The sequence below is a fragment of the Achromobacter sp. GQ309 genome, assembly GCF_059759315.1.
Genome location: NZ_JCAXDP010000005.1, coordinates 509,952 through 566,439 on the forward strand (window position 1 = coordinate 509,952; position 56,488 = coordinate 566,439).

Genomic DNA, 56,488 nt, shown 5'->3' on the forward strand with positions numbered 1-56,488 from the left:
CACCAACCCGGACTGTTCCCACGCCAGCAGTTCGGGCGTGACGAAGCCGTCCTTCAACGCAAACAGAAAGCCCGCCAGCGCTGCGAGCGTGGCGCCGATGACGTACGCGGCCAGCTTGTACGGATAGGTCGAATAGCCCGCCGCGCGCATGCGCTGTTCGTTGATGCGAATGCCGGCCAGCGCCGCGCCGAAGGGCGAGCGCCGCAACAGCGCCAGAAACCCCCACGCCAGCGCCAGGCACGCCAGGACGAAGAAGTAGAACGTGCTGCCATTGCTTAAATCGAACGGCATCCAGCCGCCCAGCGAGAGTTCGGGCCGGAAGTACAGATAGATGCCGTCGCTGCCGCCGCCGATCTTGGTGTCGTGAAAGACGTAGTAGGCCATCTGCGAGAAGGCCAGCGTGACCATGATGAAGTACACGCCGCGCGTGCGCAGCGCGAGCGCGCCGGTGACCAGCGCATAGGCGGCGGCCGCGAGCAGGGCGGCTGGCAGCAGCCACCACAGCCCGGCCGCTTCCGACTCCGGCGACAGCAGCGCCGCCACGTACGCGCCGATGCCGAAGAACGCGGCGTGTCCCAGGCTGACCAGCCCGGCGCCGCCGACCAGCAGTTGCAGGCTCAGCGCGAAGATCGCGTAGATCATGATCTTCACCGCAAGGCCGGTGTAGTAATCACTACCGCTGAACGAAAAGGCGGCCAGCGCCAGCAGCGCGGCGAAGGGTAGAAGTCGGTTGAGCAGAGGCGTGCGCATGCGAGGGTCCTTTTGATGTCGACAGGACCTAGCCCTGTTTGAACAGCCCTTCGGGCTTGCATAGCAGAATGAAGGCCATCAGCAGATAGACCAGCACGCCCGCCGCGGAAGGGAACAGCACCTGGCCGAAGGTCTCGGCAAAGCCCACCAGCATCGCGGCCAGGAAGGCGCCGCGGATCGACCCGATGCCGCCGATCACCACCACCACGAAGCAGATGATGAGCACGCCGTTGCCCATGCCGGGATAGACCGACGACACGGGCGCGGCAATGCTGCCGGCCAGCGCCGCCAGCGCCACGCCCGCCGCGAACACCACGCGGTACAGCTTGTTGATGTCGATGCCCAGCGAGCTGATCATCTCGCGGTTGCTGGCCCCGGCACGCAGCATCATGCCCAGCCGGGTGCGCGATATGACCCAGTACAGCAGCATCGCCACCGCAATGCCCACGGCCGAGATGAAGAGCCGGTAGACGGGATATGTCATCACGTCGCCCAGCGCAATGCTGCCCTGCAGCCACGATGGCAGCGGCACCCCGTGCACGTCGTTGCCGACAAGAATGCTGCGCAGCTCCTCGAACACCAGGATCAGGCCGTAGGTCATCAGCACCTGCTGCAAGTGATTGCGCTTGTACAGGTAGCTGAAGAACGCGGCTTCAAGCAGGTAGCCCAGTACGGCGGCGGCCAGCACGCAGACCGCCAGCGTCGTGAGAAAGCCGCCGCCCAGCCAGCGGTCCACCACCGGACCCAGCGCAAACGCCATGTACGCGCCGATCATGTAGAAACTGCCGTGGGCCAGATTGATGATGCCCATGATCCCGAAGATCAGCGTGAGTCCGCTGGCCACCAGGAACAGCAGCAAGCCGTACTGGAATGCGTTCAGGCTCTGAATGAGCAGGATGCTGATGTCCATGGGGCCTCCCTGTGGCGGACGCGGTGCGTGGCGTTACAGCTTGCAGCCGCGCGCGGGGTCGGCCAGCTTCTGAACCGCGACTTCGACGACTTTGTTCTCCAGGCCGTCGACGCGGCGCAGGTAGATGTCCTGCACCGGGTTGCCCGCCTTGGACAGCGTGAACGAGCCGCGCGGGCTGTCGACGGTTGCCGTGCGCATGGCGCTGCGGAAGGCTTCCTTCTTCGAGAAATCGCCCTTCACGGCCGTGAGGCCCGACTGCATGAGCTGCGCGGCGTCATAGCCTTGCACCGCATAGACGTCCGGCTGCATCTTGTACGCCTTGGAATAGTCGGCGCGGAACGCGTTGTCGCGCGGCGTGTTCAGCCCGTCGGCGTAGTGCAGGGTGGTCAGCAGCCCCTGCGCGGACGCGCCCTGCGCCTGCAGCGTGCCGTCCGTCAGGAAGCCCGATCCGTACAGCGGAATCGTCTTGTCCAGGCCGGCCGCGTGATAGTCCTGCACGAACTTCACCGCGCCGCCGCCGGCAAAGAAGGTGAAGACCATGTCGGGCTTGAGCGCGGCAATCTCCGTCAGCAGGGATTGAAACTCCACGTTGGGAAACGGCAGGCTCAGTTCGCGCACAACCTTGCCGCCGGCTTTCTCGAAGCCTTCCTTGAAGCCGCCGATGGCTTCGTCGCCCGCCGCGTACTTCCACGTGATGGTCACGGCAGTCTTGTGGCCCTTGGCATATGCCACCGGTCCCATCGCATAGGCCGGCTGCCAGTTCGTGAACGAGGTGCGGAAGATGCCGGGGCCGCACAGCGGGCCGGTGATTGCGTTGGCGCCGGCGTTGGTCACGATCAGCGTGGTGTCGGCATCCTTGGCGGCTTTGGCCAGCGCCATCGCCACGCCCGAATGCACCGTGCCGATCAGCACGTCCACCTGGTCGCGCTTGATGAGGCGGTTGGCGTTTTCAGCGGCCTTGGCCGGGTTGGATTCGTCGTCCACCTTGAAGTATTCGATCTCGCGCCCGCCCAGCTTGCCGCCTTGCTCGGCAACGTAGAGCTTGAAGCCGTTCTCGATGGCGTTGCCCAGCGCGGCGAAGGTGCCGCTGTAGGGCAGCATGAAGCCGACCTTGAGCTTGTCGTCGGCATGCGCGCCGCTTGCGGCGATCGTCAGGGCGGCGGCCAGCGCGGCCCGGGTCAGGACGTGGTTCATGGTTTGTCTCCGTGCTTGTTATGGGCGGACGCCTGGGCCGGTAGCAGGGCCAGGGTCAACCGGGTTTTTCCAGCGCGCCCACAAAGCGTGCGGCGGCCTGGACAACGGTGGCGGGCTGATCCCGGTGCGGCGAATGCCCACAGTCCGGTATCTCCAGCAATTCGGTTTGCGGCGCGCGCCGACGGATGCCGCGCACCTGCTCGAGCGTGCCGTATTCGTCGTCCATGCCCTGGATGGCCAGCACGGGACAGGTGATACGGTTCAATTCGTCTTCGATGTTCCACGCCCGGAATTCGGGCTTCAACCAGATGTCGTTCCAGCCCCAGAATGCCGAGTCGACATCCTGGTGATGACGCCCCAGCCGCGCGCGCAGATCTGATTCCAGATAGGCCTGGCGCGCCTGCGCGATGCTGGTCACCGAGACGTCCTCGACAAAGATGTGCGGCGCTGCAACCACCACGCCGGCGACCGCGTCTGGATACCGCGCGGGGTACAGCAACGCGATCGAGCCGCCGTCGCTATGACCGAACAACACGGGCTTGTCGTGGTGCGCGTTCACGCCCAGGACTTCAAGCAGGGCGGGCAGCACCTCGTGCGCCTCGCGATGCATGAAGTCCACAGGCCACGCTTCGCGCAGCGGGCGCGCGGTGGACTGGCCATAGCCGTAGCGCGAATACACCAGACCGCGGCAGCCGGCCGCATCGCAGACCCGTTGCGGAAAGTCCTTCCACATCGACACCGATCCCAGCCCCTCGTGCAGGAACACGATGAGCGGCGCATCGGCGCGTTCCGGCGCGATCCACGCGCATTCCAGCCGCATGTCGCGGCCGCGCGCATGCAGGTTGGCAAAGACCGCGGCGGCCTCCGTGGTGGCAGTCATAGCGCGGCCTCTTCCAGCGCACGCAAGCGGAACCGTTGGATCTTGCCGGTGGCGGTCTTGGGCAGTTCTTCCAGGAAGTCGATCTGGCGCGGGTACTTGAACGGCGCCAGATGCTGCTTCACGTAATGCTGCAAGGCGGCGCCGGTCTGCGCGTCGGGCTCGAAGCCGGCGCGCAGCACCACATAGGCCTTCGTCTTGACCAGGCCGTCGTGATCCGGCACGCCGATCACAGCGGCTTCCAGCACCGCCTCGTGCTGGATCAGGATGTTCTCGACTTCCACCGGCGACACGTACTGGCCGCTGACCTTGATCATGTCGTCGCTGCGGCCGGCGTAGGTGTAGTAGCCGTCTGGATCGCACACGTACTTGTCGCCGCTTTTCAGCCAGTCGCCCAGGAAGCACTGACGCGTCTTGTCGCGGTTGTTCCAGTACATCAGCGCGGCGCTGGGGCCCTTGATGTAGAGATCGCCGATGGCGCCCGGCGCAACCGGCGCGCCATTGTCGTCGCGCAATTGCACCTCGTAGCCGGGCACGGGCTTGCCCGTGGTGCCGTAGCGCAACTGGCCTGCGCGGTTCGAAATAAAGATGTGCAGCATCTCGGTCGAGCCGATGCCGTCCAGGATTTCGCAACCGAAATGGCGCGTGAAGCGCTCGCCGATGTCGCGCGGCAGGGCTTCGCCGGCGGACGTGCAGACGCGCATGGCCACCTGCTCGCGGGCGGGCAGGTCGGGCGAGGCCAGCATGCTGGCATACAGCGTCGGCACGCCATAAAAAACCGTGGGACGATGCCGGACCAGACGCTGGAACACGGCCTGCGGCGTGGGGCGCTCGGCCATCAGCACGACGGTGGCGCCCACCGACAGCGGAAACGTCAGGCCATTGCCCAGGCCGTACGCAAAGAACAGCTTCGCAGCCGAGAACGCCACGTCGTCTTCGCGGATGCCGAGCACGGGTTTGGCATAGAGTTCGGCCGTGTGCCAGAGATTGCCGTGCGTGTGCACCACGCCCTTGGGCTTGCCCGTGGACCCGGACGAGTACAGCCAGAACGCAATCTCGTCGGACAGCGTCCGCGCGGCGGGCGCGAGCGGGGCGGCCGCCAGCAGGGATTCGAATTCGTGGGCGCCGTCCGGCAGGTTTGCGCCCGGCTGCGAAACGACCAGGTGTTCGATATCCGCCGGGGCCTGGGCCAGCGCCGATTGCAGCACCGGCAGCAATGCGCCCGACACGAACACGGCCCGAACGCGGCTGTGCGCAATGATGTAGGCGTAGTCGTCGGCGGTGAGCAGCGTGTTCACGGCCACCGGCACCACGCCGGCGTGCAGCGCGCCCAGGAACACCACCGGCCAGTCGGCCGTGTCCTGCATCAGCAACAGGATGCGTTCCTCGCGGCGCAGGCCCAGATTGCGCAGTGCTCCGGCCATGCGGGCCACGCGCTCGGCCAGATCTCCGTACGTGAGCTGGCGGGTGTCGTCGATGTAGGCCAGCTTGTTGGCGCGCGGCGCGTTCAGCGCTGCCAGGTGGCTGGCGAAATTCAGTTCGGCGGGGCAGGTGTTCACGGTTGTCTCCTGATGTCCTGGTGGGCGGACGCCGTGCCTGTGGTTGTTGTTGGCGGCAGGGCGGGTGTCCGAACCGGCTGTCAGCCGGGGCGCGTGAATTCGATGGCCCCGCCGGGCAGCAGATACAGCACCAGGGCGCGGCCCTGCGTCACGGTGGGACAGTGCGCCGACCCCGGGCCGTAGACCAGCCAGCCGGCCCCGTGGCCATCAAAGCGGGCGTCTTCGGTGAGCGGCATGATCATGTCGATCTCGCCATTGGGATGCGCGTGGTGCGGGCCGGCCAGGTCGATCATGTCGACGACGTCCACCGAGCAGCCGCCCAGGTCATCGGCGGGCTTGATGACCCGGCCGTACTTGATGCCGCCGCCTTCGCGGTTGCACATCCAGCCGTCGGCCACGCCCTGCCTACAGGTGGCAAAGATGTCCTGGAACAGCGCGCTGTCCGGACCGGCCGCGTCATTGAGCCGGGCCTGCAGCGCTGCATCCAGCGGCTGGCCGGCCGTCAGACGCGTCACGTCGCGCATCAGGGCATGGAATTGGTCAGGCGTACTCACCAGGCGGCTCCTTTACACTGTCGGCGCTCGGCAGTCCTGTGGACTGCTGTTTTTTTGCACCGGATCGGCTGTGGACTCGTTGGATGGAAAAATAGTGCTTCCGTTGATGTGGGTCAAGCACTATAGTGCATAAAAGAGCGGTAATCAGGGTTTTTGCGGAGTCAGTCGAACCATGAATCAAGCGCTAGACACGGCGCCCATCGAACCCCGGCGCGAGCCCTTTCTGATCGCCCTGGGCGAGCGCGTGCGCCGCCTGCGCGCCATCCGCGGCATGACGCGCAAGGGGCTGTCCCAGGCGACCGGCGTGTCCGAACGCCACCTGGCCAATCTGGAGCACGGCGTCGGCAACGCGTCGATCCTGGTGTTGCTGCAGATTGCGCGCGCCTTCAATTGCGCGCTGGCCGAACTGGTTGGCGACGTGACCACGGAATCGCCCGACTGGTTGCTGATCCGGGAATTGCTCAGCGGGCGCACCGAATCCGATCTGCAGCGTGCGCGCGAGGCGCTGACGCAATTGTTTGGCGTGGGCGCCGGAGCCCAGCGCCCAAACCGTACGCAGCGCGTGGCGCTCATCGGCCTGCGCGGTGCGGGCAAGTCGACGCTGGGCCAGATGTTGGCCGACGATCTTGGCTACCCCTTCGTGGAACTGAACCGCGAGATCGAGCGGGTGGCCGGCTGCGGCATCCTGGAGATCCACAACCTTTACGGTCCCAATGCCTATCGCCGCTACGAACGGCGCGCGCTGGAAGAGGCCGTGCAGATCTACCCGGAAATGGTGCTGGCGACGCCTGGCGGTCTGGTGTCCGAACCCGCAACCTTGAACCTGCTGCTGACCCACTGCTATACGGTCTGGCTGCGCGCCACGCCCGAAGAGCACATGAGCCGCGTCATGGCGCAGGGCGACTTCCGCCCGATGTCGGGCAACAACGAAGCGATGGCTGACTTGAAGCGCATCCTGGCCGGACGCGAAGCGTTCTATGCCAAGGCCGATCTGACCTGGGTGACCAGCAATCTGGAAGTGCCCGAAAGCTTTGCCGGTCTGCGTACGCAGGTGCGCAAGGCTTGCGGGCTGCCGCTATAGCGCTGCACCGCCCGCTCGCCCGGTTGATGTGCGATAAGGCCGCCCCTTCGAGGGCGGCCTTTTGCTTTCCGCCTCCCGTCCTTCGGGATCTGCACTTTTCTGCATATTCCGCTTGACGCTCCAAATCGCCTGCACTAATCTGCATAATAATTCATGTGGTGCAGTATTTTTCCTGTCCGAGCACAGGGCGTATGAGGAGACACACTATGAGCAGCCCCATCAGCCGGGTCGACTTTCGAACCGATCCCGCCCAGTACCGGCATTGGCGCCTGGCCTTCGACGGTGCGGTCGCGACATTGGCCATGGATGTCGCCGAAGACGGCGGCCTGCGCCCCGGCTACAAGCTCAAGCTCAATTCGTACGACCTGGGCGTCGACATCGAACTGCATGACGCCCTGCAGCGCATCCGTTTCGAACACCCCGAAGTGCGCAGCGTGGTCGTCACCAGCATGAAGGACCGGATCTTCTGTTCCGGCGCCAACATCTTCATGCTGGGCTTGTCCACCCACGCCTGGAAGGTGAACTTCTGCAAGTTCACCAACGAAACCCGTAACGGCATTGAAGACTCCAGCCGCCACGGCGGCTTGAAGTTCATTGCCGCGCTGAACGGCGCGTGCGCGGGCGGCGGGTACGAACTGGCGCTGGCCTGCGACGAAATCCTGCTGATCGACGACCGTTCGTCGTCCGTGGCCCTGCCCGAAGTGCCGCTGCTGGGCGTGCTGCCCGGCACGGGCGGCCTGACCCGCGTCACGGACAAGCGCCGCGTGCGGCACGATCATGCCGACATCTTCTGCACGCTGGTCGAGGGCGTGCGCGGGCAACGCGCCAAGGACTGGCGGCTGGTGGACGACGTGGTCAAGCCAGCCCGCTTCGAGGAAGAAGTCCGCGCCCGCGCACTGGCGCTGGCGCAGGACAGCCACCGCCCGGCGGACGAGCAGGGCGTGTCGCTGACGCCGCTGCAACGCACCGAGACCGAGACCAGCCTGTCCTATCGCTACGTCGACGTGCAACTTGACCGCGAAAAGCGTCAGGCGACGTGGACGGTTCGCGCGCCGCAAGGCCGCGTCGAAACGGAATTGCAGGCCATCGTTGCCGCGGGCGCCGCCTGGTGGCCGCTGCAGATGGCGCGCGAACTGGATGACGCCATCCTGTCGATGCGCACCAACGAGCTGGACATCGGCACCTGGATCCTGAAGACCGAGGGCGACGCCGAGGCGGTGCTTGCGGCCGACGCGGCGCTGGAACGGCACGCCGACCACTGGTTCGTGCGCGAGACCGCCGGCATGCTGCGCCGCACGCTGGCGCGGCTGGACGTGACGTCGCGCAGCCTGTTCGCGCTGATCGAACCGGGCTCGTGCTTTGCGGGCACGCTGCTGGAACTGGCGCTGGCTGCGGACCGCAGCTACATGCTGGACGTGGAGGACGACGAAGCCATCGACGCCCCGCCGCCGCAGATCGTGGTGGGCGAGCGCAATTTTGGCGCGTACCCCATGGTGAACGGCCAGAGCCGCCTGCAACGGCGCTTTTACGGCGAGACGCAGCCGCTGGAAGCGGTGCGCGCGCAGGCCGGCCGCAGCCTGCCGGCATCCGCCGCGCTGGAGCTGGGCCTCATCACCTACGCGCCCGACAGCATCGACTGGGACGACGAAGTGCGGCTGGCGCTGGAAGAGCGCCGCGCGCTGTCGCCCGATGCGTTGACCGGCCTGGAAGCCAACTTGCGTTTCGGCGGGCAGGAAACCATGGAAACCCGCATCTTCGGCCGGCTGACCGCCTGGCAGAACTGGATCTTCAACCGCCCCAACGCAGCGGGCGACAAGGGTGCGCTCAAGCTGTACGGCAAGGGCGAGCAGGCGGCATTCGACTGGAACCGCGTCTAGGCGGCTAGCGTTCGGCCAACGGGCGGCCAGGCGTCATGCGCGCCGGCCCGGTGGTCCTGAGACCCAAGCGCCGCGCGGCTGGCGCCCCATTCCAAGAATCAGGAGAGAGACATGTCCGGCATCAACTACACCGACAAGATTCCCAACAACGTCAACCTGTCCGGCGACCGTACGTTGCAGCGTGCGCTGGAGCACTGGCAGCCCAATTACCTGCAATGGTGGCAGGACATGGGGCCTGATGGCTCGCATGGTTTCGACGTCTATCTGCGCACGGCGGTCAGCGTCGAGCCCGACGGCTGGGCGCACTTCAACCATGTGCGCATGCCGGATTACCGCTGGGGCATCTTCCTGGCGCCGCAGGACGGGCAGCGCAAGATCCATTTCGGCGAAAACATCGGCCGCGACGTGTGGCAGGACGTGCCGGGCGAGCATCGCGCCAACCTGCGCCGCATCATCGTCACGCAGGGCGACACGGAACCGGCCTCGATCGAGCAGCAGCGCCATCTGGGCCTGACCGCGCCGTCGCAGTACGACCTGCGCAACCTGTTCCAGATCAACGTCGAAGAAGGGCGGCATCTTTGGGCGATGGTGTACCTGCTGCACCGTTACTTTGGACGCGACGGACGCGAGGAAGCCGATGCGCTGCTGCAGCGCAGCTCGGGCGATTCCGACAACCCGCGCATCCTGGGCGCCTTCAACGAGAAGACGCCCGACTGGCTGGCGTTCTACATGTTCACGTACTTCACCGACCGCGACGGCAAGTTCCAGTTGTGCGCGCTGGCCGAATCCAGCTTCGATCCGCTGGCCCGCACGACCAAGTTCATGCTGACCGAGGAAGCGCACCACATGTTCGTCGGCGAGTCCGGCATCTCGCGCGTCATCCAGCGCACCTGCGAAGTGATGAAGGAACTGAAGACCGACGATCCGCAAGCCGTGCGCGCGGCCGGCGTGATCGACCTGCCCACCATCCAGCGCTACCTGAACTTCCACTACAGCGTCACCATTGACCTCTTCGGCGCGGACCAGTCGTCCAACGCAGCCATCTTCTACGGATCGGGCCTGAAGGGCCGCTACGAAGAGACCAAGCGCAACGACGACCATCAGCTCAAGAACGACACGTACCGCGTGCTGAACGTCAGCAACGGCAAGCTGACGGAGATCGAGGTGCCGATGCTGAACGCGCTGAACGAAGTGCTGCGCGATGACTTCATCCGCGACTCGGTTGCCGGCATCGGCCGCTGGAACAAGGTCATCGAAAAGAGCGGCCTGGCCTTTCGCCTGCAGGTGCCGCACAAGGCGTTCAACCGCCAGATCGGCACGCTGGCCGGCATCCGCATGTCGCCCGAAGGCGAGATCGTGTCCGAATCGCAATGGCAGGCCAACCAGCACAAGTGGCTGCCCACACCGGAAGATCGCGCGTTCGTTGCGTCGCTGATGGGCCGGGTCACGGAACCGGGCAAATTCGCCAACTGGATCGCGCCGCCCGTCATGGGCGTCAACCGCCAGCCGGTGAATTTCGAGTACGTGCGTTTCAACTGATGGCCGCGCGGGCCACGTGCCCGCGCGTTTGGGAGGACGGCGATGAACGCCCCATTACCGGTGGAAGTCCTGAAGCAGCATCTGATCGATCCCGAGATCTGCATCCGCTGCAATACCTGCGAAGAGACCTGTCCGGTCGGTGCGATCACGCACGATTCGAACAACTACGTGGTGGATCCGGAGATCTGCAACGGCTGCATGGCCTGCGTGCCGCCGTGCCCGACGGGTTCCATCGACAACTGGCGGCTGGTGGTGCGCGCCGAGGCCTATTCCGTGCAGGACCAGTTTGGCTGGGAAGAGCTGCCGCAGGAAAAGTCGTTGCCATTGGACGTTGCGGTTGCGGACGATGGCGCGCAGCAGGTCGCCGCGGACCCGCAGGCTGAACCGGCAACGCCGCCGGCGACGCTTGTGACGCCCGGCGCGGCAGTCCCCCCGTGGTCTGCCGCGCACCCCTATGTGAATCTCTACACGCACAAGACGCCGATTACCGCGACGGTGGTGGGCAACTACCGCGTCACCGGCGCCGACACGGAAAGCGACATCCACCACATCGTGCTGGATTTCGGCGAGCAGCCGTTTCCGGTGCTGGAAGGGCAGTCGATCGGCATCCTGCCGCCGGGCGTGGACGCGATGGGCCGGCCGCATCACGCGCGCCAGTATTCGCTGGCCAGCCCGCGCGATGGCGAACGCGCGGGCTACAACAACCTGTCGCTGACGGTAAAGCGCGTCACGCAGGATCACGGTGGAGAGGCCGCGCACGGCGTCTGCTCAAACTATCTGTGCGACCTGGCGAAGAACGACACGGTGCAGGTGATTGGCCCGTTCGGCCACACCTTCCTGATGCCGAATCATCCGAAGGCCAACCTCATCATGATCTGCACGGGCACAGGTTCCGCGCCGATGCGCGCCATGACGGAGCGCAGCCGCCGCCTGATCGGCACGGCGGACATCGGCAAGCTCATGCTTTTCTTCGGCGCGCGCACCGAACGCGAGCTGCCGTACTTCGGGCCGTTGATGAAGCTGCCGCGTGATTTCATCGACATCAACCTGGCGCTCTCGCGCGAACCCGGCCAGCCCAAGCGCTACGTGCAGGATCTGATCCGCGAGCGCGCCGCGCAGGTCCGTGGTTTGCTGGCGGACCGCAACACCTGCATCTACGTCTGCGGCCTGAAGGGCATGGAGGTCGGCGTGCTGGACGCGCTGCGCGAAGTGGTGGTGCAGTCGGGCGAGGATTGGTCTATCCTGCATGAAGCGCTGCGCCGTGAAGGCCGGCTGCACTTCGAGACTTACTGACCACAACAACAGTTGCGTGACGATCGGCGCGCCTGGGCGCGCCGTTTCGTTTGCACGGGGAAAAACAACATGAAGTTCGCGGAATTCAAGGACGGCATGGTGATCAAGGGCGGGCCGGTCACCGTGACGGAAGCGGAGATCCTGGCGTTTGCCCGCCAATTCGATCCCCAGTGGTTTCACACCGATCCGCAGCGCGCCGCGGAAGGCCGGTGGGGCGGCCTCATCGCCAGTGGTTGGCACACCTGCGCGCTGGCCATGCGCATGGCGGTCGACGCCGCCCTGCATGATTCCGAATCCTTCGGTTCGCCCGGCCTGGGCGAAGTCCGCTGGCGCACGCCGGTCCGCCCTGGCGATACCCTGCACCTGCACGCGCGCGTGCAAGGCGCGCGCCATTCGTCCTCGCGCCCGGACCTGGGCATCATCAACTGGGCGTGGACGGTCGTTAACCAGCACGACGAAAGCGTGCTGGAAATGGACGCGACCAGCCTGTTCGACCTGTCCGGCAACAACTAGGCGCGGCTTTTGTCTACCGCTTGCTCGCCTGCTTGAGAATGGCGGCCCCTTCCGGGCCGGCCGCCGCTTTCCAGGCGTTGATCGATTCCTTGGATGCGTCCTGCAACGCCTTGCGCACCGCGGGCGGCACAGCGGTGTTGATGGCCACGCCGTTTTTGCGCATGTTCGCGTAGTTCTGCTGCAGGCGGCCTTCGATGCGTTTCCACTGCTCGGTCTCGGTCTGCGCGGCCGCCTGGTCGATGGCCTTGCGCGACCGCGCATCCAGCGCCTCGTACGCCTTCAGATTCATCGTCGCTACCGAGATCGGCATGGCGTAGTTGATCTCCGCGAAGTGGGGCAGGTACTCCCACAACTTGCGGCCCGCGCCGCCGTCGCCGGAGGACAGCACCGCATTGACCTCGCCCGACGCGATGCGCGGCATGGCGTCCGCAAACGAGATGTTCTCCGCGCGCGCGCCGGCACGCTGCATGACGTCCTGCGACGTGGCGTCATAGGTGCGGATGGTCAGGCGCTTCAGCGCTGCCACGCTGTCCACCTTCTGCTTGGACCAGATGCCCGACGCCGGCCACGGCGTGGTGTAGAGCAGCTTCTGGCCATGCGCAGCCAGCAGCTTCTCGTACGCCGGACGGGCGGCCTTGTTGAGGTTGCGCGCCTTGGACAGCGAGTCCGCCAGGAAGGGCAGGGACGACACGCCGAACAGCGGATACTTCGTGGCCAGCGCGCCGGCGAAGGCGTCGCCCGCATCCACCTTGCGCGTTTGAACCGCGTCAATCATGTCGCCGGACTTGATGCCCTTGGCCGCGTCGAAACTCGTGTCGATGATGACGTTGCCCGCCGACTTGGCGCGCACCAGCTCGGCAAACGTGGACACGCCTTGGCCCGGCATGGAAGTCGCCGGGTACTCGGTGGTCATGGTGAGCGTCGTGGCGGCCTGAGCGCCGTGGGCGACGAAAGCCATGGCGATGACTGCCGCCAGGCGCAGGGGGGTGATGCCTTGCATGCGCGACTCCTCGGAAAGGGACCGGTAAAGCGTACGAGGTGTACAGGCGTACGCCTAGTCGGGCTTACGGCAATGGGCAGGCGGGGCGGGATCGGGCGTATGGCTTATTGCATTCGGACATAAAAAAGCCGCCTAAGCAGGCGGCTTTCTTCGCTACATGAGGCAGGCGATCAATAAAACGCCTGGATGCCCGTCTGCGCACGGCCCAGGATGAGGGCGTGCACGTCGTGGGTGCCTTCGTAGGTGTTGACCACTTCCAGGTTCACCAGGTGGCGGGCGACGCCGAACTCGTCGGAGATGCCGTTGCCGCCGAGCATGTCGCGCGCCAGGCGGGCGATGTCCAGCGCCTTGCCGCACGAGTTGCGCTTCATGATCGAGGTGATTTCGACGGCGGCGGTGCCTTCGTCCTTCATGCGGCCCAGACGCAGGCAGCCTTGCAGGGCCAGCGTGATTTCGGTTTGCATGTCAGCCAGCTTCTTCTGGATGAGCTGGTTGGCGGCCAGGGGGCGGCCGAACTGTTTGCGGTCCAGGGTGTACTGGCGGGCGGTGTGCCAGCAGGCCTCGGCGGCGCCGACAGCGCCCCAGGCGATGCCGTAGCGGGCGGAGTTCAGGCAGGTGAACGGACCCTTCAGGCCGGACACGCCGGGCATCATCTGGTCGGCGGACACTTCCACTTCGTCCATGACGATTTCGCCGGTGATCGACGCGCGCAGGCCGACCTTGCCGTGGATGGCGGGGGCCGACAGGCCCTTCATGCCCTTTTCAAGGATGAAGCCGCGGATCTTGCCGTCGAAGTCGCCGCCGACGCACTTGGCCCACACCACGAACACGTCCGCGATGGGCGAGTTGGTGATCCACATCTTGTTGCCGCTGACCTTGTAGCCGTCGGCCGTCTTGACGGCGCGAGTTTCCATGCCGTTGGGGTCGGAGCCGTGGTTGGGTTCGGTCAGGCCGAAGCAGCCGATCCATTCACCGCGCGCCAGCTTGGGCAGGTACTTCTTCTTTTGTTCTTCGGAGCCGAATTCGTTGATCGGCACCATCACCAGCGAGGACTGCACGCTCATCATCGAGCGGTAGCCGGAGTCGACGCGTTCGACTTCACGGGCGATCAGGCCGTAGCTGACGTAGTTCAGGCCGGCGCCACCGTATTCGACGGGGATCGTGGCGCCCAGGAGGCCCAGTTCGCCCATTTCGGAGAAGATCTCGGGATCGGTCTTCTCGTTGCGGAAGGCGTTGAGCACGCGGGGAGCCAGCTTGTCCTGCGAGTAGGCGTAGGCGGCATCGCGCACCATACGCTCTTCGTCGGTCAGTTGCTGGTCCAGCAACAGAGGATCTTGCCAGTGGAATGAGGGGTTCGAGGACATGCTGGGTCTCCGCTATGGATTTCCGTGATCGGAATCTGGAAAGTTTAAACTTAAAATAATTCGGGCGGCAAGTTGGGGTTTGCACGGCGGTGCGCCTGGGCGCCCCGCCGGTGGGGTTGCCGGCTATTCCGCCCGTGCAGGGTTCAGTGTTGGGCCTTCAGCGCCGCCTCGCGGATCTTCTCGAGGGTCGTGGACGGGCTGATGGTTTCCGGGTCGATGAAGCAGTGCAGGATCGCGGGCTTGCCGCTGGCCAATGCCCGTTCAAAGGCCGGACCGAACTGTTCGGTGGTTTCCACGCGTTCGCCGTGGCCGCCAAAGGCGCGCGCGTAGTCGGCGAAATCGGGGTTCTTGAGCTCGGTCGCGGAAATGCGGCCCGGATAGTGCTTTTCCTGGTGCATGCGGATCGTGCCGTACATCCCGTTGTCCACCAGGATCACGACGATGGGCAGGTCATACTGCACCGCCGTGGCGAATTCCTGGCCATGCATCAGGAAGCAGCCGTCGCCCGCAAAGCACACGACGGTCTTGTCGGGCCACACGCGCTTGGCGCCCACGGCCGCCGGCAGGCCGTAGCCCATGGATCCGGATGTGGGGGCCAGTTGAGTGCCAAAGCGCGTGAAGCGGTGGAAGCGATGCAGCCAGGTGGCGTAGTTGCCCGCGCCGTTGGTCATGATGGCATCGGCCGGCAACGTCTTTTCCAGGTACGCCATCACTTGGCCCAACTGCAGCGCACCGGGCGTGGTAACGGTTTCGGGGTCGCTCCATTTCAGGTACGACTCGCGCATGGCCTTGGTGCCATCGGCCCAGACCGGAGTGGCGGGCGCCTTCAGGTCCGCCAGCGACGCGGCAAAGGCGGACGGCGATGTGTTGATGGCCAGGGTAGGGCGGTACACCCGGCCCAGCTCGGCGGCATCGGGATGCACGTGCACCAGCTTTTGCTTGGGCACCGGAATATCCAGCAGCGTGTACGCCTGGCTGGGGTTTTCCGACATGCGGCCGCCCACCAGCAGGATCAGATCGGCGTCGGCCACGCGCTTGAGCAGGGCGGGATTGATGCCCAGGCCCACGTCGCCGATGAAGCACGGATGATCGGCCGGGAACAGCATCTGGCGGCGGAACGACACGGCGGTCGGCAGCGCATGGCGTTGTGCGAAGTCGGCAAACTCCTGCACGGCGCGCGCGTCCCAGCGCGTGCCGCCCAGAATGGCGACCGGGTTCTTCGCATCGGCCAGCAGTTTTTCCAGGTCGGCCAGCTGGCCGGCGGTGGGGGCGGATTCAATCACTTCGTAGCGCGGCGCGTCGGCCACCTTGGCGGCCTCGACCAGCATGTCTTCCGGCAGCGCGATCACCACCGGGCCGGGGCGGCCGGACGTGGCGATGTGGAAGGCGCGCGAGATCAGTTCGGGAATGCGTTCGACCTGATCGATCTCGGTTACCCACTTGGCCTGCGTGCCGAACACGGCGCGGTAGTCCATTTCCTGGAAGGCTTCGCGCTCGCGCATGCCGCGCTCGATCTGGCCCACGAACAGGATCATCGGCGACGAGTCCTGCTTGGAAATGTGCACACCGGCCAGCGCATTGGAGGCGCCCGGACCGCGCGTCACCATGCAGATGCCGGGCTCGCCGGTCAGCTTGCCGTGCGCGTCGGCCATCATGGCCGCGCCGCCTTCCTGACGGCACACCGTGACCTTGATGTCGGCATCGTGCAGGCCGTCCAGCACCGCCAGATAGCTTTCGCCGGGGACACAAAAGACATGTTTGACGCCATGGGCGACCAGTTGGTCGACCAGAATGTGACCGCCAAGGCGGGAATCTTGCTGGGGCATGGTGGTGTCGTGGTTAGCCTAGGGTAGAACTCCCGAGCATATGTTCCCTGGGCGCACAACGCAATTGATAAAATTGCACATTCTGTTGATCCCCCGGCACGTGGCGGCTGGTGCGCCGCCGCATGCGGGCGCACGGCGGCGGGCCGGACTTCCGGCGGTATTTCCATGAGAAACGGCATCCCCAATCTGACGGCCCTGCAGGCGTTCGAAGCCTCGGCCCGGCTGGGCAGCTTTTCGCGCGCCGCCGAAGAACTGTCGCTGACGCACAGCGCCGTCTACCGTCAGGTGGCCAGCCTGGAAGCGCGGCTGGGCGTGCAACTGTTCACGCGGGTGCGCCGCCGCATCGTGCTGACCGATCACGGCGCCGAATACGCCGGCCGGATCCGTCACCATCTTGATCAGATCGAGAAAGACACCTTTGGTCTCGTCAGCCGGACCGGCATGGGGCGCAGCATCCACATCGCCGTGGTGCCCACGCTGGCCACCACCTGGCTGATCCCGCGTCTGGCTGACTTCCAACGCGAACACGGCGACATCACCGTCAGCTTGTCCGTGCGCACCCTGCCGTTTCAATTCAAGGACCAGCCGTTCGACGGCGCGCTGTATCACGGGGACGGACTCTGGCCCGGCACGCAGGGAGGGCTGCTGTTTCCGGAACGCGAACTGGTGCCGGTCTGCGCGCCCGAATTGGCGGCGCGCGTGGCGGAGCAGGGCGGCGGCGCGCTGACCGGGATGACACATCTGCATCTGGCCTCGCGGCCCGATGCCTGGCGCCAGTGGTACACGGCCAATGGATATCTGTATGGACCGCAGGCGGCTGGCGGCCCGCGCTACGAGCTCTTCACCATGGTGATGGCGGCGGTGCAAGCCGGACTTGGCGTCGGGCTGATGCCGCGCTTTCTGGCGCAGCCCGCGCTGGACCAGGGCGCGCTTGCCATGCCGGTGCCGCAGTCGCTGGCGGTCAGCCAGGGGTATTACTTCGGCTATCCGCAACGCAGCGAACGGTCCGATGCGCTGAAGGTATTCGAGGCCTGGCTCAAGTCCGCCGCCGCAGGCGTGGGCGAGCGCCTGCCCGGCCGCGCCGCGCCGTAGAATCCCGCCATGTCCACCGCCCGCCAGCCGCTTGCCTCCCAGGCCGATATCGACGCCTTCATCGACGCCGTGTGGCTCGAAGACGGCCTGTCCGCCAACACCCTGGCCGCCTACCGGCGCGACCTGACCGGTTTTGCCCGCTGGCTTGAAGACCCCGACGCCTACGCCCGGGAACTGGCCGACCGGCACGGCGAGCCGGCGCGTGCCCAGATCCTGCCCGCCGGCCCGGCCAAGCCGATCCGCGATGCGCAGAAGGCCGATATCGAGGCCTGGTTTGCCTTCCGTCACGAAGAAACCCGCGCCACCACCGCCAACCGCCGGCTGGCCGCGCTGCGCCGCTTCTACGCCTGGGCGCTGCGCGAACACCGCGCCGAGCGCGATCCCTGCCTGACGCTGGTCGCCGCCAAGCAGCCGCCGCGCATGCCCAAGACGCTGTCCGAGCAACAGGTGGACGCGCTGCTGCGCGCGCCCGACGTCAGCCAGCCGCGCGGGCTGCGCGACCGCGCCATGCTCGAGACCCTGTACGCCACGGGCCTGCGTGTGTCCGAGCTGGTCGGCGTGCGAGCTTTGGACGTCAGCCTGAACGAAGGCGTGGTGCGCGTGGTCCTGGGCAAGGGCGGCAAGGACCGCCTCGTGCCGCTGGGCGCCGAAGCCGCGCACTGGATTTCGCAGTACCTGGCCACGGCACGCCCCGAATTGGCCGCCGGCCGCGTCAGCGATGCGCTTTTCATCACCAGCCGCGCCGAGGCGATGTCGCGGCAGGCGTTCTGGCAACTCGTCAAGAAGTACGCTGTGCTCGCCGGCGTCAATGCGCCCCTGTCGCCCCATGTGCTGCGCCACGCCTTCGCCACGCATCTGCTGAACCATGGCGCCGACCTGCGCGTCGTGCAGATGCTGCTGGGCCACGCGGACATTTCCACCACGCAGATCTACACCCATGTGGCGCGCGAACGCCTGAAGGCGCTGCACGCGGCCCATCATCCACGCGGCTGACCGCCGCCATCTCCCTACCCACCGGCACAAAAATGAGCAAAGCCCGCCACGTCTCCGAAACGCCCGCCACCCAATTCCTCAAGCAGCACAAGGTGGCCTATTCCGAACACACGTATGACTACGTCGATCACGGCGGCGCCGGCGAAGCCGCGCGCCAGCTCGGTCTGGACCCGCACGCCGTGGTGAAGACGCTGGTGATGGAGGACGAATCGGCCAAGCCGCTGATCGTGGTCATGCACGGCGACCGCGAAGTCTCCACCAAGAACCTGGCGCGCCAGGCAGGCCTGAAAAAGGTCGAGCCCTGCAAGCCCGAGGTTGCGCAGCGCCATTCCGGCTATCAGGTGGGCGGCACGTCGCCGTTCGGCACGCGCAAGAAGATGCCGGTGTGGGTGGAAGCCGACGTGCTGGAGTATCCCGTGGTCTACATCAACGGCGGGCGGCGCGGCTATCTGGTGGGCATCGATCCGAAGGTGCTGGTGGACCTGCTGGGCGCGAAGCCGGTGACGGTGGCGCTGGAGTAGAGAGGGAGCCCGGTGGTATCCCGCTACCACCTGGCCCGCTGGCGCGGCGGGCACAATGGGACTAGAACACCAAGAACCGGAGCCCGATCCGCGGGCAAGCAACCGGACGCCACCCTCATCCCACGGAGACAATCATGAGCAAACGACTGTTGATGCTGGTCGGCGACTACGCCGAAGACTACGAGACCATGGTGCCGTTCCAGACGCTGCTGACCGTCGGCCACACGGTGCATGCGGTGTGCCCGGACAAGAAGGCGGGCGACACGGTGGCCACGTCGATCCATGATTTCGAAGGCGCACAGACCTACACCGAAAAGCGCGGCCACAACTTCACGCTGAACTACGACTTCGATCGCGTCGAACCCTCGTCCTACGATGGCCTGGTGATCCCCGGCGGGCGCGCGCCCGAGTACCTTCGCCTGAATGAAAAGGTGCTGGAGATCGTGCGGCATTTCGACAAGGCCAACAAGCCCATCGCCGCCGTATGCCACGGCGCGCAGATCCTCGCTGCGGCCGACGTGCTGAAGGGCAGGACCTGCTCGGCGTACCCCGCCTGCGCACCCGAGGTCCGGCTGGCGGGCGGCACCTACGCCGAGATCGCCGTCGACCAGGCCTACACGGATGGCAACCTGGTATCGGCGCCCGCCTGGCCCGCGCATCCGGCCTGGATGGCGCAGTTCCTGGCGGTGCTGGGCACCCAGATCACGCACTGACCGGGATCACGCACTGAGCGCGGCGCGCGGGCGCCGCGCTCGGTTGTCGACGATCATGTTCCTTACGTCGCCGCCTCCGAGAAGCGCAGTCCAACGATTCCGATGAACGCCAGGCCAAGGAAGCAGGCCCGGGTCCAGTTCATCTCATCCTGAAACACCAGCACGCCGACAAGCACCAGCCCGATCGTTCCAATGCCGGTCCAGATGGCATAAGCCATCCCCATGGGCAATGCGCGCAAGGCCAGCGCCAGCAGGTAGATGCTGCCCAACCCCGCCATCACGGCGATGATGCTTGGCCCAGGCTTGGTCCAACCCGCATTCAGTTTGAGCGAAAGACCCATCACTATCTCCAAGGCTGCGGCAAGGAACAGATAAGTCCACGCCATGGCTCAGCCCTTGGTGGAAGCAGACCGGTTGGGGGCAGCACGGGAAGCCGGCTTGTTCGCCAGAAGCCCCGCCTGTACCGCAGGCCGCGCAGCGATCACATCCAGCCAGCGCTGAACGTGTGAATAGGACCTGATGTCCAGGTCCAACTCGTCCCAGGTTCTCAGCCAGGTGAATGCGGCGATATCGGCGATGCTGTAGTTTTCCGACGCGATGAAGGCGGATTCGCTCAGGCGGGTATCCACGACCTGATAAAGCCGAAGCGATTGCTTCCGGTATCGCTGTATCGCCTCGGCATTGCCCGTTGTCGAGGCATGCAGAAACCACCACAGCTGCCCCAGCATCGGGCCTATGCCGCCAATCTGGAAATGCAGCCACTGCTGCACAGCAACGCTTTCGGCCTGCGTCTCGGGCTGCAGACACCCCGTTTGCGACGACAGATAGGAAAGGATGGCACCCGACTCGAAGACGGCCAGGCCGGCTTTTCGATCAACGATGGCGGGAATCTTGCCGTTCGGGTTGATCTTGAGGAACTCGGGTTGATGCTGGTCGCCCTTTTCAAGATCAAGATCGAACTGCTCATAGGTCAGTCCGGCTTCTCTGAGAAAGATGCTGACCTTCTGCCCGTTGGGGGTGTCTGCGGTGTAGAACGCGAGATCGGCCTGTGTCATGTCTATCCTTGTCGATGAATAGCATTGCAATTGCAATCGTTGCAAATGCAATCGTAGGGCACGATGCCGCGTCGTGCAAGAGGTCCATCAACAGAGGTCAGCCATGCGATCGCAGCGTCTTCGCTCGCCCGCGTTCACGCCGCAAAGACGGCAGGCGGCGTCTGCATGTCTTGAACAACTTGCCTGCCAGCTTCAGTTGCCTTGCGCGCGGGCAACGGCAGCGGCCTGGTCCAGCGCCGCGGCAAACTTGCCTTGCTCTTCGGCACTGAACTGGCTCAGAAACACTTCGGCAACGGTTCCTTCGTAGACCTTCCACATCTTCTTGCGCAGCGCGCGGCCTTCCTTCGTGATGGTGGCGAACGCGGCGCGGCCATCTTCAGCCGAGCGCGCGCGCTGGACCAGGCCCTCTTGCTCCAGGCGGTCGACCAGCCGCGTGAGGTTGTAGCGTTCGATCGCCAGCGCGTCGGCCAGTTCGTGCATCCGCCGTGTGCCGCCTGGCCCGCTTTCCAGTCCCCAAAGAACGTCGTACCAGGCATAGACGGGCAGCTTGGCCGCTGCCAGGCGGCTTTCGACCTCGCGGATCATCAAACGATGGGCGCGCACAAACGAGAACCAAAGATCCGCTCCGTCTTTCGCCATGGCAGGCTCCTTTCGAGTTTTAGTTGCATTTGCAATTCTAGCTGAACTAGAATTGCGGCCCATACGATTGCATTTGCAATTCATGGATTGAATGTTGGTGACTGCGCCACCCCCGTCTGGCTGGTCGGCCGCAGCCCCGCTTCAACCCGTCATTTTCCCTGGAGGACCGCCATGAATCACCCCCTCGCCCTGGTCGACGTCGACCCGCTGGAAACTCGAGAGTGGCTGGAAGCGCTGGAGGCTGTCACGACGGTCGAAGGCCGTTCGCGCGCTCACTACCTGATCGACCGGCTTACCGACTTCGACGCCAGCCGGCACGGTGATATGCATGGCCGCGTCACCAGCGCCTACGTCAACACCATCGGCAAAGACCGGCAGCCCGCCTATCCAGGCGACATCGGCATCGAGCAGCGCCTGAATGCCTACATCCGCTGGAATGCGATGGTCATGGTGTTGCGCGCCGGCAAGCATTCCAACGTCGGCGGACACATTGCCACCTACCAGTCCGCCGCCGTGCTCTATGACGTGGGTTTCAACCACTTCTTCCGGGGACGTACCGAGACATTCGGCGGCGACATGGTCTACATCCAGGGCCATTCCGCACCGGGCATTTACGGACGCGCCTATCTGGAGGGGCGCATCACCGAAGCGCAGCTGGACAACTTCCGCCGCGAGGCGGGACGCGATGGCCTGTCCTCTTACCCCCACCCGCGCCTGATGCCCGACTTCTGGCAGTTCCCCACCGTGTCGATGGGCCTGGGTCCGCTGACCGCCGCCTATCAGGCGCGGTTCATGCGCTATCTCGAATACCGCGGATTGCTGGAGCATCAGGGCCGCAAGGTGTGGGCTTTCCTGGGCGACGGCGAGATGGACCAGCCGGAATCGCTGGCCGCTATCTCGGTCGCAGGGCGCGAACGCCTCGACAACCTGATCTTCGTCGTCAACTGCAATCTGCAACGTCTGGACGGCCCGGTGCGGGGCAACAGCAAGATCGTGCAGGAACTCGAAGGCACCTTCAGGGCCGCAGGATGGAACGTCATCAAGGTGCTGTGGGGCAGCGGTTGGGACGATCTGCTCAAGCGCGACACGAGCGGGCTGCTGCGGCAACGCATGATGGAATGCGTGGACGGCGAATATCAGACTTTCAAGTCGCAAAGTGGCGCCTATGTGCGCGAACACTTCTTCGGCAAGTATCCCGAGCTGCTGGCGTTGGTGGCGCACCTGTCGGACGACGAGATCTGGGCGCTGACACGCGGCGGCCATGACCCGGAGAAGGTGCATGCGGCCTACGCGCAAGCCGTCAGCACGGAAGGCCGGCCCACGGTCGTTCTGGTCAAGACCGTCAAGGGATTCGGCATGGGCGAGGCTGGCGAAGGCCAGAACATCAACCACCAGTTAAAGAAGATGAGCGCAGACGCCGTGCGTGCGTTCCGTGATCGCTTTTCGCTGCCGGTGCCCGATGACCAGCTCGAAGACATGCCCTACCTGAAGCCCGCGCCCGACAGCGAAGAAGCCCGCTACTTTGCACAACGCCGGGCCGCGCTGGGCGGCTATGTTCCGTCGCGCTCCGGCAAGGTTGCGCCGCTGGCGGTGCCGCCGCTCAGCGCCTTCGCCACGCAACTGAAAGACAGTGGCGAGCGTGGAGTTTCGACCACCATGTCTTTCGTGCGCATCCTGACCACGCTGCTCAAGGACCCCAACCTGGGCAAGCTGGTGATTCCTATCGTGCCGGACGAATCGCGCACTTTCGGCATGGAAGGCCTGTAGATCATCGGCGACCAGATCCGTCCCTTCGTCACTGACCGCCGGTTCGTTACCGTTGGCACGGACGGGTTCGGCCGCTCGGACACCCGCGAATCACTGCGCACCTTCTTCGAGGTGGATCGTCATTTCATCGTGCTGGCAGCGGTCAAGGCGCTGGCTGACGAGGGCGTCGTCCCGCGCCAGAAGATCGGTGAGGTCATCAGCCGTTATGCCATCGACGTGAATAAAGTGGACCCGGCATCGATCTAGGCCAAGGCGAAGGCGACGCCACAGGGGCGCGCTTCGGTGACCGTCGACGTCAGTCCGCGGCGATCACCCGCCCCGGGTTGAACAACCCCAGCGGATCGAACAGGCGCTTGATGCTTGTCATCATCGCCATCTCGTTGGCCGGCTTGTACCGGCCGATCGAACCCACCCGCAGCTGTCCCACCCCATGCTCGGCGGAGATCGACCCGTTCATGCGCGCCACCACGTCGTACACCGCGCCCGAAACCGCCTTCTCCGAATTGCGCATGGCCTGGTAAGCCGACGCATCCGCGCCGGGCGGCGTCGACACGTTGTAGTGCAGGTTGCCGTCGCCCACATGGCCGAACACGAAGATGCGGGCATTGGGCAACACGCCATGCACCGCCGTCTGCGCGGCGTCGATGAATTCTCCGATGCGCGAGATCGGCAGCGAAATGTCGTGCTTGATGTTCTCGCCGTCGATGGATTGCGCTTCGGGCAGGTGATGCCGGATCTGCCAGAACGAGGCCGACTGCGCCAGGGTCGACGCAATGGCCGCATCCGTGACGATGCCCGCCTCGAAGGCCGCTTCCATCAGCGCTTCGAACCGCTCCGTGGCATGGGCTGCGCTTTCGGCGTCGCTGGATTCCAGCAACACATAATACGGCGCCTTGGCGGGCACGGGGCTGCGCGCGCCGGGCGTGTGTTGCAGCACCAGCTCTACGGCCGGACCGCTGATCAGTTCAAAGGCCGTCAGGCTGGCCGACAGATACGACTGCGCCAGCGACAGCAGTTGCACCGCGCTCTGCGGGTCCGGCACGGCGGCAAAGGCCGTCATCTGCGCGGCGGGGCGCGGATACAGCTTGACGGTGGCGGCTGTGATGATGCCCAGTGTGCCCTCCGCGCCGATGAAAAGCTGCTTCAGGTCGTACCCGGTGTTGTCCTTGCGAAGCCCGCGCAGTCCGTTCCAGATCTGCCCGTCGGGCGTCACCACTTCCAGGCCCAGGCACAGGTCCCGCGCATTGCCATAGCGCAGCACCTGAATCCCGCCGGCGTTGGTGGCCAGGTTGCCGCCCAGCGTGCAGCTTCCTTCCGCGCCCAGGCTCAACGGAAACAGCCGGTCCGCCTGCGCAGCAGCCTCCTGCACGTTGGCCAGCACGGCGCCCGATTGCGCGGTCAACGTGTTGTTGTAGCGGTCCACGTCCAGGATGGCGCTCATGCGGGCCAGCGACAACACGATGCTGTGACCGCCGCCGTCCGGCACGCTGCCGCCGACCAGGCCTGTGTTGCCCCCTTGCGGATAGATGGCGACGCGGCGCTCCCGGCACCAATTCACCAGCTTGGCCACGTCCTCGGTGCTGTCGGGCTGCGCCAGCGCCAAGGTGCGGCCCGTCCACCGCTTGCGGTAGTCGGTCAGGTGCGGCGCCAGGGCGTCGGCGTCGTCCAGCACGCGCCCCTGAAAAGCGGCGCGTAAAGAGGCTTTGATGTCTTCGTCAGGCATGGCCGGCTCGTTTGTCGCGTCAGTTGGCGGAAGCGCCGGCGGCTTGCACCACGGCTTTCCATTTCTCGATCTCGGTGCCGATGAAGGCGTTGAATTCCGCCGGACCCTTGACGGTAGGCACCGCGCCCAGCTCGATCACGCGCTTCTGCATATCGGGGTCGGCCATGGCCTTCTCGATGGCCTGATCGATGCGGTTCACGATGGGCGCCGGCGTGCCTGCGGGGGCCAGCACGCCAAACCACGAACCCGCCTCGAAATCGGGCACGCCGGCCTCGGCCATGGTGGGCACGTCGGGCAGATTGGTGCTGCGTTCCGCGCTGGTCACGGCCAACGCGCGCAGCGTGCCGTTCTTGATGAAAGGCAGCGAGGTCGGCAGGTTGTCGAACATCAGGTGCACCTGTCCGCCGACCAGATCCGTCACGGCCGCGGCGCTGCCCTTGTACGGCACGTGCACCATGTCGACACCCGTGCGGCTCTTGAACATTTCGCCCGACAGATGGATCGAGCTGCCCGCGCCGCTGGACGCAAAGCTCAGCTTGCCCGGATTCTTCTTGCCATACTCGATCAGTTCCTGCACCGACTTCACGGGCAGGCTGGCCGTCACGGCCAGCACGTTCGGCACGGACGCCACCAGCGTGATCGGCGCAAAATCCGCCGGCTTGAACCGGATGTCCTTGTAGATGGCGTAGTTGATGGCCTGCGTGCCCACCGTGCCCATCAACAGCGTGTAGCCGTCGGCATCGGCGCGCGCCACGAAGTCCGCGGCAATGTTGCCCGCCGCGCCCGGACGGTTTTCCACCACGACGGGTTGACCCACCGCTTTCTCGATGTGCGGCGCAATCAGCCGGGCCACCACGTCGGTGTTTCCGCCCGCCGAAAACGGGATGACCATGCGGATGGGTTTGGTCGGCCAGTTATCCGCCGCGCTCGCGCCCGCCGACGCCGCCAGTGCGACCAGACCCGCGCACGCGTAGGCAATGCTCTGCTTGGTGCTCTTGAACATGTTGTCTCCTTGCTTATGGTTTTTGATGTTCGGTACTGCAGTGCATCCCGAAACGCCGCGGGAACACGGCGCTCGGGAAATTCGGTCAACCCGCTTCGGCGAGCGTGCGCTTCAGGCGTTCAAGCAGCAGATCGATCTCGGCATGGTCGGTCGCGTCCAGCTTCGGACCCGGCCGGCGCATGCCCGCATGCTTGATCGCGCCGCGGCGCTTCATGATCTCCTTGCGGACGGCGACGCCCCACTGGCTCTGGTTCTCGTAGCTCAGCAACGGCAGGTAGCGGTCGAACACCGCGTGGGCTTCGTCGACACGGCCCGCCGTATGCAGCGCATAGACCTGTGACAGCATCTCGGGATGCGAGAACCCGGCCATCGGCCCATCAATGCCGCGGCCCATTTCCAGCGGCAGGAACATCGCGTTGTTGCCGGTCAGGATGGCGACGCGGCGGCCGGGCAGGGCGCGCAGCTTGGTGATCTTGGTGATGCTGGGCAGGTCCTCTTCCTTGACCGCCTGGATTTGCGGGTGACGCTCGATCAACTGGCCAATCACCGGCACCGACATCCAGGTGCCTGTCGAAAACGGAAAGTCCTGCAGCACCGTCGGCACATTGCCGATACGGTCGAACACGGCCTCGAAGTAGGACAACACTTCCTGCTCGGTGCGCAACCCGCCTGGTGGCGCGATCATGACGCCCGCGGCGCCCGCGTCCATCACCTGACCGGTCAGCTCGGCCATCTGGGCCACGCTGCTGTTGCTGACGCCCACCACGACCGGCTTGTTCCTGGCGCGCGCGATGAATCTCGACGCCACCGCCAGCGATTCCGCCGGCGTGAGCTTGTTGGACTCGCCGGCAACGCCCAGCACGGTCAGGCCATTGGCGCCGTGTGAAAAATAGAAGTCGGTCAGCGAGTCGACGCTCTCCAGGTCGATGGCGCCGTTCTCCTGAAAGGGCGTCTGCGCAACGATGTAAACGCCACGGGCTTGGTCAAGCATGTTGTCTCCTGATCTTGGTATAAATATCGGAAAATATTAGCGCTAATATTTTATTAGCGCTAATATTTTTGATAGGGAGATTCCCCAGGAAATGCGATGTTTCCGCTCAGAACGAGGCGCGGTTCAGCGTGGGCAGGACAGGGAAAGCGTCAGGCGCTCTGACGCCGCATCAACGTGAATCCCACATCGACCCGCAACCCCGCATTGGCGTGACCATCCAGGCGGTCGATGATGGCGCGCGCGGCCTGCTCGCCGATCAGCGAGCCGTCGATGCGCACGGTCGTCAGCGGCGGGGTGGTGGCCGCCGCATAAGCCTGATCGCCGAATCCCACGACGGCCAGGTCACCCGGCACCTGCCTGCCCAGCGCTGCGGCTTCCAGCAATACGCCCATGGCAATCATGTCGGTGCTGCACACCACGGCATCGGCATCGGGCTCGCGCGCCAGCAGTTCGGCCAGCCCGCTGCGGCCCGCGCCCATCGTGGCGGGGGCGGGGATCAGCACATGCGGCGTGTCTGCGTCCGCGTCGATCAAACGCAACTCGCGCGCCGCCGCCGTGAAGCCCTGCAACCGGCGTCCCGCACGCGGATCATTCCCGATGACGGCCACGGGCCGCCGCCTTCCGGTTTCAGATAGAAACTGCGCCACGCATGCGCCCGCCGCCTCGTGCGAAAAGCCGATCAGCATGTCGACCGGATCGTCATTCCAATCCCAGGCTTCCACGACGGGAATGCGCGCCGCGCGCAACTGCGTCCTGCCGGTCGGGGTCAGCACCGTGCGCATCATGACCACGCCGTCGGGCCGCCGGCCCAGGATCGCTTGCAGGGCGGACACTTCCAGTTCGGGGTCGTATCCGCTTTCGGTCAGCATCATCTGATAGCCGTGGCGGCTGAGGTGCAGGCTGAGCGTCTGCAGCGCCTCCAGAAACACAGGGCTGCCCAGCGTGGGCACCGTCACCGCCACCAGACGGCTGCGGCCGCTGGCCAGGCCGCCGGCAACCAGGTCCTGCACGTACCCGGTCTGGGCGATGGCGTCGTGGATGAGCTTGACGGTGCGTTCAGGTACGTTCTCGGGGGCGTTCAGCACCCGCGACACCGTGTGCATCGACATGCCCGCCACGCGCGCGACGTCCGCAATGGTCACCCGGCCAGACCCGCGCCGAGGCGCGCGGCTGGTGGCAGGCTTGCTGCGACGCTCAGTGGGAGGAGGGGACATGCGGCCTCTCTGGGATCAGGGTAGGCCGGATTGTACCGAGCCGCCGCCACGAAAAAGCGCCCGCTGCGACACATGCCGCAGCGGACACTTTTGGGGCGCGCGCAGGTATCAGGCGAAGTCGAGCACGATGCGGCCTTCGATCTGGCCCTGCTTCATGCGGTCGAACACGCTGTTGATGTTGTCCAGGCGTTCGGTGGCGACGGTGGCGTGGACCTTGCCCTCTTCGGCAAACTGCAGCGACTCCTGCAGATCCAGCCGCGATCCCACGATGGAGCCCCGCACGGTGACGCCGTTAAGCACCATGTCGAAGATCGACAGCGGGAAATCCCCCGGCGGCAACCCGTTCAGCGAAATCGTGCCACCCCGGCGCACCATGCCCAGCGCCTGCTCAAAGGCCTTGGGCGACACCGCGGTGATCAGCGCGCCATGCGCACCGCCGATCTCCCGCTTCAGGTAAGCAGCCGGATCCGTGGTCAGCGCATTGACGGTGACTTCCGCTCCCAGCCGGCGCGCGAAGTCCAACTTGGCGTCGTCGATGTCCACCGCGGCCACGTTCAGGCCCATTGCCTTGGCGTACTGCACCGCCATGTGGCCCAAGCCGCCAATCCCCGAAATGACCACCCAGTTGCCAGGCCGGGTGTCCGTCATTTTCAGGCCCTTGTACACGGTGACGCCGGCACACAGCACCGGGGCCACATCGACGAAGCCGACGCTCTTGGGCAGCAGGCCCACGTAATCGGCTGCCGCCAGCGCGTACTCGGCGAAACCGCCGTTGACGGAGTAGCCCGTGTTCTGCTGCGATTCGCACAGGGTTTCCCAGCCGCCCAGGCAGTGCTCGCAATGGCCGCAGGCGGAATACAGCCACGGGATCCCGACGCGGTCGCCTTCCTTGACGTGCGTGACACCGGCGCCCGCGGCGACGACGTAGCCGACGCCCTCGTGGCCGGGAATGAAAGGGGGATTGGGTTTGACGGGCCAGTCGCCTTCGACGGCGTGCAGGTCCGTGTGACAGACACCGCAGGCTTCGATCTTTACCAGGAGTTCGCCCGGACCCGGGCGCGGCACGGCGACTTCCTCGACTACCAGCGGTTGGCCAAACGCGCGTGCGACTGCTGCCTTCATGGTCTTGTTCATCACTACCTCCGAAGTCTGATCAGTTTCACTATGCTCGGCCGCTTGCGCGGCTAAAACCATGATGTACATCAATCAGCGCGGGAAGGTACAACTCGTCACCGAGTCGGGGGCCGTATTGCGGCCGGCGCGGCAATCGTCGTACAGTCGTTCGCAGGCGCGCCGTTCCCGGCAGCGTGTCGCCGATGCCCAGGAGCCGTCCATGTGTGAAATCTTCATCCGCGCCACCGAGCACTCCTACGCCTGCGAAACCCGATCGTTGCGCCTGCACGGCGTGGCGACCAGCCTTCGGCTCGAGCACCTGTTTTGGCAGGTGCTGGAAGAAATCGCCGGCCGCGACGGCATGCGGGTCACGCAACTGATCGAACGCCTGTACGACGAACTGGTCGAGTACCGCGGCGAGGCCGCCAACTTCACCTCGTTCCTGCGCGTATGCTGCCTGCGGTATCAGTTGCTGCAGGCCGAAGGCCGCATCCCCCGGGATGCCCGCGTGCCGATTCAATCGCTCAATGCCCAAGCCGTCCTGGAAGGGCTGCCGCCGTCGCTGTGCGATGCCCAACCCGTTCCCGCGAAGCGCCGCGCGGCATGACGACATAGCGCGCGCTGACTTGGCGAGCAGGCGTCGCGCCATGCTCGCCCGCGGCCGCAACAGGTCCCGCGTTCGTGGTGCCTACCGTGTCGCCAACAGTCCGCGCAGCAATAGCTCCAATGCCGCGCTGCCCCGCGCCAGCCGCGCACTGCCATCTTCGCCGTCGGCAATCCAGAACGCGGCTTCGGCCAGACTGCCGTAAACCAGCGAAGCGAGCGCCTGCGCATCCGCGTCGGCCACAATCCCCTGCTGGATGAGGTTGTCGATCAGGCGCTGCATAGACGCCACGCAATGGCGTTGGGATTCCGGGGATGCGCCACCCAGCACCGCCGTGGCGTCGCGCAGCACGATGCGCTGGATCTCGGGCTCCAGCGCCATTTCCAGGTAGGCATGGCAGCGTTTGCGAAAGCCTTCCCATGCGTCGTCGGAGCGGTCCGAGATCGTCTGAAGGCGCGCATCCATCTCGGCGTCGATCTGCGCCACGACCGCCGACAGCAATCCCTTCTTGTCGCCGAAGTGGTGGTATAGCGCGCCACGGGTCAGTCCCGCCTGCGCAGTGAGGTCGTCCATCGAAGTGGCGGCATAGCCGTGCGCCGCAAAGCACTGTCTGGCCGTTGCGAGCAGCGTGGCGCGGGTTTCTTCCATCTCGGCGCGCGTGCGGCGAACCATTTCTCTCTCCTTACATACGACGCGTATGATTATTTACAAACAGTCCGTATGAATATACGATCTTATTCATACGGACTGTTTGTATTGTCGCTGGCCGGCCGTGCAGCGGCAAGCCGATACCTGCTGGAGAGATGAATGACCAACCCTTATGGCGACCTTTTCGCCGCCCGCGGCACGCGGGGCTTTGCCTTGGCGGGCCTCGTGGCGCGGATCCCGCTGCCGATGACCGGCATCGGCATCATCACCATGCTGTCGCAACTGCGTGGCGGCTATGCCTTGGCGGGAGCTGTATCCGCCACCTTTGTGCTGACCTATGCGCTGCTGTCGCCGCAGATTTCCCGCCTGGTGGACCGGCATGGGCAAATGCGGGTGCTACCCGTCGCCACGGCCGTTAGCGTCATCGGATTCTTGATCCTGCTTGGCGGTTCGTGGTGGCAGGCGGCCAACTGGACGCTGTTTGCCGGCGCCTTGCTGGCGGGATTCATGCCAAGCATGTCCGCAATGGTGCGGGCGCGCTGGGCCGTGCTGTACCGGGGCCAGCCGCGTTTGCAGACGGCTTATTCCCTGGAAACGGTGCTCGACGAAGTCACGTTCATCGCCGGTCCGCCATTGTCGGTCGGACTGTCGGTCGCGGTGTTTCCCCAGGCCGGTCCGCTGGCCGCGGCATTGCTGCTGATGGTTGGTGTGTTCGCGCTGGTCGTGCAGCGGGACACCGAACCGCCCGTCCAGGCGCAAGACGCCGCCACCACGGACGCCGGATCGGTGATCCGATCGGCGCACGTTTGTGTGCTGGCGCTGCTGATGGTGGCGATGGGCATCATCGTGGGCACGGTGGACATCGTGAGCGTGGCCTTCGCCGAACAGATGGGCCAGCCGGCCGCGGCCAGTCTGGTGCTGTCGGCCTATGCCGTGGGTTCCTGCGCGGCCGGACTGTTGTACGGCGCGCTCAAGGTAAAGACGCCACAGCATCGCCTCTTGCTGCTGTGCGGTCTGGCAATCGCAGCCACCACCTTGCCATTCCTGCTCGTCGGCAGCATCGCCGCGCTGGCTGGCGCCGTGCTGGTTGCTGGAGTGTTCTTCGCGCCGACCATGATCGTCGCCATGTCGCTGGTCGAGCGCCTGGTGCCCGAGCAACGCCTGACCGAAGGCATGACTTGGCTGCTGGCAGGATTGAATGTCGGCGTTGCGCTGGGCGCTGCGTTTTCCGGCCACGTGGTGGATGGCGGTGGGGCACGGGCGGGCTTCGCCGTCGCGGTCGGTGCAGGCGGGGTAGTGCTGTTGGTGGCGATGTTGGCGCATCGGCGCCTGAGCGCCCATGGCTCGCCGGCATGGCGGGCCGCGTGATGGCGGCCCGGTCATTATGGCTGGCTGTCGGGGCGGCCAGTCTTGCCACTTTCTCCGTCGTGACCACTGAAATGCTGCCGGTAGGTCTGCTGACGCCCATTGCCGACACGATGCGCGTCTCCACGGGATCCGCCGGCCTGACGATCTCGCTGCCCGCGTTGCTGGCTGCGCTGTTCGCGCCGTTGGTGGTGATCGCATCGGGCGGCATGGATCGGCGCAAGATCCTGAGCGGCCTGCTGGGACTGCTGGTGATCGCCAACGTGGGTTCGGCATTCGCGCCCGGCCTGGGTTGGCTACTCGCGGCGCGCATCCTCGTTGGATTCTGCATGGGAGGCATATGGGCCATCGCCGGCGGCCTGGCTGCGCGGCTTGTGCCGCACGGCGCTGTTGGCTTGGCGACATCCATCATCTTTGGCGGCGTCGCCGCCGCATCCGTGATGGGCGTGCCGCTCGGCTCGCTGATTGGAGAACTCGCCGGGTGGCGCTGGGCCTTCGCAAGCATGGCCGTCTTCAGCGCGCTGGTGCTGGCGCTTCATCTTGCTGTCATGCCGGCGTTGCCCGTGGCCAGTTCGGCCTCCGCGCGCCAGTTCGGCGCGCAACTGGGCAATCGCGGCTTGCGGGCGGGGCTGCTGCTGACGTTGTTGCTGGTGACCGGGCACTTCACGGCCTTCACCTTCGTGCGTCCGCTGTTGCTGTCGGTGTCGGGGTTCGACGCGCAATGGATCGGCGCGTTGCTGTTTGCCTATGGACTCGCGGGCATCGTCGGCAACTTCCTCGCTGGCATCGCCGCGGCGCAGCGCACCGTGCCGACCTTGACGGCAATTGCGCTGGGATTGCTGCTGACACCGGCCCTGTTCCTGGCCGTGGGCGGTTTTCCTATCGGCGGTGGTGTGGCGCTCGTGGCATGGGGCCTGGCCTATGGCGGCGTGTCTGTCGGCCTCATGACCTGGATGATGAAGGCCGCGCCGGCGCATGTGGAAGTCGCCACCGCGCTGTATGTAGCCGTGTTCAATATCGGCATTTCACTCGGGTCATGGGCAGGCGGCCAGATCGTCGATGGCTTCGGCTTGACCGGCAATCTGTTTGCGGCGGGAGGGTTGGCTGCCGCGGCGCTGCTGGTGCTGACGCTGTATGCCAGCCTGGGGAAGCAGGGCGCGAAAGCCGGCTCTGATGGAAAGCCCGCGAAGTGCAGTGCGCAAGTGCGCGCCAAATAAGGAAAGGGCCCGATGCAATCGGGCCCTTCATTTTTGCTACACGCAGCGGTCAGCCGGCCATCAGCCGCCGGCGCCGATCGACGCCATCGCCACTTCGCTCTGCACGATGCGGCGGATGCGCACGGCATCGCCAATACGCGAGAGTTTGCCCTGCGAATCCAGCAGCACGATCGCCAGGTCGCGGCCGTTGATGCGCGCCAGCATCACCAGGCATTCGCCCGCTTCGTTGATGTAGCCGGTCTTGGACACCTTGATGTCCCAGTCGGGCTTGCGCACCAGCAGGTTGGTGTTGCGGAAGGTCTGCGTGCGGTTGTTGATCTCGACCTCGTACTCCGTGTCGGTGGAGTAGCGGTGGATCAGCGGACGCTGCGACGCCGCGCGCAACAGGCGCGCCAGATCATGCGGCGACGACACGTTGTTGCTGGACAGGCCGGTGGGTTCGATGAACCGCGTGCTGGTCATGCCCAGCGATTGCGCCTTGGCATTCATGGCGGCCACGAAGGCCCGCAGGCCGCCCGGGTAGTGGCGGCCCAGCGCGTTGGCGGCGCGGTTTTCGGAAGACATCAGCGCCAGGTGCAGCATGTCGCCGCGCGACAGCTTGGTGCCCACGCGCAGCCGCGACGTGGTGTGCTTGAGCTCGTCGACGTCCTCGTCGGTGATCTCCAGCATCTCGTCCATCGGCAGGTTGGCGTCCACCACGACGACGGCGGTCATCAGCTTCGAGATCGAAGCAATGGGGCGCACGACGTTTTCGTTCTTGGCGAAGATGACCGTGGAAGTTTCCAGGTCTTGCACATAGGCGGTGCTGGAGCGCAGCGCGGCCGCTTCGGCGCGGGCCGAGGCGGCGGGCGGCGGCATCGCGGCGCTGGCAGCGCCGGCTGCGGCAACGCGCCGGCCGCGAGCGGCCTTGTCCGCCTTGCCACCCTTGCCGCTCTTACCCGACGCGCCCGCCTTCTTGGACGGCGTGCCTTTCGCGGCAACCTGCTTGCCGCTCTTGGGCGGGGCCTTCTTGGCCGAAGAGGATTTGGGAGGCGACTTCTTGGCGGACGGCGCTGCCTGCTTGGCAGCGGCGCTCTTGCCCGAGCCCGCCTTGGGCGCGGGGGCCTTCTTTGCTTGTTGCGCCTTGCAGGCCGCCGATTTGGCGTTTGTCTTGCAAGGATCGGAATTTTTGGCTGCTTGTGCCGCAGGGGGCAGGAGCGCGCACACCGCCAGCGCGGCAGGCGCTAGGGCTTTCGCAATTGCACGTTTCCAGGAAAAGGCCATGGTTGAGCAGGCTTGTCGGTCTGTGAACAAATATTTCTTAAGCCGGCGTTTCGTCGGATCAGGAAAAGTCCAGATGAATTATGGGCTTACGCGTCGAATTTAAACAGCAATTTCAAGTGCCACGCAAGGCGATTTGCGACGTTTACCGAAAAAAATATCAGTGACATATTGACGCAGCAGCAATTGGTCACATGTCAGAAGTCGCAAAGCTAACCGCGCAGCGCGCAAGAGCGTAGCCCGGATTAACCCTCATCTGGCTGAATGGGTGGACTTTTTTGAGGAGGAACGGCGCGCAAGGCCGAGGCTTGAGTGGCCTCGCCGGGTGGAATCGAACCACCAATTGACCCTTAGGAGGGGCCGGTTATATCCATTTAACTACGGCGAGCGGGGCGGGTGCGCGAGACGCTTGCAGCACTGAGGGCGGCAAACGGGCGCCAGCATGGGCGCGCTACTGCACTAAGGCCTTGAAATTGCTGCGGAACTTGCGAGCCGAAGTTTAGCACTGCGGACGCGGGCCTCGAAGCAGGACGCAAGTCTATCAGCAGGCGGGGCAACGCCCAAATCATTGGGCTTTGGATGGCGCCTCGCAAACGCCTCGTCCGCGAAGCTTGTCGTGCCAACGCGGGTATTCACGGACCCGCCTGCCGACTTGTATATGATGTTTGAGTCCCGCCGCCGCGCGGGGCCGCCCCGAGGAGGGGGCGCAAACCCAAAAACAACCAGACACGGGTTTCATGTCTAGCCAAACCGATACGATTTCCGCACGCACCATTGCCTTGGGCACCCTGGTCGTGCTGCTTGCCATGGGGGTGCGCGCCACCTTCGGCCTTTTCATGCAACCGATGGGCCTGGCGCACGGCTGGAGCCGCGAAGTGTTCTCCATGGCCTTCGCCCTGCAGAACCTGGTGTGGGGCGTGGCCTGTATCTTCATGGGCATGCTGGCCGACCGCTACGGTTCCGGCCGCACGATTGCCCTGGGCGCGCTGCTGTACATGCTTGGTCTCATCGGCACGCGCTTTGCCACCGACGAGGCCACGCTCTATCTGACGGCCGGCGTGCTGGTCGGGCTGGGCCAGGCGGGCACCACCTTCCCCGTCATCCTGCCCGTTGTCGCGCGCTCCGTGCCGCCCGCCTATCGCAGCACGGCGATGGGCATTGCCAGCGCGGGCGGCTCGCTGGGGCAGTTTGCCGTGGTGCCTACCGGGCAACTGCTCATCAGCGGTCTGGACTGGACCGGCGCGCTGTGGGTGCTGTCGCTCTTCGTGGCATGCGCCGCACCGCTTGCGTATTTCCTGCGTGGCCGGCCGCAAGCGCACACGGGTCCCCAGCAATCGCTGGCCACCGCCATCAAGCAGGCCGTGCGGCATCCGTCGTTCCACTTCCTGTTCTGGAGCTACTTCGTCTGTGGCTTCCATACCGCGTTCATCACCTTGCATTTGCCTGCCTATGTGACCGACGGCGGGCTGACGGCCGGGCAGGGCGCCACCGCAATCGCGCTCATCGGCCTCTTCAACGTCCTGGGGTCGTTCTACGCCGGCAAACTCGGCGGCAAGTACAGCAAGAAGCGGCTGCTGGCGGTGGTGTACTTCATGCGGGCCTTCGGCATCCTGTTGCTGCTTTCGGTGCCGCTGACGCCATGGGTGTTGTACGTATTTGCCGCATGGATGGGTTTGTTCTGGCTGGGCACCGTGCCGTTGACGCAGGGGCTCATCGGTCAGATCTATGGCCTGCGCTATGCGGCCACGCTCTCGGGCATCGTGTTCCTCGGCCATCAGTTGGGCAGCTTCATCGGCGTGTGGCTGGGCGGCTACGCCTACGCCAAGACCGGCAGCTATGACCTGGTCTGGTGGCTGGGCGTTGCACTGGCGGTCATCGCCGCGCTGCTGTGCCTGCCCGTGCGTGAACAGCCGGTGACGCCGGCTCAGCCCGCAACGGCGTGATCACGACCTCCCGGAACCGCGCCATGAACGCCAGCCCGAACCCCGAAGCCCCGCGCCGCAAAGGCTGGCGCGCCGTGGGCGTGCTGGCGTTGGTTGCCGTGTTGGGGCTTGCATTCTGGGGGTACACCACGCCAGAGATGCAGATTCACTGGGAAAACCTGGCCGCACTCTGCGGGTTTTGACAGGGCTCGGCTTACCGCAACCGGCGCATTTTGCCGGCCGGCTCGCGGTATCCTACGGCGGAGATTTTTCTCCGCCTTTTTCATCTCTTTTTCTTCGCGTGGCGCCTGCCGCGCGCGCCCTTGGATGACCATGCAGGACGCAGCGCCCACCTACTCCGATCTCTCGTTGCCAGACATCGCTGGTCTGCCTGCGGCGGACACGCTTGTGCTGACGGTGAACAATCGCCTGTCGCGCCGCCTTACGCTCGAGCTCGCCGGATTGCTGCGCCAGGAACGTCAGGTCAGCGAATTGCCTCGCATCCTGCCGCTGTCCGCCTGGCTTGCGGAATCCGCCAACGAGCTCGCGTTCGAATCCGACGAAGACGTGCCTGCCTACCGGCTCGACAGTTTCGCCACACAGCTCGTCTGGACCGAAGCCATCCGCATCGAAGAAGCCGAACGCGTCCTGCTGGACGCCAGCCAGGCTGCCCGGCTGTCGATGGATGCCGACCTGCTCATGGACGAATGGGCGTTGCAGGTGCCTTCCGGCGCGGATACCGACGAATACCGCGGCTTTGCGCGATGGCGCGAACGCTACCGCCAGACCCTCGCCGGCATTGACGCCGAAGACGCGAACCAGGGCTATGCGCGCGTGCTGCGCGCGCTTGAAGCCGGCCGCCTCGCCACGCCGCGGCAACTGGTGCTTGCCGGATTCACGGACATCTCACCGCGCTTTCAGCGCCTGCTGCTCGCGTTCGAGGCGCAGGGCACGGATGTTGCGCAATGGCGCGACACGCAGCGCGTGCAAGCGGTGGCGCATCGCTTCGAAGCCGCAGACCAAGGCGCTGAATGGCGCGCCGCCGCGGCCTGGGCGGCCAGCCAATTGAAGGCCAACCCCGCCGGCCGTTATGCCATCGTCTCGCCGCAACTTGAAGCCGAATCCCCATTTGCACGCCGCGTGCTCAGCCAGGCGCTGGCCGGGCGAGACGGCGCGCCGGCGTTTGCGTTCAACGTGGCGGTGGGCCGCCCGCTCGACGAATGGCCCATGGCGCGCGCGGCGTTGGCGTGGCTGCGGGCGTTGGCCGAATGCGCGCCCGGCAAGGGATGTGGCGTCGACGTGCTGGGCGCCGCGCTGCTTGCAGGGCATTGCGCCGGCGACGTGCGCGACCGCGCGCGTCTTGCGGCCATTGACGCGCGCTGGCGGCGCCAGGGCAAGCTGCACGTAGCCTTGCCGGAATGGCGCAAACTGCTCGCGGACATACCGTTGTTGGCGCAGGCATGGAACCACGCCACAGAGATCTGGACGCAAGGCGGCAACAAGGCTACGTGCGATGTCTGGATGCTGCGCATGAAGGCCGCATTGACGGCCCTGGGCTTCCCCGGCGAAGCGCCGCTGGACAGTGTGGGTTATCAGGTCATGGGTGCGCTTGGCGATGCGCTCGGCAGCTTTTCGGCGCTGGCGCCGGCCGCGGGCCGTCTGGGCGGCTTGGCGGCGGTGAACCTGCTGGAAAGCGTGGCGCGTTCATCCTCGTTCCAGCCGCAGCGCGACCCGCTCGCGCGGTTGGACGTATTGGGTTTGCTGGAAGCCGAAGGCGGCTACTGGGATGGTGTCTGGCTCTTGGGCCTGACGGACGACGTATTGCCGGCATCGCCGAAGCCAAACCCGCTGCTGCCCCTGGCCGTATTGCGTCAGGCCAGGGCGCCACGCGCCACGCCCGAGCGCGAACGCGAATGGGCGGAAGGCATGTACGCCGCGCTCTGCCGCTGTGCGCCCAGCATCATCGTCAGCCACGCGCACATGGATGGCGAACGCGAATTGCGCCCGTCGCCGCTGATCGCCGCGCTTCCCCTCACCGATTGGGCGCCGGTCATGGCCGAATCGCAGGCCGCCTTGCCGCAGGAATCGCTCGACGATTCGCAAGGGCCGCCGCTGGCCGCCGGCAATCGTGGCGGGGGCGGGCTGGATGTGCTGGACACGCAGGCGCGCAATCCGCTGTGGGCCTTCGTGCGCCACCGTCTCGGCGGGCGCGAGCTCGCGCCGTATGCCGACGCCGCCACCGTGAACGTGCGCGGCCAGTTCCTGCACAAGGCGCTCGAAATCGTGTGGGGCATGATGCCCGACCAGGATGCGCTGCACGAACAGCTTGCGGCAGGCCGCCTGCCGGCGCTGCTGGAGCAGGCCGTGGCGCAGGCCGCTGACGAAGAACTCAAGGAATACGCACCGGCCCTGCGGGCGCTGGAATGCCAGCGTGCCCAGGCCGTACTGGCGTCGTGGCTCGACCTCGAAGCGCAGCGCATGCCGTTCGCGGTCGCACAGGTCGAAAAGAACCATCAGTGGCAGCGTGGCGCGCTCAACCTGAAGCTGCGGCTGGACCGCATCGACAGCCTGCCCGATGGCCGCAACGTCATCGTCGACTACAAGACCGGCGTGGCCGCGGCCAAGCCCGAGCCCGACTGGTCGCGCAGCCGTCCCGTGAACGTGCAGTTGCCGTTCTACGCGTCCGTGCTGGCCGACGCCGCCGGCGGGGAAGCGGCGGGCCTGGTGCTTGCGCAGATCCACGCGCGGCAAGTCGCCGCACAAGGCTTGGCCGACGAAGACCTGGGCATGCCGGGCGTTACGCTGGCCAGCGAAAGCAAATTCTTCGAAGGCCTGTCCTGGCCCGAAATCCGCCAACGCTGGCGCGTGGCTATCGAGTCGCTGGCCGACGAATACGTCGCCGGCTATGCGGCCAATGTCGCGTACCGGCGCGACGATCTGAAATACTGTGATGCCTTGCCGTTCCTGCGCTTGCATCTGGACGACGAGGACGCATGACCATGGCCGAACAAGATCGCCTTCCGCATGACCACGCCGCGCGCGCCGCAGCGCTCGATCCCGCGCGCTCCTTTCTGGTCCAGGCGCCTGCGGGGTCGGGCAAGACCGAACTCCTGACCGACCGCATCCTGGCCCTGCTGGCTACGGTGAACCGGCCCGAAGAAATCGTCGCCATCACGTTCACGCGCAAGGCCGCCTCCGAGATGCATGCCCGCGTGCTGAGCAAGCTGCGCCGTGGCCTGGAGGCGCCGCCCGAAGCCGCCCACGAACGCCGCAGCTGGGACCTCGCTCGCGCGGCGCTCGATCGCAATGCCGAACAAGGCTGGCATCTGCTCGAGCATCCCGCGCGTCTTGCCATCCGCACCATCGACTCGTTCTGCGCGGGGCTGGTGCGCAGCATGCCGTGGCTGTCCGAGCTGGGCGGCATGCCGGACATCACAGACGATGCGCGTTCGCACTACGAGGCCGCGGCGCGCGCCACACTGGATCTCGCCGACGACTACGAGGCCGTGCGCATCCTGCTGCGCCACCTCGACGTCGACGTGCAGGCCGCCAAGGACGCCATCGCCGACATGCTGGGCCAGCGCGATCAATGGCTGCCGCTCTTGCGCCACGGCTCCGACCGCGAGGCCATGGAGGCCACGTTGGCCGAAGCCATCGGCGAAGACCTCGATGCCCTGTGCGCCGCCATGCCCTACGGCTGGTGCGAGTCGCTTAGCGGCCCGGCGCGGCTTGCCGCGGCCAACCTGCAGGACGGCGAAGACGAGAACAAGCTGGCCGCATTGCTGGATTGGACTGACGAACTGCAGCCCGATGCCGAACTGCTGGACGCCTGGCGCGCCGTCGCGCATCTGTTGCTGACCGGCACCGGCTCCTTGCGCAAGACGGTCAACAAGAATCTGGGGTTCCCGGCCAAATGCGCGCACAAGGAACCTTTCGTCGCCTGGCTTGAAGGCGCCGACGCGCAAGGCGCGTGGGTCCGGCGCCTGCACGCCGTCCGCGATATCCCCGCGCCGCATTTCACCGATGCGCAATGGGAAGTGCTGGGCGCGCAGCTCATGACGCTCGCGCTCGCCGTCGCGCAGTTGCGACTGCGCTTCGCCGACAAGGGCGAGGTGGACTTCATCGAAATCGCCCAGCGCGCCGCCGCCGCATTGGGCAGCGCAGACGATCCCGGCGAACTGCTGCTCAAGTTGGACGCCTCGATCCGCCATCTGCTCATCGACGAATTCCAGGACACCAGCCAGACGCAACTCGACCTGCTGCGCACGCTCACGGCAGGCTGGCAGTCCGGCGACGGCCGCAGTCTTTTCCTGGTGGGCGACCCCATGCAGTCGATCTACCGCTTCCGCAAGGCGGAGGTCGGCCTGTTCCTGGAAGTGGCCGACGTCGGCGTGGGAGAGGTCAAACCAGACTTCCTGAACCTCACGGACAACTTCCGGTCGCAAGCCGGCATCGTGGACTGGGTGAACCAGTCGTTCGTCGACCTGCTGCCCCGCCGCAGCGACGCCGCGGCAGGCGCCATTGCCTACAGCCCGTCCACGGCCTTTCATCCGGCCTTGCCCGACCCCGCCGTGCGCTTTCATCCGGCCTGGTCACGCGAGGGCGCGCCGCCCGCCGAAGAGCAGGCCGAAGACATCGCGGTGGGACTGGTGCGCCAGGCCCTCACCGACCACAAGGGCGCCAAGCACCCTGTCGCGATCCTGGTGCGCGCCCGCAGCCACCTCGGCAATCTCACGCGCCGGCTGGCGCAGGAAGGCATCCGTTCCCGCGCGGTCGACCTCGTGCCGCTGGCGCTGCGCCCCGTCGTGGCCGACCTGGTCCAGCTCGTGCGCGCGCTGTCGCATCCCGCCGACCGCCTCGCCTGGCTGTCCGTGCTGCGCGCGCCCTATTGCGGCCTGACGCTTACGTCGCTGCAGCGCCTGTTTGGCGACGACCACATCACGCCGATACCTGTGCTGCTGGAACGCGCCTTGCGCATTGCGCCGCAACCTGCCGCGACGGCAACGGCCGCTGCGTCGGCAGACCCGCAAGCGTCGCTCTTTGATGCGCCGGTACCCGAACCCGAAGCGCCGTCCGCGCAAAGCGTGCTCAGCGCCGACGAGTTCGCGCGCCTGCGCCAGGTCGCATCCGTGCTGCTGGACAAGCGCAACGCCTCCGGCGCAATGCCGTTCGCCGCATGGGTGGAATCGCTATGGCGCCGGCTGGGCGGACCGGGCCTGTACGCCGGCCTGTCCGTCGCCAACGACGCAGAAAGCCTGTTCCAACTGGTCGAACGCCTTGCCCCCCACGGCAGCATTGACGTGGCTGCACTGGACGCCGGCATCTCCCGCCTCTTCGCGGCCCCCGACGCCGCCGACGAAGACGAAGGCGCGGTCGAGATCATGACCATGCACAAGTCCAAGGGCCTGCAGTTCGAAACCGTGATCCTGTACGGCCTGCACCGCGCGCCGCGCGGCGACCAGGCCCCGTTGGTACGCTTCGAACAAAGCGGCGGCCGCGTCCTCTTCGGTCCGGTCAAACCCCGCGCCGAAACCGAGGCAGACCCCGTCTCCCGCTACCTGGGCGCCCGCGAAGCCCGCCGCGCCTCCTACGAAATCGACCGCCTCCTCTACGTCGCCGTCACAAGAGCCCGCAAGCGCCTGCACCTGGTGGGTCACGTATCGATCGACGAAGCCACCGGCCAGACCAAGACCCCACCCGCAGCCAGCCTGCTAGGCCGCCTGTGGCCCTGCCTGACCCCACCCGTCCCGCCATCGCTCAACGGCGAGCCGGTCCAAGAGGAGGGCGACGCCCCCGAATGGCAAGGCGAACCCCTGCGCCGCATCGACAGCGCGGGCCTCGCGCAGCTGCAACGCCAATCGAACATCACCATGAGCGCCGGCTTCGCCACGGCCACCCGACGCGCATGGGGCGAAGCCGCCGAACATCCCGCGTGGCAACTGGAAGCCGGCTACGACGCCGCCATCGGCACCTTGGCCCACGCATGGCTGGCCCGCATCGGTCAGGACGGCATACAAGCGTGGCCCCCCGAAGCGCTAACCCCCCGCCTACCTGCCATGCGCCGTCAGTTGACTCGAGCAGGCATCCCCGCCAGCCAAGCCGACGCAGCCGCCGAAGCCGTCCTGGAAACCCTGCAAGCCACCCTGGCAGACGAACGCGGCCTATGGCTCTTATCCCAGTCAGGCGCCCGCCGAGAATGGCCCCTCATCGATGCAGCAGGCAAAGTGTCGGTTATCGACCTGGCCCTAAGCACCGAAGACGGCTGGCTGATCGTCGATTACAAGACGGGCAGACCTCACCCAGGCGAATCAGCACCCGCTTTCGCCACCCGAATGCGCCAACGCCACGGTGAACAGTTGCAGCGCTACTGCACCCAGGTCACAGCCCTAGATGGCCGCAGCGCCCGAGCCGCCCTGTACTTCCCCCGCGCAAAGGCGTGGATAGATTTGATGGAATAAAGCGAAGCGAAAACCCAAGCAAGCAAGGCAAAGCGAAGCGAGCCGAAGGGGCAAGCGAAGCAACGCCCCCCAAACAAAGAAGCGCAGCACCCAAGTCAAGGCAAGGCAAAGCGAAGCGAGCCGAAGGGGGGCAAGCGAAGCAAGACCCCAACCCCCTCCCCCTCGGGGGGAGGGCCGGGGAGGGGGCCCACATATTGCCCCCCGGGGCCCGCCAGCCGAGAGGCTAGCGAGCGCGCGAAGCGCAGCTCTGCTAGAATCTCGGCTGGCGGGCCCCTTCGCATGGTTCGACGGTGAACCTGGTCAGGTCGGGAACGAAGCAGCCATAGTCGTTTAGGGTCAGTGCCGGAGTAAGGCTCGCCAACCGGATTCTTCAAAGCTGTAGCGTTTGCTACTTCGCTTTCACAGGGGACGGGGTTATTTTCCAAGGATTCGTTCCACGGGAATAAGCCCGTCCCCTTTGCATTCCAGCCCGCTCGATCAACGGGTTCAACAATCAGGCTCTACAATCCAGCCATGACTTATCTGGTATTGGCCCGCAAGTGGCGGCCGCGATCGTTCGATACCCTGGTGGGACAGGATCACGTGGTGCGCGCGCTCACGCATGCGCTCGACACGCAACGCCTGCATCACGCCTGGCTGTTCACCGGCACCCGGGGCGTCGGCAAGACCACGCTCTCGCGCATCCTGGCCAAATCGCTCAACTGCGAAACGGGCATCACCTCAAAGCCCTGTGGCGTCTGCCGCGCCTGCACCGAGATCGATGCGGGCCGCTTTGTCGACTACCTTGAGCTGGACGCCGCGTCCAACCGCGGCGTCGAGGAAATGACGCAGCTTCTGGAGCAGGCGGTTTACGCACCGGGCGCGGGACGCTTCAAGGTCTACATGATCGACGAAGTCCACATGCTGACCGGGCACGCGTTCAACGCCATGCTCAAGACGCTGGAAGAGCCGCCGCCGCACGTCAAATTCATCCTGGCCACCACCGATCCGCAAAAGATCCCGGTGACGGTTTTGTCGCGCTGCCTGCAATTCAATTTGAAGCAGATGCCGGCCGACTCTATCGTTGGCCATCTGCAGGCCGTGCTCGGCCAGGAAGACGTCGGCTTTGAAATCCCGGCCCTGCGGCTGATCGGGCAGGCGGCGTCGGGCTCGATGCGCGACGCCCTGTCGCTCACCGACCAGGCCATCGCCTACAGCGCGGGCAACCTTACCGAAGATGCCGTGCGCGGCATGCTCGGCACCATCGACCAACGCCATCTCGTGCGCCTGCTGGATGCCCTGTCTTCGGGCGATGCCAAGGGCGTGCTGGCCGTGGCCGACGAACTTGCGATTCGCGGACTGTCGTATGCCGGTGCGCTGGCCGACCTGGCCGTGCTGCTCTCGCGCGTGGCGATCGAGCAGCGCGTGACCGGCGTCACCGCCGCCGAAGATCCGCTGGCCGGCGACATCGCCCGGCTTGCTCAGGCGCTGCATCCGGACGCCGTGCAACTGTTCTACTCCGTCGCCGTGCATAGCCGCGGCGAACTGACGCTGGCGCCCGACGAATACGCGGGCTTCATCATGGCGTGCCTGCGCATGCTGGCGCTCAATGGCGACGCCGGTCCGCAGACCGCGCTGGAAGCGCCCGCCGCGCCTGCGCGTCAGACCGCGGAACCCGCGGCAGCCATCGCCGCGCCAGCCGCCGCTGCGGTTGGCGCGGCTGTCATCGCCGCCGCAGCGTCTTCGGGCGCGGGTCAGCCTGCCGTGTCTGCGCCCGACACCGGCGCGGTCGCTCCGCCAGTGTCAGGCGCAGTGGTCAACCATGCCGAGACCGTCAATGCCTCGGCGAGCACCGCCGCCGACGACAATGCGTCGCGCAACGAGGCGCCGGCATCCGCATCAGAGTCCGCGTCCGCATCAGCGTCCGCGTCCGCATCAGCGTCCGCGTCCGCTGACGCTCCGTCGGAATCTCCCGCCACTGTCGCTGCCGCGCCCGCGCAGCCCGCCGCCGTCGCATTGCCGCAATCGCCTGCCGCGTCCGTCCCGCAATCCGCAGACAGCAGCAGCGTCCCCCCTTGGGAAGACCTGCCGCCGAACGCCACGAATGCAGATGCGGGCGCAGCGACGTCCAATGCACCGACGAGCAACGCTGCAGCGCGCGCCGTAACGGCCGCTGACGCATCGACGCCTGACGCATCGACGCCTGACGCATCGACCGCCGACGCATCGACTGCCGACACCCCGACCGCCGACACCCCGACCGCCGACACCTCGCCTCCCGACGCCGCAGCGCCTCACGCCCCGTCCGCCAAACCGCAAGGCTCCGCTGCCCTGGCCGTGACAACGGCCGCCGCGGCGATCGCCCCGGCATCCGCGTCCGCCCCGGCAATGGGCGACACCGACGGCCCGCCGTCCTGGGTCGACGAAGAAATCCCCTTTGAAGCCGAAGGCGGGTTCATGCCCGACAGCGGTTTCACGTCCGATCCGGATGACGATTTCGAAACGCTGGCCACGTCACCCGCCCCGGCGCCTGCACCGCCGGCCGCTCGCCGCGATGGCCCCGCGCCCGCGCGCAAACGCCAGTCGCGTGCGCCTCGCCTGACGGACATGGACTCGGCGTCCTGGCCCGAGCTGGCCGCGCGCCTGCCCGTGACGGGCCTGGCATCGGAACTGGCTCGCCAGAGCGAATGGGCCGGCGTGCATGGCGATGCCATCATCCTGCGCGTGGCCGTCAAGACCCTGGCCGAAAGCGAAAGCCGGGTGCGCCTCCAGACCGTCCTGTGCGAACATTTCGGGCAGGGCATCCGGCTGGACGTGCAGGTCGGCGTCACCGGTGACGCCACGGCGTATGCCGTGGCCCAGGCCGAGAGCGCGGCGCGCCAGCTCGCGGCCGAAAACGCCGTCGCCGACGATCCCTTCGTGCAAGCGCTGCTGTCGGATTTCGGCGGCCACGTCGTTGCTGGCTCGATCCGCCACGTTGATTCAGCGGCCGCCGCCTGACGCGGCGGCCAACCTCATTCCCCTCGTTCAAGGAAGCTCCCATCATGATGAAAGGACAACTCGCCGGCCTGATGCGCCAAGCGCAGCAGATGCAGGAAAACATGAAGAAGGCGCAGGACGCGCTGGCTGACATCCAGGTCGAAGGCGCCTCGGGCGGCGGCCTGGTGAAGGTCACCATGACCTGCCGCCACGACGTCAAGCGCGTCGAGATCGACCCGTCGCTGCTGGCCGACGACAAGGACATGCTGGAAGACCTGGTCGCCGCCGCGTTCAACGACGCGCTGCGCAAGGCCGAAGCCACCTCGCAGGAAAAGATGGCGTCGGTGACCGCCGGCATGCCGCTGCCCCCGGGCATGAAGCTGCCGTTCTGATTGCCGCTGCCGTAGGTTGCAATGGATCCCTTACTGCCCGAACCCGAGCCGCTGGTCTCGCTGATCGAAGCGCTGCGGCGCCTGCCCGGCGTGGGCGTGCGATCGGCCAGGCGCATGGCGTATCACCTGTTGCAGCATGATCCGCAAGGCGCGGATTTGCTGGGACGGGCGCTTGCCGGCGCGGTACGGGATCTGAAGCACTGCGCGCGCTGCAATAGCTTCTCTGAAGACGAGGTTTGCGCCACCTGCTCCAATGTCAAGCGCGATCCCTCGCTGCTGTGCATCGTCGAAACGCCGGCCGACCAGAACATGATCGAGTCCAGCCACGGCTACCGTGGCCTCTACTACGTTCTCATGGGCCGGGTCGCGCCGCTGGAAGGCATCGGCCCGCGTGAGCTGGATTTCGAGCGCGTGATCAAGCGCGCGACGGATGGGGTGGTGCAGGAAGTCATCCTGGCCACCAACTTCACGGCCGAAGGCGAGACCACCGCGCATTTCCTGGGCGAGGCCCTGGGCGAGCGCGGCCTGCGGGTCACGCGCCTTGCGCGTGGCGTGCCTGCCGGCAGCGAGCTTGAATACGTCGATGCCGGCACCATCGCCTGGGCTCTGATGGAGCGCAAGACCACCTGACGCTCGCGGTACCAGAACGCCCGCCGGCAACGTATCGGCCGGGCAATCAATGTGAGGAAGACAATCCATGTCAGCGCTGACCGGACTGAAGGTCCTGGAACTCGGCACGCTCATCGCCGGCCCATTCGCCGCGCGCATCTTCGGCGAATTCGGCGCCGACGTCATCAAGGTGGAGACCCCGCACGGGCCGGACGGCACGGGCGGCGGCGATCCCATCCGCAGTTGGCGCCATCTGCACGAGGGCAATTCCCTGTGGTGGACGGTGCAGGCCCGCAACAAGCAATCCATCGCGCTCAATTTGAAGGACCCGCGTGCGCAAGAGATCGCCCGCAAGCTGGCGCTGGACGCCGATGTGGTGGTCGAGAACTACCGCCCCGGCGTCCTGGAAAAGTGGGGGCTCGGCTTTGAGCAGCTGCGCGCCATCAATCCCGCGCTCATCATGGTCCGCCTGTCCGGCTACGGCCAGACGGGCCCCATGAAGGATCAGCCCGGCTTTGGCGCCATCGGTGAATCCATGGGCGGCCTGCGTTACGTGTCGGGCCACCCCGACCGCCCGCCGCTGCGGGTCGGCATCTCCATCGGTGACTCCATCGCGGCGCTGCACGGCGTGATCGGCGCGATGATGGCGCTGCGCCATCGCGACGCCACCGGCGGCCGCTGGAACGGCAAGACGGGCGACGAATGCCAGGCAGGGCAGGGCCAGATGGTTGACGTGGCGCTGTACGAAGCCGTCTTCAACATGATGGAGAGCCTGGTCCCCGAGTACGACGTGGCTGGCGTGGTGCGCGAGCGCACCGGCGGCGCGCTGCCGGGCATCGTGCCCTCGAATACCTACACCACGCGCGACGGCCAGAACATCGTCATCGCCGGCAACGGCGACGCGATTTTTCATCGTCTGATGCGGGCCATCGGCCGTGACGATTTGGCCGAGGATCCGGATCTGGTGCGCAACGACGGCCGCGCGCGGCGCGTTCAAGAGATCGACGGCGCCATCCAGCAATGGTGCGACGGACGCGGTATCGAAGCGGCGCTCGAAGCCCTGAAGCGCGCCGACGTGCCGGTCGGCAAGATCTACAGCGTGGCCGACATGTTCAGCGATCCGCAGTTCCTTGCGCGCCGCATGATCGAACAGCATCGCCTGGCGGACGGCAGTCCCGTCAAGCTGCCGGGCGTGGTTCCCAAGCTATCCGAAACACCTGGCCAGACGCGCTGGGTGGGCCCGAAATTAGGGGAACATACCGAGGAAGTCCTGAAATCGCTGGGGTATGATTCAGCGGCTATCGACAAGCTGGCGAAGACCGGCGCTATCGGAATATCCGACAACCAGGAGACAAAGCAATGACAGTCACCCGCCGTGAACTGCTCAAGATCGCCGGCGCTGCCGGCGTCATGACCATGGCCCCTGCCATCGTGCGCGCGCAGAAGCTTGAAAAGACCAAGGTCCAGATCGCAGTCGGCGGCAAGCCGCTGATCTATTACCTCCCGCTGACGATCGCCGAGGTGCGCGGTTACTTCAAGGACGAAGGGCTGGACGTCAGCATCGCGGACTTTGCCGGTGGCTCCAAGGCCCTGCAGGCCGTGGTGGGCGGCAGCGCCGACGTGGTCTCGGGCGCCTTCGAGCACACGCTGTCCATGCACTCCAAGGGTCAGGCCTATCGCGCCTTCGTGCTGCAAGGCCGCGCGCCGATGATCGGCGTGGGCGTCTCCAAGAAAAACATCCCGGGCTACAAGGGTGCGGCTGACCTGAAAGGCAAGAAGATCGGCGTGACCGCGCCGGGCTCGTCCACCAACATGGTGGTCAGCTTTTTCCTTGCCAAGCACGGCCTGAAGGCCTCCGACGTGTCCTTCATCGGCGTGGGCGCTGGCGCGGGCGCGGTGACTGCCGTGCGCAGCGGCCAGATCGACGCCATCTCCAACACGGACCCGGTGGTCTCGATGCTGGAGATGCCCGGCGACATCCAGATCATCGTCGACACGCGCACGCTCAAGGACACGCAGGAAATCTTCGGCGGCAACATGCCCGCCGGCTGCCTGTATGCGCCGCAGACGTTCATCGACGCCAATCCCAACACCGTCCAGGCGCTGACCAACGCCATCGTGCGCGCCGACAAGTGGATTCAGAAGGCCGGCCCCGAGGAAATCGCCAAGGTCGTGCCCGAAACCTACCTGCTGGGCGATCCGGCCATCTACAAGGCCGCGCTCGGCAAGAGCATGGAAGGCCTGTCGCCGGACGGCATGATCCCCGAAGACGGCGCGGCCACCGCGCTCAAGGCGCTGGCCGCCTACCAGGCTGACTTCAACGGCTCGAAGGTCGATCCGTCGAAGGTGTGGACCAACGATTTCGCGCGCCGCGCCAACGAGAAGTGTGCCAATGGCTGAAGCCGCGCTGTCGCTGGAAAACATAAGTTGCACCTTTGTCTCGCGTGACGACCGGTCGCAGCGCTACACCGCGGTCAGCGACACGACCCTGGCCATCGCGCCGGGCGAGTTCGTGTCCGTGGTGGGCCCGACCGGTTGCGGCAAGTCCACGTTGCTCAACGTCAGCGCCGGCCTGTTGGCGCCGTCGTCGGGGCAGGTGAAGGTCTTTGGCCAGCCGCTGGTTGGCATCAACGAACGTGCGGGCTACATGTTCCAGGGCGAGGCGCTTCTCCCCTGGCGCAGCGCGCTGGACAACGTCATCGCCGGCCTGGAGTTCGCCAACGTGCCCCGCGCCGAGGCATTGGATCGCGGACGTGAATGGATGCGCCGCGTTGGCCTGGGCGGATTCGAGGGCCGCTATCCGCATCAGATGTCGGGCGGCATGCGCAAACGCGCCATGCTGGCGCAGACGCTGATCCGCGACCCCGACATCATCCTCATGGACGAACCGTTCTCGGCGTTGGACATCCAGACGCGCCAGCTCATGGAGAACGAGGTCCTGGACCTGTGGATGGCCAAGCGCAAGGCGGTGCTGTTCATCACCCATGACCTGGACGAAGCCATCGCCATGAGCGACCGCGTGATCGTGCTGTCCGCCGGTCCGGGCACCCATCCCATCGGAGAATTCGCCATCGATCTGCCGCGTCCGCGTGACGTGGCCGAAGTGCGCATTGACCGGCGTTTCGTCGAGCTGCATGCCGCCATCTGGGGCGTGCTGCGCGAGGAAGTGCTCAAGGGCTATGCCCAACAGAAGCGAGCCTGAGCCATGCCCAAACTGAACAAATCCGGTTCCGGCAGCCTGCGCGTCTGGCAATTGCTGCTGCTCGTCATCATCCTGGCCGTCTGGCATTTTGCGTCGCGCGATCCAAAGGTCGCCTTCTTCTTCGGCGAACCGTTGAAGGTGTGGGGGCGCATCTGGGCGTGGTTCGTCACCAACGCCGACATCTACAACCACTTGGCCGTGACGCTGACCGAGACCGTGCTGGCGTTCTTCATCGGCACGATCGCGGGCCTGGCCTTCGGCTTGTGGCTCGGGCTGTCGCCGCGCGCCAGCGCAATCCTGGATCCCTACATCAAGGCAGCCAACTCGATGCCGCGCGTCATCCTGGCGCCCATCTTCGGCATGTGGTTCGGCCTGGGCATCTGGTCCAAGGTGGCGCTGGCCGTGACGCTGGTGTTCTTCATCGTGTTCTTCAATGTCTATCAAGGCGTGCGCGAAGTCAGCCCCACCTTGCTGGACAACGCCCGCATGCTGGGCGCACGCAAGCGCCAGCTGCTGCGTCACGTGTACTTGCCGTCGGCCACGAGCTGGGTGTTCTCCAGCCTGCACACCTCGGTGGGTCTGGCGTTCGTGGGCGCGGTCGTCGGCGAATACCTGGGGTCGGCAAGCGGCGTGGGCTACTTGATCCTGCAGGCCGAAGGCACGTTCGACGTGAACACCGTGTTTGCCGGCATCATCGTGCTGACCGCCTTTGCGCTGATCCTGGACACCATCGTCGGGGCTGGCGAGAAGCGCTTGATGAAGTGGCAGCCCAAGTCGGGCGAAACCGAAAAGCTGTAATCCGCCTGGGGTCGCGCTGCCGGGCTCAGGCCCGCAGCGCGCCCTGGCTGCGCAGCCAGGCGGTCAGGCTGTCGAAGGCGTCGCGGGCGCCTTGCAGCGCCTGTTCCTCGCGGCCCGCCGCGCCGGCCTCGCTGTCCAGGTACAGCAGAAATTCCTTCCACAGCGGTCCCACCTGCTCGCCATACCCGCGCAAGTAGCGCTGGGGCAACTCGGGCGCCACCGCCTGCAGGCGCTTGGCCAGGAACCGGCCGCCCAACTGCGACCCTTCGACAACGTACGCGACGCCCAGTGCGTAGGCGTCGGGCGCCGCTATCTGCGGCGGCTGTGCGCAATGCACGACGGGCGCGGGGTCGCCCGCCGCCTTCAGGTCTTCATGCAGCCAGGCGGTCTTGCCGGCCCGCTCAGGGGCGCGCAGCGACGCCGGCCAGTCCAGTTGCCAGAGCTGTTGCTCCAACGGTTCCAGCCATCCCAGCAGCGCGCGCAGATAGGCCAGATAGTGGCCGCGGTCAACGTGGTCTTCGGCCAGCGCCAGACCCTGGTCCAGCGTTTCGTGACGTTCGCGGGTGCCTTCGCGCAGCACCTGATGGACGGGAGAAATCATGGGGCTCGTGACGTGAAGGGTTGGTGGGACGGTTAAGCCGGCGACATCAAGCCGGTGATATTACGGCAGCGGGTTACGCTGGCAGATGCAGCGACCAGCAGCGATCCTGACGCTCCAGCCGCCAGCCCGAAGCGGACGCCAGCAACTCGATTTCCTGCGGGTCAAACGCCGGCGGCTTGTCCGAGGCCGGTGCGCCTTCGGGCACGCGGGCACGCCACACGCCGGGCTCGGACGCGTCCACTTCGAGCTGCGCATCCGCGGGCACCAGCGGCAACAGGCACAACAGCCATGCCAGGACCAGATATCGTGTGCTGAACAATGGCACGTCCGCGTGCGCCACCTGATCGGGCCAGCGGATGCCGTGGCTCGCCAGCAGCAGGTGCGAGAACATCAGCTTGCGGCAGTCGTGCAGCAGGTCGCCGCTGGACGTCATGGCGCCGCCATCGCTCAGCCAACCATCCAGCTCGCGCACCACGCCCACGCTTTCGTCGAGCATGTCGGAAAGGTCGCCGGCAAGCCGCTCGCAGCGTTGCTGGACGGCTTCGCCGGTGGTGCCTTCAGGCGCCTGGCGCAGCATGGCGGCCGCGAGCGAGGCGCTGGACAGCGGGCCCAGGACTTCATGGCGCAGCACGGGGAAGATCTGGCTGAGTACCTTGAGCTGCACGCCCTTTGCGGCCAGCAGGCCAAGGGTGTCGGATTGCATCATGAAAGAACCGTCAGTTGGCCTCGTGCAGAATGGCCAGGAGCGCGTCGGGGTCCGCCGGCTTTTCGATCCATCCAGTGAAGATGCCGTTGATGGCATCGCGTCGTTCGTGCCGCGCCAGGCCGCTCAGCGCATAGATGCGCGGCGGGTTGGCGCGTTCGCGCAGGCGCTTGGCCAGCTCGTAGCCGTCCATGTCGGGCAGCAGGATGTCCAGCAGCACGGCATCCGGCGCGAACGTGTTGACCAGCTCCAGGGCTTCGGCCCCGGTGGCGGCGCACCGCGTCTCCAGGTTTGAAAGCGCCAGGAACTCGGCCAGCAGTTCCGATCCCATTTCGTTGTCGTCCACCAGCAGGACCCGCATGGCGCGCACTTCGTTCAAGTTATGTCTCCCAGGTTCAAGAGGGGGTTGCTTCAGGCATGGCGCGGGGCAGCGTGACCGTGAAGATGACGAGCCCGTCGCGGCATTGGACGGCAATGTCGCCGCCGTGGTCGCGCACGACCTGCTCGGCAATGTACAGGCCCAGCCCCAGGCCGGAGCGGTTGCGCGACTGGCCCACCGATTCCGGCTTGAAGGGCGAGAACAGGTGCGCGAGCACGTCTTCGGCGATCGGGCCGCCATGGTTGATGACGCTGAGCGTAATGCCGTCATCGGTTTTTGCGGCGGTCACCATGATGGGCTGGCGGGGCGCGCCGTGCTGACGCGCGTTGCCCATCAGATTGGTCACCACCTGCGCGATACGGTCGGTATCGGCCATGAGCGTCAGGCCGTCCGGCACGTCGGGTTCGATGCGCAGGCCGGGGTAGGCCTGGCGCTTTTCCTCGATCAGGCCGTTCACCAGTGCCGACAGGTCGCACAGCCGCTTTTCAATGCCCAGCCCCAGGCCGCCTTGCAGGCGCGACAGGTCCAGCACCTGCGATATCAGGCGCTGCATCCGGCCGCTGGAATAGCGGATGCGCTCGCCCATGCGCGCGCCGGTATCGGTGCGGGACAGCAGGGTCGCGGCCATGGAAATGGATTGCAGCGGGTCACGCAGGTCATGGCCCAGCATGGCCAGCAGCGCGGTGCGGGCGCGGTCGACGTCGGCGGCGCGGCTGGTCGAAATGTGCGAGAGTTCGTCACGCAGGTTGTCCACGGCCTCAAGCTCCCCAGGCAGCCAGGGAAGACAGACCCCGCGTACGACCTCGCGCCAGGCTTCGAACGAGCCGCGCGGGGTCAGCCGCGGGCCGAGACTGCCGACCGCGTACTGCTTTTCCGGCTTGCCGCCCCACACGAGGGTCTCGATCTGCTCCTTGCGCAGCCAGACCAGCCAGCCATTGTTCATGGGGTCGAACTTGCACGCGAGCAGGCCCGCGTACGGGACGATTTCGGTCTGCAATTCGGGGTAGTCGCGCGCGATGTTGGTGGTGTGCACCACGCGCTGGCCGCTCTGGTCCAGCGCGTTCAGGATGCCCGCCAGTTCGCCGCGCGGCGCAATGCCGCCAAACACTGTGACGCTGTTGCTCCAGAGGCACAGCGCGGCATCGTTCGGGACCAGCGAGGCCGGCGTATCGCCGCCCTGCGACAGCGCCTGATGCACGTTTTCAGAGGCTGACACGCGCTCGACAAGCTTGCTGACCAGCGCGGCGTTCTGGCGGGATTGCTCGGCCCGCTCATTGGCTTCGATGCCGGACACCGTGGCCGCAACGACCTGCGCCATCGCCTCGCACGCCAGGCGGGCGGGGTAGGGCACGGCCCGCGGCGTGTGATGGTGGCAGGCGATCATGCCCCACAGGCGGCCGCCGATCACCAGCGACAGGCTCATAGACGCCCGTACCCCCATGTTCGCCATGTATTCCAGGTGGACGGGCGACACGCTGCGCAAGACCGAGAAGCTCAAGTCCAGCGGGCGGGGATCCGGCGAAGGGGCGCTCAGCACGCGCACCGGTTGGTAGGTCGCATCGGCGATCAGGCGCAGGGTGTTTACCGTATAGAGCCGGCGCGCCTGCGCCGGAATGTCGCCGGCGGGATAGCGGCGGCCCACCCAGTCGTCCAGGTCGGCGCGTCGCTGTTCAGCCACGATCTCGCCGCTGTCGTCGGGATGGAAGCGATACGCCATCACCCGGTCAAAGCCCGTGGCGCGCTGCACTTCGCGCACCATGCTGTCCAGGAGCGCGGGAATGTCACGCTGCCGGCGCACGCGCTCGATGCTGCGGTAGATGCGCTCGGGCGCGGCAATGCCGACGCCGTCGGCCCGGCGCTCGAGTTCGACAATCGTCAGCCCATCGACATTGCGATGGCCGATCACGTCATAGGTGGCGCGATCCAGCGTGATGGTCAGCGGATCGAAAATGGGGTCGGGGTTGCCGAGCCAAGTGGACAGGCAGTACGCAAGGCCCGGCGGCAACGCCTCAGGCGCGCAAGGCTGGTCCAGCGTCAGGCAGGTGTCGAGCAACTGGGCGGCATTCTCGCTGGCGTAACGCAGCGTGCCGTCGGGATCGAACGCGAGCAGGGCCCCCAGCGGCTGGATGGCGCCCGGTATGTGTATCGGTTCGCTGTCGCAATTGGCGAGAGTGAGTTGGGGGTAGGATTCGGTGGGCGCATTCATGCGAGTGAGATACCGTGGACGCGCAAGTGTGTTGCCATTATGTCAAAGATATTGTGAGAATGTGTGCATTTGCTGCCCTCTACCTTCCGGAGTTCGCATGGCCCGTTTGCCCTACGCTGATCTGACTCATCCCGAAGCACGGCCCCTGGTGGAAAGCATTGTCGCGCAGCGGGGCAGTGTGTTGCATCTGTATCAGATGCTGCTGCACAGTCCCGCGGTGGCCGGCGGCTGGCTGAATTACCTGACGTCGATCCGGCAGCTCAGCACGTTGCCGGGCGATCTGCGCGAGCTCGTCATCATGCGGGTGGCGGCCATCAACGGTGCGCCTTACGAGGCCGACCAGCATGCGCCGATCGCGTTGAAGGAAGGCGTATCCCAGGCGCAGCTGGACGCGCTGGATGCGTGGGAAACCTCGGGTCTGTTCAGCGAACGCGAACGGGCGGTGCTGGCCTACACGGACGCCATGACGCGTCACGTGCAGGTTCCCGAGGCGGTGTTCGACGCCGTCCGGGCGGCCATGGGGTCGGAAAAGCTGGTGGTAGAGCTGACGGCGACAATCGCCGCGTACAACATGGTATCGCGGTTCCTGGAAGCGCTGCAGGTGCACTCTCACGATCACCGCTAGGCAAGGGCGCGCGGACAGCAACCGCGCGCCGCACTGGCTCAGCCTCGCTGCGCGTCGATCAGGGCATCCAGCTTGATGGCGTCGGCCACGAACAGGCGGATCCCCTCGGACAGCTTTTCGCTGGCCATCGCATCGTCATTGAGCAGCGTGCGGAACGTCACTTCGTCCGCGCCGATGCGCGCAATGTCGCCGCGCGCGTCGTCAGCGCGAAGCTGGGCGGGCGCGTCGCCTTCGGTGGCGGCCAGCTTGTTCAGCAGGTCCGGACTGATCGTCAGCAGGTCGCAGCCGGACAACGCAAGGATCTGACCCACGTTGCGGAAGCTCGCGCCCATGATCTCGGTCGGGATTTCAAAGTGCTTGTAGTAGCGGTAGATATTGGTGACGGACTGAACCCCCGGGTCACGCGCGCCCGTGTTGTCGTCTTCGACCCAGTTCGCGCCGGCCGATTTCTTGTGCCAGTCGTAGATGCGGCCGACGAAAGGCGAAATGAGCTGCACGTGCGCATCGGCGCAGGCGACCGCCTGGGGCAGCGAGAAGAGCAGGGTCAGGTTGCAGCGGACGCCCTCGGACTGCAAAACCCGGGCGGCCTGGATGCCTTCCCAGGTGGACGCAATCTTGATGAGCACGCGCTCGCGCGGGATGCCGGCGGCTTCGTACAGGGCGATCAGGCCGCGGGCGCGTTCGATGGTGGCGCGGGTGTCAAAGGACAGGCGGGCGTCCACTTCGGTGGACACGCGGCCCGGCACGATGTCCAGGATCGCGCGGCCGAAGGCGACCAGCAGGCGATCCATGAGTTCGGCGGTGGAGGCGCCGCGGTGTTCCCGCGCGGTCTTTTCCAGCAGCGGGCGGTAGGCGTCCTGCTGGACGGCCTTCAGAATCAGGGACGGGTTGGTGGTCGCGTCGGTGGGACGCAACGCCTTCATGGCTTCGAAATCGCCGGTGTCGGCAACAACGGTGGTGTGGTCACGCAGGGCGTCAAGTTGGCTGGGCATGGACTTATACGACTCGCAGCTGGCTAGGGTTGAAGGTGCTGCTAGCGTATCACCGACGCTGCCGGCCCGCAGTCCGCCGCAAGGGCGAGGGGCGCTGATTGCAGGCCGCGCAACGGCGCGGCAAAACGGCCGAAAAACCCGGTTTCGGCCTTATTCGGCGCGGTTCTCCGGGAGAAACGGCCGCTCGAGGTATAATCCGAAGGTTTGATTATCGATTCTAAAACCGGGGTTTACTGTGCTGCCGCAACTCTTTCCCGAGGGGATCAACCGCTTCCCTCCTGCAATTCTGGCTCTGGCGGACGGTACCATTTTTCGAGGCGTGTCGATCGGTGCGCCTGGCCATACCGTTGCCGAAGTGGTGTTCAACACCGCGATGACCGGGTACCAG

Annotated in this window: 50 protein-coding genes, 1 tRNA gene, 1 other RNA gene and 1 pseudogene (2 of these 53 only partly in view); 28 read left to right on the plus strand and 25 right to left on the minus strand. The window is 66.0% G+C overall.

Features of this window, described 5'->3' with window-relative positions:
* The 6 genes from AC6CIE_RS18625 to AC6CIE_RS18650 form a co-directional block, all read right to left on the minus strand.
* Positions 1–750 carry the 5' portion of a branched-chain amino acid ABC transporter permease gene (locus AC6CIE_RS18625; RefSeq protein ID WP_239215986.1) on the minus strand. Its footprint begins 381 nt before the window's first position, so the window shows 750 of its 1,131 coding nt (coding positions 1–750); the start codon lies at positions 748–750; the stop codon falls past the left edge of the window.
* A gap of 28 nt (positions 751–778) precedes the next feature.
* Positions 779–1,660, minus strand: a complete 882-nt coding sequence (locus AC6CIE_RS18630; RefSeq protein WP_175125889.1) for a branched-chain amino acid ABC transporter permease — start codon at positions 1,658–1,660, stop codon at positions 779–781.
* A gap of 33 nt (positions 1,661–1,693) precedes the next feature.
* Positions 1,694–2,854 (minus strand): ABC transporter substrate-binding protein, encoded by a 1,161-nt coding sequence (locus tag AC6CIE_RS18635; RefSeq protein ID WP_175125890.1) that lies wholly within the window; start codon positions 2,852–2,854, stop codon positions 1,694–1,696.
* Positions 2,855–2,909: 55 nt separating this feature from the next.
* Positions 2,910–3,734, minus strand: a complete 825-nt coding sequence (locus AC6CIE_RS18640; RefSeq protein ID WP_498093282.1) for an alpha/beta fold hydrolase — start codon at positions 3,732–3,734, stop codon at positions 2,910–2,912.
* Positions 3,731–5,290 carry a benzoate-CoA ligase family protein gene (locus AC6CIE_RS18645; protein WP_239215988.1) on the minus strand — a complete coding sequence of 520 codons (1,560 nt, stop codon included), beginning with the start codon at positions 5,288–5,290 and terminating at the stop codon, positions 3,731–3,733. The genes AC6CIE_RS18640 and AC6CIE_RS18645 overlap by 4 nt, the downstream gene beginning before the upstream one ends.
* Before the next feature lie 80 nt (positions 5,291–5,370).
* Positions 5,371–5,844, minus strand: coding sequence for a DUF4863 family protein (locus AC6CIE_RS18650; protein WP_239215989.1), 474 nt, complete (start codon positions 5,842–5,844; stop codon positions 5,371–5,373).
* 172 nt (positions 5,845–6,016) lie between these two features.
* Between AC6CIE_RS18650 and AC6CIE_RS18655 the strand changes: the two genes are divergently transcribed.
* The 5 genes from AC6CIE_RS18655 (at position 6,017) to AC6CIE_RS18675 (ending at position 12,147) form a co-directional block, all read left to right on the plus strand.
* Complete coding sequence (locus AC6CIE_RS18655) at positions 6,017–6,925, plus strand: helix-turn-helix transcriptional regulator (RefSeq protein ID WP_175125893.1); 909 nt, start codon at positions 6,017–6,019, stop codon at positions 6,923–6,925.
* Between the two features lie 206 nt (positions 6,926–7,131).
* Entirely contained in the window at positions 7,132–8,802 is a 1,671-nt protein-coding gene (gene boxC, locus AC6CIE_RS18660) for a 2,3-epoxybenzoyl-CoA dihydrolase (RefSeq protein ID WP_239215990.1), read from the plus strand.
* Between the two features lie 111 nt (positions 8,803–8,913).
* Complete coding sequence (boxB, locus tag AC6CIE_RS18665; protein ID WP_056570867.1) at positions 8,914–10,341, plus strand: benzoyl-CoA 2,3-epoxidase subunit BoxB; 1,428 nt, start codon at positions 8,914–8,916, stop codon at positions 10,339–10,341.
* Between the two features lie 42 nt (positions 10,342–10,383).
* Positions 10,384–11,634 (plus strand): benzoyl-CoA 2,3-epoxidase subunit BoxA, encoded by a 1,251-nt coding sequence (boxA, locus tag AC6CIE_RS18670; protein ID WP_498093284.1) that lies wholly within the window; start codon positions 10,384–10,386, stop codon positions 11,632–11,634.
* Positions 11,635–11,703: 69 nt separating this feature from the next.
* Entirely contained in the window at positions 11,704–12,147 is a 444-nt protein-coding gene (locus AC6CIE_RS18675; protein WP_175125896.1) for a MaoC family dehydratase, read from the plus strand.
* Positions 12,148–12,160: 13 nt separating this feature from the next.
* On the opposite strand, the gene AC6CIE_RS18680 is transcribed toward AC6CIE_RS18675, so the two are convergent.
* The 3 genes from AC6CIE_RS18680 to AC6CIE_RS18690 form a co-directional block, all read right to left on the minus strand.
* Positions 12,161–13,147 carry a TRAP transporter substrate-binding protein gene (locus AC6CIE_RS18680; RefSeq protein WP_175125897.1) on the minus strand — a complete coding sequence of 329 codons (987 nt, stop codon included), beginning with the start codon at positions 13,145–13,147 and terminating at the stop codon, positions 12,161–12,163.
* A 170-nt stretch (positions 13,148–13,317) separates the two neighbouring features.
* A complete protein-coding gene (locus tag AC6CIE_RS18685) occupies positions 13,318–14,511 on the minus strand; it encodes an acyl-CoA dehydrogenase (RefSeq protein ID WP_056570859.1) in 1,194 nt (397 codons plus the stop codon).
* Positions 14,512–14,654: 143 nt separating this feature from the next.
* Positions 14,655–16,337 carry a thiamine pyrophosphate-binding protein gene (locus AC6CIE_RS18690; RefSeq protein WP_175125898.1) on the minus strand — a complete coding sequence of 561 codons (1,683 nt, stop codon included), beginning with the start codon at positions 16,335–16,337 and terminating at the stop codon, positions 14,655–14,657.
* A gap of 165 nt (positions 16,338–16,502) precedes the next feature.
* Here AC6CIE_RS18690 and AC6CIE_RS18695 point away from each other — a divergent pair, with 165 nt between their 5' ends.
* The 4 genes from AC6CIE_RS18695 (at position 16,503) to AC6CIE_RS18710 (ending at position 19,656) form a co-directional block, all read left to right on the plus strand.
* Entirely contained in the window at positions 16,503–17,429 is a 927-nt protein-coding gene (locus tag AC6CIE_RS18695; RefSeq protein WP_175125899.1) for a LysR substrate-binding domain-containing protein, read from the plus strand.
* Positions 17,430–17,438: 9 nt separating this feature from the next.
* Positions 17,439–18,422, plus strand: coding sequence for a site-specific tyrosine recombinase XerD (gene xerD, locus AC6CIE_RS18700; RefSeq protein WP_218343166.1), 984 nt, complete (start codon positions 17,439–17,441; stop codon positions 18,420–18,422).
* A 32-nt stretch (positions 18,423–18,454) separates the two neighbouring features.
* Complete coding sequence (gene ybaK / locus AC6CIE_RS18705) at positions 18,455–18,943, plus strand: Cys-tRNA(Pro) deacylase (protein WP_175125901.1); 489 nt, start codon at positions 18,455–18,457, stop codon at positions 18,941–18,943.
* Positions 18,944–19,077: 134 nt separating this feature from the next.
* A complete protein-coding gene (locus tag AC6CIE_RS18710) occupies positions 19,078–19,656 on the plus strand; it encodes a DJ-1/PfpI family protein (protein WP_498093287.1) in 579 nt (192 codons plus the stop codon).
* 62 nt (positions 19,657–19,718) lie between these two features.
* On the opposite strand, the gene AC6CIE_RS18715 is transcribed toward AC6CIE_RS18710, so the two are convergent.
* The 3 genes from AC6CIE_RS18715 to AC6CIE_RS18725 form a co-directional block, all read right to left on the minus strand.
* Positions 19,719–20,042 carry a DMT family transporter gene (locus AC6CIE_RS18715; RefSeq protein WP_191575964.1) on the minus strand — a complete coding sequence of 108 codons (324 nt, stop codon included), beginning with the start codon at positions 20,040–20,042 and terminating at the stop codon, positions 19,719–19,721.
* 3 nt (positions 20,043–20,045) lie between these two features.
* The gene (locus AC6CIE_RS18720) at positions 20,046–20,711 is read right to left on the minus strand and encodes a glutathione S-transferase family protein (RefSeq protein WP_498093289.1); all 666 of its coding nucleotides are present in this window, start codon (positions 20,709–20,711) and stop codon (positions 20,046–20,048) included.
* Positions 20,712–20,903: 192 nt separating this feature from the next.
* Positions 20,904–21,350 carry a MarR family winged helix-turn-helix transcriptional regulator gene (locus AC6CIE_RS18725; RefSeq protein WP_175138234.1) on the minus strand — a complete coding sequence of 149 codons (447 nt, stop codon included), beginning with the start codon at positions 21,348–21,350 and terminating at the stop codon, positions 20,904–20,906.
* Between the two features lie 171 nt (positions 21,351–21,521).
* Here AC6CIE_RS18725 and AC6CIE_RS18730 point away from each other — a divergent pair.
* Positions 21,522–23,114 (plus strand): annotated as a pseudogene (locus AC6CIE_RS18730) (thiamine pyrophosphate-binding protein); the annotation flags it as partial.
* Between the two features lie 114 nt (positions 23,115–23,228).
* Positions 23,229–23,363, plus strand: coding sequence for a hypothetical protein (locus tag AC6CIE_RS18735; protein ID WP_498093291.1), 135 nt, complete (start codon positions 23,229–23,231; stop codon positions 23,361–23,363).
* Positions 23,364–23,412: 49 nt separating this feature from the next.
* Here AC6CIE_RS18735 and AC6CIE_RS18740 read toward each other — a convergent pair whose 3' ends face one another.
* From AC6CIE_RS18740 to adhP, 5 genes are all read right to left on the minus strand, one after another.
* Entirely contained in the window at positions 23,413–24,840 is a 1,428-nt protein-coding gene (locus AC6CIE_RS18740; RefSeq protein ID WP_498093293.1) for an FAD-binding oxidoreductase, read from the minus strand.
* Positions 24,841–24,859: 19 nt separating this feature from the next.
* The gene (locus AC6CIE_RS18745; protein WP_218343171.1) at positions 24,860–25,843 is read right to left on the minus strand and encodes a Bug family tripartite tricarboxylate transporter substrate binding protein; all 984 of its coding nucleotides are present in this window, start codon (positions 25,841–25,843) and stop codon (positions 24,860–24,862) included.
* An 85-nt stretch (positions 25,844–25,928) separates the two neighbouring features.
* On the minus strand, positions 25,929–26,834 hold the full coding sequence (locus tag AC6CIE_RS18750; RefSeq protein WP_343737394.1) for a dihydrodipicolinate synthase family protein: 906 nt from the start codon (positions 26,832–26,834) through the stop codon (positions 25,929–25,931).
* 149 nt (positions 26,835–26,983) lie between these two features.
* Positions 26,984–28,048, minus strand: coding sequence for a LacI family DNA-binding transcriptional regulator (locus AC6CIE_RS18755; protein WP_452001409.1), 1,065 nt, complete (start codon positions 28,046–28,048; stop codon positions 26,984–26,986).
* Between the two features lie 108 nt (positions 28,049–28,156).
* Entirely contained in the window at positions 28,157–29,182 is a 1,026-nt protein-coding gene (gene adhP / locus AC6CIE_RS18760) for an alcohol dehydrogenase AdhP (protein ID WP_498093295.1), read from the minus strand.
* Positions 29,183–29,381: 199 nt separating this feature from the next.
* On the opposite strand from adhP, the gene AC6CIE_RS18765 reads away from it, so the two are divergent.
* Positions 29,382–29,768: a ribbon-helix-helix domain-containing protein gene (locus AC6CIE_RS18765; RefSeq protein WP_175125912.1), complete on the plus strand. Its 387-nt coding sequence runs from the start codon at positions 29,382–29,384 to the stop codon at positions 29,766–29,768.
* An 81-nt stretch (positions 29,769–29,849) separates the two neighbouring features.
* On the opposite strand, the gene AC6CIE_RS18770 is transcribed toward AC6CIE_RS18765, so the two are convergent.
* Positions 29,850–30,437, minus strand: a complete 588-nt coding sequence (locus AC6CIE_RS18770; protein WP_498093297.1) for a TetR/AcrR family transcriptional regulator — start codon at positions 30,435–30,437, stop codon at positions 29,850–29,852.
* Positions 30,438–30,572: 135 nt separating this feature from the next.
* Here AC6CIE_RS18770 and AC6CIE_RS18775 point away from each other — a divergent pair, with 135 nt between their 5' ends.
* Positions 30,573–31,781, plus strand: coding sequence for an MFS transporter (locus AC6CIE_RS18775; RefSeq protein WP_498093299.1), 1,209 nt, complete (start codon positions 30,573–30,575; stop codon positions 31,779–31,781).
* Positions 31,781–32,995 (plus strand): MFS transporter, encoded by a 1,215-nt coding sequence (locus tag AC6CIE_RS18780; protein WP_498093402.1) that lies wholly within the window; start codon positions 31,781–31,783, stop codon positions 32,993–32,995. Before AC6CIE_RS18775 ends, AC6CIE_RS18780 begins: the two co-directional genes overlap by 1 nt.
* A 60-nt stretch (positions 32,996–33,055) precedes the next feature.
* On the opposite strand, the gene pbpG is transcribed toward AC6CIE_RS18780, so the two are convergent.
* Complete coding sequence (gene pbpG / locus AC6CIE_RS18785; protein WP_246282928.1) at positions 33,056–34,258, minus strand: D-alanyl-D-alanine endopeptidase; 1,203 nt, start codon at positions 34,256–34,258, stop codon at positions 33,056–33,058.
* A 310-nt stretch (positions 34,259–34,568) separates the two neighbouring features.
* Positions 34,569–34,643 (minus strand) — tRNA-Arg (locus tag AC6CIE_RS18790).
* 349 nt (positions 34,644–34,992) lie between these two features.
* On the opposite strand from AC6CIE_RS18790, the gene AC6CIE_RS18795 reads away from it, so the two are divergent.
* The 12 genes from AC6CIE_RS18795 to AC6CIE_RS18850 all read left to right on the plus strand — a co-directional run bounded on the left by AC6CIE_RS18795 (position 34,993) and on the right by AC6CIE_RS18850 (position 50,594).
* Positions 34,993–36,198, plus strand: coding sequence for an MFS transporter (locus AC6CIE_RS18795; protein WP_175138242.1), 1,206 nt, complete (start codon positions 34,993–34,995; stop codon positions 36,196–36,198).
* 23 nt (positions 36,199–36,221) lie between these two features.
* On the plus strand, positions 36,222–36,380 hold the full coding sequence (locus tag AC6CIE_RS18800) for a hypothetical protein (RefSeq protein ID WP_175126025.1): 159 nt from the start codon (positions 36,222–36,224) through the stop codon (positions 36,378–36,380).
* A 124-nt stretch (positions 36,381–36,504) separates the two neighbouring features.
* The gene (locus AC6CIE_RS18805; protein WP_498093301.1) at positions 36,505–39,174 is read left to right on the plus strand and encodes a PD-(D/E)XK nuclease family protein; all 2,670 of its coding nucleotides are present in this window, start codon (positions 36,505–36,507) and stop codon (positions 39,172–39,174) included.
* Between the two features lie 2 nt (positions 39,175–39,176).
* Positions 39,177–42,635, plus strand: coding sequence for a UvrD-helicase domain-containing protein (locus AC6CIE_RS18810; RefSeq protein ID WP_498093303.1), 3,459 nt, complete (start codon positions 39,177–39,179; stop codon positions 42,633–42,635).
* Positions 42,636–42,899: 264 nt separating this feature from the next.
* An RNA gene (gene ffs / locus AC6CIE_RS18815) (signal recognition particle sRNA small type) lies at positions 42,900–42,997 on the plus strand.
* Between the two features lie 151 nt (positions 42,998–43,148).
* Complete coding sequence (dnaX, locus tag AC6CIE_RS18820; RefSeq protein ID WP_498093305.1) at positions 43,149–45,614, plus strand: DNA polymerase III subunit gamma/tau; 2,466 nt, start codon at positions 43,149–43,151, stop codon at positions 45,612–45,614.
* Between the two features lie 44 nt (positions 45,615–45,658).
* On the plus strand, positions 45,659–45,985 hold the full coding sequence (locus AC6CIE_RS18825; protein WP_056326789.1) for a YbaB/EbfC family nucleoid-associated protein: 327 nt from the start codon (positions 45,659–45,661) through the stop codon (positions 45,983–45,985).
* Positions 45,986–46,006: 21 nt separating this feature from the next.
* Positions 46,007–46,615 carry a recombination mediator RecR gene (recR, locus tag AC6CIE_RS18830; protein ID WP_175126029.1) on the plus strand — a complete coding sequence of 203 codons (609 nt, stop codon included), beginning with the start codon at positions 46,007–46,009 and terminating at the stop codon, positions 46,613–46,615.
* A gap of 67 nt (positions 46,616–46,682) precedes the next feature.
* Entirely contained in the window at positions 46,683–47,957 is a 1,275-nt protein-coding gene (locus AC6CIE_RS18835) for a CaiB/BaiF CoA transferase family protein (RefSeq protein WP_175126030.1), read from the plus strand.
* Positions 47,954–48,994, plus strand: a complete 1,041-nt coding sequence (locus AC6CIE_RS18840; protein WP_498093308.1) for an ABC transporter substrate-binding protein — start codon at positions 47,954–47,956, stop codon at positions 48,992–48,994. Before AC6CIE_RS18835 ends, AC6CIE_RS18840 begins: the two co-directional genes overlap by 4 nt.
* Positions 48,987–49,796: an ABC transporter ATP-binding protein gene (locus AC6CIE_RS18845; RefSeq protein WP_498093310.1), complete on the plus strand. Its 810-nt coding sequence runs from the start codon at positions 48,987–48,989 to the stop codon at positions 49,794–49,796. The genes AC6CIE_RS18840 and AC6CIE_RS18845 overlap by 8 nt, the downstream gene beginning before the upstream one ends.
* A gap of 3 nt (positions 49,797–49,799) precedes the next feature.
* Positions 49,800–50,594 carry an ABC transporter permease gene (locus AC6CIE_RS18850; protein ID WP_498093312.1) on the plus strand — a complete coding sequence of 265 codons (795 nt, stop codon included), beginning with the start codon at positions 49,800–49,802 and terminating at the stop codon, positions 50,592–50,594.
* Positions 50,595–50,619: 25 nt separating this feature from the next.
* Here the strand turns inward: AC6CIE_RS18850 and AC6CIE_RS18855 are convergent, their stop codons facing one another.
* The 4 genes from AC6CIE_RS18855 to AC6CIE_RS18870 form a co-directional block, all read right to left on the minus strand.
* The gene (locus AC6CIE_RS18855) at positions 50,620–51,195 is read right to left on the minus strand and encodes a biliverdin-producing heme oxygenase (RefSeq protein ID WP_498093314.1); all 576 of its coding nucleotides are present in this window, start codon (positions 51,193–51,195) and stop codon (positions 50,620–50,622) included.
* A 73-nt stretch (positions 51,196–51,268) separates the two neighbouring features.
* Positions 51,269–51,901: a hypothetical protein gene (locus AC6CIE_RS18860; RefSeq protein WP_175186416.1), complete on the minus strand. Its 633-nt coding sequence runs from the start codon at positions 51,899–51,901 to the stop codon at positions 51,269–51,271.
* A 10-nt stretch (positions 51,902–51,911) separates the two neighbouring features.
* On the minus strand, positions 51,912–52,268 hold the full coding sequence (locus AC6CIE_RS18865; RefSeq protein WP_224776719.1) for a response regulator: 357 nt from the start codon (positions 52,266–52,268) through the stop codon (positions 51,912–51,914).
* Positions 52,269–52,293: 25 nt separating this feature from the next.
* The gene (locus AC6CIE_RS18870) at positions 52,294–54,483 is read right to left on the minus strand and encodes an ATP-binding protein (RefSeq protein WP_498093316.1); all 2,190 of its coding nucleotides are present in this window, start codon (positions 54,481–54,483) and stop codon (positions 52,294–52,296) included.
* Between the two features lie 97 nt (positions 54,484–54,580).
* Here AC6CIE_RS18870 and AC6CIE_RS18875 point away from each other — a divergent pair, with 97 nt between their 5' ends.
* Positions 54,581–55,108: a carboxymuconolactone decarboxylase family protein gene (locus AC6CIE_RS18875; RefSeq protein ID WP_498093318.1), complete on the plus strand. Its 528-nt coding sequence runs from the start codon at positions 54,581–54,583 to the stop codon at positions 55,106–55,108.
* 38 nt (positions 55,109–55,146) lie between these two features.
* On the opposite strand, the gene tal is transcribed toward AC6CIE_RS18875, so the two are convergent.
* Positions 55,147–56,100: a transaldolase gene (gene tal / locus AC6CIE_RS18880; RefSeq protein WP_218343185.1), complete on the minus strand. Its 954-nt coding sequence runs from the start codon at positions 56,098–56,100 to the stop codon at positions 55,147–55,149.
* Between the two features lie 235 nt (positions 56,101–56,335).
* On the opposite strand from tal, the gene carA reads away from it, so the two are divergent.
* Positions 56,336–56,488, plus strand: the beginning of a protein-coding gene (gene carA, locus AC6CIE_RS18885) for a glutamine-hydrolyzing carbamoyl-phosphate synthase small subunit (protein WP_199778184.1). The gene runs 1,002 nt beyond the window's last position; 153 of the gene's 1,155 nt are visible here — the first part of the coding sequence; its start codon is at positions 56,336–56,338; the stop codon falls past the right edge of the window.

What these genes read in the sequence shown, in the direction of transcription:
- AC6CIE_RS18630 (WP_175125889.1), bottom strand. Translation starts at nt 1,660, where the DNA reads ATGGACATCAGCATCCTGCTCATTCAGAGCCTGAACGCATTCCAGTAC.
- AC6CIE_RS18765 (WP_175125912.1), top strand. Translation starts at nt 29,382, where the DNA reads ATGTGTGAAATCTTCATCCGCGCCACCGAGCACTCCTACGCCTGCGAA.
- AC6CIE_RS18725 (WP_175138234.1), bottom strand. Translation starts at nt 21,350, where the DNA reads ATGGCGAAAGACGGAGCGGATCTTTGGTTCTCGTTTGTGCGCGCCCAT.
- AC6CIE_RS18680 (WP_175125897.1), bottom strand. Translation starts at nt 13,147, where the DNA reads ATGCAAGGCATCACCCCCCTGCGCCTGGCGGCAGTCATCGCCATGGCT.
- tal (WP_218343185.1), bottom strand. Translation starts at nt 56,100, where the DNA reads ATGCCCAGCCAACTTGACGCCCTGCGTGACCACACCACCGTTGTTGCC.
- AC6CIE_RS18720 (WP_498093289.1), bottom strand. Translation starts at nt 20,711, where the DNA reads ATGACACAGGCCGATCTCGCGTTCTACACCGCAGACACCCCCAACGGG.
- dnaX (WP_498093305.1), top strand. Translation starts at nt 43,149, where the DNA reads ATGACTTATCTGGTATTGGCCCGCAAGTGGCGGCCGCGATCGTTCGAT.
- adhP (WP_498093295.1), bottom strand. Translation starts at nt 29,182, where the DNA reads ATGAACAAGACCATGAAGGCAGCAGTCGCACGCGCGTTTGGCCAACCG.
- ybaK (WP_175125901.1), top strand. Translation starts at nt 18,455, where the DNA reads ATGAGCAAAGCCCGCCACGTCTCCGAAACGCCCGCCACCCAATTCCTC.
- AC6CIE_RS18655 (WP_175125893.1), top strand. Translation starts at nt 6,017, where the DNA reads ATGAATCAAGCGCTAGACACGGCGCCCATCGAACCCCGGCGCGAGCCC.
- AC6CIE_RS18775 (WP_498093299.1), top strand. Translation starts at nt 30,573, where the DNA reads ATGACCAACCCTTATGGCGACCTTTTCGCCGCCCGCGGCACGCGGGGC.
- AC6CIE_RS18710 (WP_498093287.1), top strand. Translation starts at nt 19,078, where the DNA reads ATGAGCAAACGACTGTTGATGCTGGTCGGCGACTACGCCGAAGACTAC.
- AC6CIE_RS18870 (WP_498093316.1), bottom strand. Translation starts at nt 54,483, where the DNA reads ATGAATGCGCCCACCGAATCCTACCCCCAACTCACTCTCGCCAATTGC.
- AC6CIE_RS18640 (WP_498093282.1), bottom strand. Translation starts at nt 3,734, where the DNA reads ATGACTGCCACCACGGAGGCCGCCGCGGTCTTTGCCAACCTGCATGCG.
- AC6CIE_RS18875 (WP_498093318.1), top strand. Translation starts at nt 54,581, where the DNA reads ATGGCCCGTTTGCCCTACGCTGATCTGACTCATCCCGAAGCACGGCCC.
- boxA (WP_498093284.1), top strand. Translation starts at nt 10,384, where the DNA reads ATGAACGCCCCATTACCGGTGGAAGTCCTGAAGCAGCATCTGATCGAT.
- AC6CIE_RS18800 (WP_175126025.1), top strand. Translation starts at nt 36,222, where the DNA reads ATGAACGCCAGCCCGAACCCCGAAGCCCCGCGCCGCAAAGGCTGGCGC.
- AC6CIE_RS18690 (WP_175125898.1), bottom strand. Translation starts at nt 16,337, where the DNA reads ATGCCCCAGCAAGATTCCCGCCTTGGCGGTCACATTCTGGTCGACCAA.
- AC6CIE_RS18840 (WP_498093308.1), top strand. Translation starts at nt 47,954, where the DNA reads ATGACAGTCACCCGCCGTGAACTGCTCAAGATCGCCGGCGCTGCCGGC.
- AC6CIE_RS18855 (WP_498093314.1), bottom strand. Translation starts at nt 51,195, where the DNA reads ATGATTTCTCCCGTCCATCAGGTGCTGCGCGAAGGCACCCGCGAACGT.
- AC6CIE_RS18845 (WP_498093310.1), top strand. Translation starts at nt 48,987, where the DNA reads ATGGCTGAAGCCGCGCTGTCGCTGGAAAACATAAGTTGCACCTTTGTC.
- AC6CIE_RS18850 (WP_498093312.1), top strand. Translation starts at nt 49,800, where the DNA reads ATGCCCAAACTGAACAAATCCGGTTCCGGCAGCCTGCGCGTCTGGCAA.
- AC6CIE_RS18740 (WP_498093293.1), bottom strand. Translation starts at nt 24,840, where the DNA reads ATGCCTGACGAAGACATCAAAGCCTCTTTACGCGCCGCTTTTCAGGGG.
- AC6CIE_RS18675 (WP_175125896.1), top strand. Translation starts at nt 11,704, where the DNA reads ATGAAGTTCGCGGAATTCAAGGACGGCATGGTGATCAAGGGCGGGCCG.
- AC6CIE_RS18780 (WP_498093402.1), top strand. Translation starts at nt 31,781, where the DNA reads ATGGCGGCCCGGTCATTATGGCTGGCTGTCGGGGCGGCCAGTCTTGCC.
- AC6CIE_RS18715 (WP_191575964.1), bottom strand. Translation starts at nt 20,042, where the DNA reads ATGGCGTGGACTTATCTGTTCCTTGCCGCAGCCTTGGAGATAGTGATG.
- AC6CIE_RS18825 (WP_056326789.1), top strand. Translation starts at nt 45,659, where the DNA reads ATGATGAAAGGACAACTCGCCGGCCTGATGCGCCAAGCGCAGCAGATG.
- AC6CIE_RS18795 (WP_175138242.1), top strand. Translation starts at nt 34,993, where the DNA reads ATGTCTAGCCAAACCGATACGATTTCCGCACGCACCATTGCCTTGGGC.
- AC6CIE_RS18635 (WP_175125890.1), bottom strand. Translation starts at nt 2,854, where the DNA reads ATGAACCACGTCCTGACCCGGGCCGCGCTGGCCGCCGCCCTGACGATC.
- AC6CIE_RS18695 (WP_175125899.1), top strand. Translation starts at nt 16,503, where the DNA reads ATGAGAAACGGCATCCCCAATCTGACGGCCCTGCAGGCGTTCGAAGCC.
- AC6CIE_RS18835 (WP_175126030.1), top strand. Translation starts at nt 46,683, where the DNA reads ATGTCAGCGCTGACCGGACTGAAGGTCCTGGAACTCGGCACGCTCATC.
- pbpG (WP_246282928.1), bottom strand. Translation starts at nt 34,258, where the DNA reads ATGGCCTTTTCCTGGAAACGTGCAATTGCGAAAGCCCTAGCGCCTGCC.
- AC6CIE_RS18805 (WP_498093301.1), top strand. Translation starts at nt 36,505, where the DNA reads ATGACCATGCAGGACGCAGCGCCCACCTACTCCGATCTCTCGTTGCCA.
- AC6CIE_RS18685 (WP_056570859.1), bottom strand. Translation starts at nt 14,511, where the DNA reads ATGTCCTCGAACCCCTCATTCCACTGGCAAGATCCTCTGTTGCTGGAC.
- boxB (WP_056570867.1), top strand. Translation starts at nt 8,914, where the DNA reads ATGTCCGGCATCAACTACACCGACAAGATTCCCAACAACGTCAACCTG.
- AC6CIE_RS18755 (WP_452001409.1), bottom strand. Translation starts at nt 28,048, where the DNA reads ATGTCCCCTCCTCCCACTGAGCGTCGCAGCAAGCCTGCCACCAGCCGC.
- AC6CIE_RS18860 (WP_175186416.1), bottom strand. Translation starts at nt 51,901, where the DNA reads ATGATGCAATCCGACACCCTTGGCCTGCTGGCCGCAAAGGGCGTGCAG.
- recR (WP_175126029.1), top strand. Translation starts at nt 46,007, where the DNA reads ATGGATCCCTTACTGCCCGAACCCGAGCCGCTGGTCTCGCTGATCGAA.
- AC6CIE_RS18810 (WP_498093303.1), top strand. Translation starts at nt 39,177, where the DNA reads ATGGCCGAACAAGATCGCCTTCCGCATGACCACGCCGCGCGCGCCGCA.
- boxC (WP_239215990.1), top strand. Translation starts at nt 7,132, where the DNA reads ATGAGCAGCCCCATCAGCCGGGTCGACTTTCGAACCGATCCCGCCCAG.
- xerD (WP_218343166.1), top strand. Translation starts at nt 17,439, where the DNA reads ATGTCCACCGCCCGCCAGCCGCTTGCCTCCCAGGCCGATATCGACGCC.
- AC6CIE_RS18750 (WP_343737394.1), bottom strand. Translation starts at nt 26,834, where the DNA reads ATGCTTGACCAAGCCCGTGGCGTTTACATCGTTGCGCAGACGCCCTTT.
- AC6CIE_RS18770 (WP_498093297.1), bottom strand. Translation starts at nt 30,437, where the DNA reads ATGGTTCGCCGCACGCGCGCCGAGATGGAAGAAACCCGCGCCACGCTG.
- AC6CIE_RS18745 (WP_218343171.1), bottom strand. Translation starts at nt 25,843, where the DNA reads ATGTTCAAGAGCACCAAGCAGAGCATTGCCTACGCGTGCGCGGGTCTG.